This is a genomic window from Janthinobacterium sp. 61, from assembly GCF_002846335.1.
In the GTDB taxonomy this organism is placed as follows: domain Bacteria; phylum Pseudomonadota; class Gammaproteobacteria; order Burkholderiales; family Burkholderiaceae_D; genus Janthinobacterium.
On the sequence record NZ_PJMQ01000001.1, the window covers coordinates 2,856,519 to 2,914,189 of the forward strand.

Genomic DNA, 57,671 nt, shown 5'->3' on the forward strand with positions numbered 1-57,671 from the left:
TATGAGCGACATCATGGCCGCCATCGGACTGGGCCAGTTTGCCAACATCGAGGCCATCACGGCCCACCGCCGCGCACTGGCACGCCACTACTTCGCGCAATTCGGCAGCGACTTCGAAGCGGCGAGCGGCGCCCAGCTGCCCGTGCAGGATTTCGACAACAGCAACTGGCATTTGTTCCAGATCATCCTGCCCGACAACGGCCCCGGTACGCGCGCCGCGTTCATGCAGCAAATGGCGCAGCAAAACGTGGGAACGGGCTATCATTACGCACCGATCCACTTGTTTACCATGTATCGCGAACGCGGCTTTACCGAGGGCATGTTCCCCGTCTCGGAAAAGATCGGCCGCCTGACCGTGACCTTGCCAATGTTCTACGCCATGACGACACAGGACGTGGAGCGGGCCGTCGCCACCGTCAAATCCATCCTCATCAAGTGAGCAGCGCGCCGATGAAACCTGAACTGTCCATTATCATTCCAATCTACAACGAGCAGGATGGCCTGGCCAGCCTGTTCGCCCGCCTGTATCCGGCCCTTGATGCCTTGCAGACGAGCTACGAAATCATTTTCGTCAACGATGGCAGCCGCGACAATTCGGTGGCCATCCTGGCGGAACAGTTCCGCCAGCGCCCCGACGTTACGCGCGTGATCTTGTTCAATGGCAATTATGGCCAGCACATGGCCATCCTGGCCGGTTTTGAAGCGTCGCGCGGGCAGATCATGATCACGCTCGACGCCGACCTGCAGAACCCGCCTGAAGAAATCGGCAACCTGGTGGCCAAGATGCGCGAAGGCTACGATTACGTGGGCTCGATCCGGCGCAAGCGGCAAGACTCCGCCTGGCGCACACTGGCGTCGAAAATGATGAACCGCCTGCGTGAAAAGATCACGAATATCAAAATTACCGATCAGGGCAACATGCTGCGCGCGTATGGCCGCAATGTGATCGACCTGGTCAACCAGTGTGCCGAAGTCAACACCTTCGTGCCCGCCCTGGCCTACACGTTTGCCCGCAAGCCTACGGAAATTACCGTCGAGCATGAAGAACGTGCTGCCGGCGAATCGAAATACTCGCTGTACAGCCTGATCCGTCTCAATTTCGACCTGGTCACGGGCTTTTCGCTGATACCCCTGCAAATCTTTTCCATGCTGGGCATGGCGATGTCGCTGGGCTCGGCATTGCTGGTGATCTTCCTGCTGGTCCGCCGCTTCCTGCTGGGCGCAGAGGCCGAAGGCGTGTTTACCCTGTTCGCCATCGCCTTCTTCTTCATGGGCGTGATCCTGTTCGGCATCGGCCTGGTGGGCGAATACGTGGGACGCATCTTCCAGCAAGTGCGTGCCCGTCCCCGCTATGTGGTGCAAACTATCTTGCAGGACGGCATGACCCAGGCGGAAGCCGAGGCGCCATCGTATGTGCGCCTGGAAAAGCGCCAGGTGGGCCGCTGATGGGCGCCCCACGCGCCGTCGTCTTCGGCTACCACAATGTGGGCGTGCGCTGCATCAAGGTGCTGCTGGCCGGTGGCGTCGATATCGCCCTGGTCGTCACGCATGAAGACAGCCCCACGGAAAACCTGTGGTTCGAATCGGTCGCCAGCCTGTGCCAAGCCGAAGGCATCCCCTGCATCACACCAGGCGATGCATGCGCGCCGGAACTGCTGGCGCAGGTGCAGGCCGCAAAACCGGACATGCTGTTCAGCTTTTACTACCGTCACATGTTGCCCGCCAGCATCTTGGAAGTCGCTCCCGCCTACAATATGCACGGCTCGCTGCTGCCGCAGTTCCGCGGCCGCGCGCCCGTCAACTGGGCCGTGCTGCATGGCGCCACGGAAACGGGCGCCACCCTGCATGAAATGACGGTCAAGCCGGACGCCGGCGCCATCGTGGCGCAAACGGCCGTGCCCATCCTGCCCGACGACACGGCGTTTGAAGTATTTGGCAAGGTCACCGTGGCGGCGGAACAAACCCTGTGGGGCGTGCTGCCGGCCTTGCTGGACGGCACGGCGCCACGCCATCTCAACGATTTGCGCCAGGGCGCTTATTTTGGCGGGCGCAAGCCGGCAGATGGCCGCATCGACTGGAAGTTACCCGCGCAACAGGTATACAACCTGCACCGGGCCGTCGCGCCACCCTATCCCGGCGCATTTACCGAAGTCAACAATGTCATTTACACCATTGAACAAGCCCGTTTGAGCAAGCATTCGGCAGGAAGTTTGCCACCGGGCTTGGCGGTAGTGGATAATTGCATCTTTGGCGTCTGCGGAGACGGTCGCATGCTGGCCATTTCCGCGCTGAGGGCTGCCGGGGAGCCAATTTCGGCTCAGCAATTGCAAGCAAGTCTGACCGCCCGCGTCAGCACACACTGATATCACTCAAGAGAATCTCACATGAAAAAAGTCCTCATCTTAGGCGTCAACGGCTTCATCGGCCACCATCTGTCCAAGCGCATCCTCGAAACCACCGACTGGCATGTCTACGGCATGGACATGAACACGGACCGCATCACGGACTTGCTGGAAGATGACAACTACAAGTCGCGCATGCACTTCTTTGAAGGCGATATCACGATCAACAAGGAATGGGTCGAGTACCACGTCAAAAAATGCGATGTGATTCTCCCGCTGGTGGCCATCGCCACGCCGTCGACCTATGTCAAGCAGCCGCTGCGCGTCTTCGAACTGGACTTCGAAGCCAACCTGCCTATCGTGCGCTCGGCCGCCAAGTACGGCAAGCACCTGGTGTTCCCGTCGACCTCGGAAGTGTATGGCATGTGCCATGACGAGGAATTCGACCCTGAAAACTCGGAACTGATCTGCGGCCCGATCAACAAGCCGCGCTGGATCTACTCGAATGCCAAGCAGCTGATGGATCGCGTGATCTGGGGCTACGGCATGGAAGGCTTGAACTTCACCCTGTTCCGTCCATTCAACTGGATCGGCGCAGGCCTCGATTCGATCCACACGCCAAAAGAAGGTTCCTCGCGCGTGGTAACGCAATTCTTCGGCCACATCGTGCGCGGCGAGAACATCTCGCTGGTCGACGGCGGCGCGCAAAAACGCGCGTTCACCTACATCGACGACGGCATCGATGCACTGATCCGTATCATTGCCAACAAGAATGGCATCGCCAGCGGCAAGATTTACAACATTGGCAATCCGACCAATAACTATTCGATCCGCGACCTGGCCGGCATGATGCTGACCCTGGCCGCCGAGTACCCGGAATACGCCGAAGGCGCGAAACACGTGAAAATCGTGGAAACGACCTCGGGCGCCTACTACGGTGCCGGTTACCAGGACGTGCAAAACCGCGTGCCGAAAATCACGAACACCTGCGAAGAGCTGGGCTGGGCGCCGACCACCACCATGGCCGATTCCCTGCGCAATATTTTCGACGCCTACCGCAGCCAGGTAGCCCAAGCCAAAGCCTTGATGGATTAATGTTGAGCAAGCCGTTCCTGACCCTGAAAATCGACGTCGATACCTATCGCGGCACCCGTGAAGGCATGGGCAATCTGGTGCGCATGTTGGCCGCGCACCAGGCCAAGGCTACCTTTCTGTTTTCGCTGGGCCCCGACCATACGGGCTGGGCCCTGCGGCGCGCCTTGCGGCCTGGCTTTTTCAGCAAGGTGTCGCGCACTTCGGTGGTCGAGCACTACGGCTTGAAAACATTGATGTACGGCACCTTGCTGCCGGGACCCGATATCGGCAAGCTATGCGCGGCGCAATTGCGCGCCGTGCGCGATGCCGGCTTCGAGTGCGGTATTCACACCTGGGATCACACCCTGTGGCAAGACAACGTGGCCAAGCGCAATGCCGCATGGACCATCAACATGATGCGCAAGGCCGCCAACCGCTACGAACAGGTATTTGGCGTGGCGCCGCACACACACGGCGCGGCCGGCTGGCAAATGAATGTCAGCGCCTTTGTCGAGCACGACACGGCAGGCTACCGCTTTGCCTCCGATGGCCGCGCCATGCTCGACGCGCGCGGCGCCATGGTGCATCCGACGAACGGCCCGCATCGCGTGCGCAATGGCAACACCATCCTGCAATGCGTGCAATTGCCCACCACCCTGCCCACCCTGGACGAGTTGCTGGGCTGCGAAATCGACGGCAAGCTGATCACGACCAGCAATGTTGCTGCGCATATATTGTCGCTGACGCAGGACAATCCCCGCGATCACGTGTATACCTTGCATGCGGAACTTGAAGGACAGAAACTCGCCCCCATTTTCGAACAACTGCTGACGGGCTGGAAAGCCCAGGGCTACCAGTTTGCAGCGATGGGCGATTATTATGAAAAGATACAAGATAGCGACTTGCCCGTTTGCCCCATCACCTGGGATGAGTTGCCCGGGCGTTCGGGACGCCTGATTGTGCAGGGCAAAGCGGCCTGAATGCTGTATTGTTGCACCTGGATGCGTTGCCAGATTAAAAAACAGCGCTGATGATCACCGTTCAGGAGAGAACCTGTGGCTGATAGCCAATCCCTCGTTAGCATACCCGACTTTAGCGCCGCCATGACCAGCGGCAAGACCTTTCAGTTGCTGGGCCGTCCAGCCAAGGCCACGGTGCTGTTTTTCTATCCGAAGGACAATACCCCCGGCTGTACCACTGAAAACATCGCCTTCCGTGACGCCTACCCGCAATTTGTCGCCGCCGGCGTGGAAATCTACGGCATCAGCCGCGATTCGCTGCGCTCGCACGAAAGCTTCAAAGCCAAGCTGGAACTGCCATTCGAGCTCATTTCCGACCCGGACGAAGCCGTTTGCCTGCTGTTTAACGTCATGAAGATGAAACAGATGTATGGCAAGACGGTCCGTGGCGTCGAACGCAGCACGTTTGTGATTGACGCTGAGGGCCGATTGGTGAAAGAATGGAGAGGCGTGAAGGTCGCAACTCACGTGGAAGAAGTGCTGGAATTCGTGGCGCGTCTGAAGTGATCATCTGTTCTGATCGAATGCGCGTTGTCGGCTTCCAGCCAGCTTAGTTCGAAATTAGCTCAACCGCAGTTCAGTTCACGGTACCTATCGCCATTTTGAGTCAACGAAGCGCCTCCACCCACTCCGCCAGGCGGGCCTGTAGCCCGCCGATGGCGTCCATGACCGGCCATGTTGCCGGCCTTCCGGCAGTCTCTCGTCCTGTAGTATTGTTGTCCTCCCGCATCCACCCCATGAGAAGTGCCGCCAGAAGCTGGCTGCCCATGGGCGATTCATTCCAGAAATTTTTTGATTGAGATCCTGATGCCACTGCCAAAATTACCGAGCAAGCCAGCCACCATCCTGGCCACACAAGATTACCCAACCGCAGGCGCAGCGCGCCCGGCCACCAAAACCCCGGCAGCCAAGAAAGTGGCTGCACCTGTTATTGAAGCGGCGATCGCCGAAGTTGCCAAGCCGGTCCGCAATGCGGCCACGAAGATCAAGCAAGTGGCGGCCCTGATGGTCGCCAAGCCGGCACCAGCACCTGCGCCGGTTGCGGCCGCACCTGCAATCGTTGCCGCGCCTGCGGCAAAAGCCGCGCCGGCGGCGAAAGGCAAGGTTACGCCGATCAAGTCCGTCAAGCAAGCCGAGCAGCCGCATCCGGCCAAGCACAAGCCTGTCGAAGTACAGCTCAAGTCGTCCGCCAGCCGCGCCGCCGACCAGCGCGGCATCAGCAAGCTGTTCGTGCTCGACACCAACGTGCTGATGCACGACCCATCGTCGCTGTTCCGCTTCGAAGAACACGATGTGTACCTGCCGATGATGACCCTGGAAGAGCTGGACAACCACAAAAAGGGCATGACGGAAGTGGCGCGCAATGCCCGCCAGGTCTCGCGTACCCTCGATGCCCTGATCAGCAACACGGATGACGACGCCATCGAACACGGTATCCTGCTGTCCAAGCTGGGCAACAAGGATGCCAAGGGCCGCTTGTTCTTCCAGACGCGTTTGCAAAGCGCGGACTTGCCAGCTGGCTTGCCAGTGGGCAAGGCCGACAACCAGATCCTCGCCGTCGTGCGTTCGCTGGAATCGGAGCAGGAAGGCCGCCCCGTGGTGCTGGTGTCGAAAGACATCAATATGCGCATCAAGGCGCGCGCCCTGGGCTTGCCGGCCGAAGATTACTTCAACGACCATGTGCTGGAAGACACGGACTTGCTGTACTCGGGCATCGTGCAGCTGCCGGATGACTTCTGGAACAAGCATGGCAAGGACATGGAATCGTGGCAGGAAAGCAAGAACGGCTACAGCTCGACGTTCTACCGCGTGACGGGTCCGTTCATTCCATCGCTGCTGGTCAACCAGTTCATCTACCTGGAACCGAAAAACGGCGAAACGCCGTTCTACGGCCAGGTGAAACAGATCAACGGCAAGACGGCCGTGCTGCAAACCCTGCGCGACTTCAGCCACACGAAGAACAATGTGTGGGGCGTGACGGCACGCAACCGCGAGCAGAACTTTGCCCTGAACTTGCTGATGAATCCGGAATGCGACTTCGTCACCCTGCTTGGCCAGGCCGGTACCGGCAAGACCCTGCTGGCCCTGGCCGCCGGCCTGGCGCAAGTACTGGAAACCAAGCTCTACAACGAAATCATCGTCACCCGCGTGACGGTGCCCGTCGGCGAAGACATCGGTTTCCTGCCAGGCACGGAAGAAGAAAAGATGTCGCCATGGATGGGCGCCTTCGACGACAACCTGGAAGTGCTGAACAAGTCCGACTCGGATGGCGGCGAATGGGGCCGTGCGGCAACGCAAGACCTGATCCGCTCGCGCATCAAGATCAAGTCGCTCAACTTCATGCGCGGCCGCACTTTCGTCAACAAATTCCTGATCATCGATGAAGCACAGAACTTGACGCCGAAACAGGTCAAGACCCTGGTCACGCGCGCCGGTCCCGGCACGAAGATCCTGTGCCTGGGCAACATCGCCCAGATCGACACGCCGTACCTGACGGAAGGCTCCAGCGGCCTGACCTACGTGGTCGACCGCTTCAAGGGCTGGACCCACAGCGGCCACGTCACCCTGGCCCGCGGCGAGCGTTCGCGCCTGGCGGACCACGCCAGCGAAGTGCTGTAAGTTATAGCGGGCGGCGCAAGCTGCCCCAGTCATTCAAAGCCCCGGCTGCAGCGATGCAGGCGGGGCTTTTTTCATGTGCGCGACTTTTCCCTGCGACATGTTCTAATACCGCTCTCTTTCTTCCTGGACACCTAACCCGATGCATCCCGCCTTCCAACTGCTGCTTTGCCTTATCCTTTTCATGCTCATCCACATTTCCGTCATGGCCGTGTGCGCTCGCGCATGTGGCATCACCGTGCGCAGCATCAGCTACGGCGTGGGGCCCACCTTGCTGAGCTGGCGGAAAGTCCACATCAAGCTGCTGCCGCTGGCCGGCAATGTGGCCTTGAAGGATACGCGCGAGGAAACCTTGTATGACGACGACCCTTGTCTCGATGCCTACAACTTCCAGCCGCTGTGGAAGCAGGTGCTGCTGCCATTGAGCGGCGTGGGTGTGCTGCTGGCCGTGGCGTTCGGGATACTGGGCGCACCGGGCTGGGAGCATTTTGTCGCGGCCTTCGGGCAAATCTTCCACGGTGCGCTGGCGCCGTTGTCGACGGCGCAGGAATTGCTGGGTGAAGGGGAAACGTTTGCCCGTACGCACAGCTTTGCGCTGGTATTCGCTCTGTTCTCATTGAAACTGTGCGCGTTCAACCTGCTGCCGTTCGCTGGCTTGAACGGCGGACAGGCGCTGCTGGCCATCGCACGCGGCGGACGACCGTTTGTCGCATGGGAAGAAGCGCTGACGAAGTGGGTGCTGTTGCCGGGGCTGGCGATCTTGCTGGCGTGGGTAGTGGCGTTCGGCTGGTATGGCTGGAAAGCAATGGGGGCATAACTGCCACCGCTAAACCCATGCCTGCCGTCAGCGTACGCTGGCCGGCAGGCTGGACAGAAAAATACGCTTAGTTCACCCGCTTGGCCGGCATATCCTGCCCTTCCTGGCGCAGCACCAGTTGCTCGGTCTTGCCATTGGTATCCTTGCTGAAACGCACTTCCGCATCGACTTCATTCGAAAAGAAAGCCGTCTCGCTCATGGGCAGCATGGCAAGCTTGCGGAAACCTGTCACCTGGGCAAAGAACTTGTCGCCTTCACGCGTCACTTCCAGATACACCTCGGGCGCCAGCGCGTAGCGGCCAACGTAGCCATCGAATTGCGCGTGCGACATGGCGACCACGGCGCGGGCCGGCTTGACGGCGCTGGCCCGTTCATGCACGGACTTCGACTCGCCGCCATCGTTGAGGATCAGCTGTGCTTCTCCTTTCGGCCCCCGTTCGAACTCGGCAGTGGTGAGGGTGTTCTCAATCAAAAAACCATTGGGCGAATAGGCCAGCAGGCGCTGCGCCGGGCGACCAGTACTCTGCAGCAGCAGATTGCCCTCGAAGTTGCGGATCGTGTAGCCAGCCTTGTCATTGATGGCATACACGCCCGCATACGCATCGAGGATGGCGGGCTTGAGCGTGATGACCTTGATCTCCGGATACGGCCGGCCCACGGCGATGGCGGCCGCCTTGCGCGCTACCACATCGGGATCGACCAGGCCCGTGTCCGAGTTTTCCAGCACGGCAACATACACTTTTTCTTTCGGCAAGCGCATCGCATACGTGGAAAAACCATTGATGCCACCGCTATGGTGGATGACGGGGGTATTTTGCCATGTGCCCACCTTCCATCCCAGGCCGGAGCGGGTCGCCTTGCCGTCGTTCAGCTTGGCCGGCGTGAATGCCTGCTGCCAGGTGGCAGCCTTGAGCAGCTTGCCGTCCGAAATGGCCGCATCCCAGCGGGCCAGGTCGTCCACGGTGGAGACGAGCGCGCCGGCCGAATACGGCTGCGTCATGCTCAGCGGCAAGTTCGGCACAAACGTCTCGCCCGAACGGATATGCCCGGCTGCGCGCTTGACGGGTTGGCGCTCGTGGCCTTCATAAGCCGTGTCCTTCATGCCCAGCGGCACGAAGATCTGCTGTTCCACAAACGTGGCATAGGGCTGGCCCGATGCCTTTTCGATGATGGCGCCCAGCAGGAAATAGCCGGAGCTGCTGTAACTCCACTGCGTGCCCGGTTCAAAGTCGGGTGGATCGTTCTTGAAAAAATCGATCATCTGCGCCACGCTCAAGTCTTTCGTGCTGTTGGGTACGAATTCTGGCTTCCTCGTGTAGTCATGGATGCCGGACGTGTGCGCGAGCAGCTGCTCGATCGTGATTTTCTTGCCATGCGTCGGGTAATCGGGGAGGAATTTCGTGATGTCATCGGTGATAGCCAGCTTGCCCTGGTCGGCCAGCAGCAGAATGGCGACGGCCGTGAACTGCTTGGAAATGGAACCCAGGCGCAGCGACATGTCGGGCGTCAGCGGCTGGCCATCCTGCACGCTGGCCAGGCCATACGCCTTGCGCAGCAAGGGTTGGCCATCCTTGATAACGATGACGACGGCGCCCGGTTCGCCGGACTTGTAATACGGTGCGATGCTGGCATCGATTTGCGCGGCCAATGCTTGCTGCCGCTGGCTCAGTGGAACAGGCTGGTCGGCCCAGGTGTTCGGTGCTTGCAACAGGATCAGGGTGGCGAAACAGATGCTGGAAACTTTAAACATGGAGACCGCTTTCAAAAGAAGGAGGAACAAGCATGGCCAGGCCCCTGGCGACGGCTATCGGGCGGACGCGTTTGCCTTAGAAAATATTTCCAATTAGGTCACTTAGCCTAGCAGACACGTCAGGAGAGAATCTCTCCTTTTGTCACAATGGGAATTTCATGGCTGCTTGACACCATGATTTTCTGCACACCTGTCGTAGGCTCGAAGCAATGCAGAAAGGCAAGCGGCCAAGGAGCTTGCATTTTTTCATTCGACACCCGCGGCAAGCACCTGGCCATGTGGGCAATCCGTCGCTGCCAGCGTCACGCATAGCCCAGAAATGTGTTCGCCGTGCCTGGCACGTGCGCCCGGGACTGCTGCCACTGCGGCGGCGCCGAAGTGGACACTGTGCCGAACTGCAGTTGGCCGGGCCACAAGCAGCATACGCGCTGGTTGCGTAACAGCGATATAAACAGCGCGACATTGAAACAGCAACAGGCAATGACATAAGCCGAAGCGCTGAAATTCACACATACACTTACAGATGAAATATTCATTCATGAAATGAATAATGGCCATTATCATTTTGAATTGGCCGGGAGCGCAACGGCGGCCTATACTCAAGCCGTCTCCCCTACATTGTTTCCCATGCTCACCCTGCTCAGCCCGCATACATCGCGGGCTTTTTGTTCCCGGCATTTGCCACGCTGTCTTTCCTCCCTTATCGATCACCGGGCGCGCCTTTCCACGCAGGCCCAGCCACGAACAGGGAGCACGGCATGATCGTGCGCGAGCGTCCATCGGCGCTGCGCTTGTTTCTGGTGGTGCGCGGCTCTGTCCTGCCCCGCATCCGCACTACCCTCATCGTCAACACCCTGATTGCCACCATTGTCACCTGGTGCCACGGTACCCTGTTCGATCACAAGGTCATCCTCACCACCATCCCGTTTACCCTGATCGGCTTGCCGCTGGCCATCTTCCTTGGCTTTCGCAATACGGCCGCCTACGACCGTTACTGGGAAGCACGCAAGCTATGGGGCGAACTGGTATTGCGCAGCCGTAATTTCTCGCGCCAGTGCCAGACCATGATACGCAGCGATACGCCAGCCCACGCCAGGCTGGGTCTCCAAGATGTGCGCGTGCGCATGATTTACCGCACCATCGCCTTTTGCCACGCCCTGCGCCACCAGCTGCGCGACACGCGTGGACCGGCCGACTTGCAGCCGCTGCTGCATCCAGCAGAATGGGAGGCGGCCTGCAAGGCGGCGAACCCGTCCGACTACCTGATGTTGCAGATGGGCCACGACCTTGCCGACTGCATCCGGCAGGGGCGTATCGACACCATCCTCGCCACGCAGATCGATAACACGGTCTCGGCCATGGTAGCGGCGGGCGCCTCGTGCGAACGCATCCGCAGCACGCCGATTCCCTTCTCGTATTCGCTGCTGCTGCACCGCACGGCTTATCTGTACTGTTTCCTGCTGCCCTTCGGCCTGGTCGACTCGCTGGGCTTCATGACGCCCTTCGTCGTCGCCATCGTCGCCTATACCTTCTTTGGCCTCGATGCCCTGGGCGACGAGATCGAGGAACCGTTCGGCGAAGATGCCAACGACCTGCCCCTGTCGGCCATGTGCCGCGCCATCGAAATCAGCTTGCGCGAATCCGTGCAGGATGAGAATGTGCCGCCGCCCATGCAAGCTGTCGACTTCATGCTGAATTGATCCACACGCCAGCTTTCCCCTTGACCTTACCATCGGGGGAAGGCTTACAGTGGGTGCACTTAATCATTCAAGGAGTGCTTGCCATGTATCAGTTACAAGTTGAAAACATGAGCTGCGGCCATTGCGTCGGCTCGGTCACGAAAGCGGTGCAAGGCATCGATCCCGCCGCACAGGTGCAGATCGACCTGGCCAGCAAGCGCGTGACGGTGGAATCGCCTGCCGAACTGGGCGCCATCAGCGCCGCCATCGTGGAGGCGGGCTACCCCGTCACCAGCGCGCAGTAACAGCAGTGTCAGCAACAAGACAGCCGGCCTTCGCGCCGGCTGTCTTGTTTACCCGTCCAGTTCCGGGTAGTGACGGAAGATGCCTTCCTCATTGAATGCAATTCTGCGCTTCGACTTAAGGTAGCGGGCAATGTTCGGCCGCGCCGCCACGGCGTCGTGCAGCGCGAAGAGTGCGGCGTACCGGGGTGCCAGGCGCTCCATGGCTTGCGGAAACGCATAGCGCAGGCCAGCCAGCATCTGGAACAGCGACAGGTCGCCATAGCTGAGCCTTGCGCCCACCAGATAATGGCCACGGCTGCGATTGTTCAGCAAGACCTGGGTGAAATAATCGAGGAATTTGGGCAAACGCGTGGCGCGGAAATCGGTACTGCGCTGCAGGGCAGCCTGTTTCTGCTCGTCATAATACTGATTCATCGATAGCGGATGGTGCGTGTCGTGCACTTCTGTCAGCCAGTCGGCCATTGTCAGTTGCAACTGGTTCAGCCACAGGCGACCACTTTCCGCGCGCGGCGCCAGGCCCAGGCGCCGGCCCAGGTACAGCAGAATATTCGTGGTCTGGCCGATCAGCAAGTCGCCATCGCGCAGCACGGGCGGCGCGTAGGCGGCATGTGGCGTACTGTCGCCATCGAGGCAGGCCAGCATGGCCGCCATGCCCTGCCCCTTGCGCTCGGGCAAGCGGGCGATGTCGCGGTAGTCGGCACCCGCCTCTTCCAGGGCCAATCGGATAAATTCGCCGCGCCCCTGGATCGTCGGCCAGTAATACAGTTCATACGCCATACGCACCTCCGTTGATTTACATCAATGGCAACATGCTTTTGCTTCCGTTTCACCGACCAGCCCCAGGCTTTGCAGGATGGGGCAATCGGGCTTGTCATCGCCGTGGCACGATTGCGCCAGGTGGGCCAGGGTATCGCGCATTTCCGTCAGTTCGGCGATGCGCTTATTGAGCTCGGCGACATGGGCCAGGGCGATGCCTTTCACATCCGCGCTGGCACGCTGGTCGTTTTGCCACAGCGACAGCAGTTCGCGGATCTGTTCCAGCGAAAAACCCAAGCCCCGCCCCCTTTTAATAAACCGCAAGGCGTGCAAATCGTTCGGCGTGTAGATACGGTAGCCAGCGTCGCTGCGCGCACTGGGTTTCAATAAAGCAATGCTTTCATAGTAGCGTATCATTTTTGCCGATACACCCGTTTCGCTTGCCGCCTGGCCGATATTCATCCTTATTGCTCCTTGGTATGCGCGCTAGCTGAATGACTGCGGGCTTTCCAGCGGCGCAGCAACAGGGCATTGCTGATCACGCTGACCGAACTGAAGGCCATCGCCGCGCCCGCCACCATGGGGTTGAGCAAGCCAAAGGCGGCCAGCGGAATGCCGATCAGGTTATAAATGAATGCCCAGAACAGATTCTGCCGTATCTTGCTGTAAGTGCGGCGCGAGATATCGATGGCGTCCGCCACCAGGGCCGGATCGCCGCGCATCAGGGTAATGCCGGCCGCATGCATGGCCACATCCGTGCCCGTCGACATGGCGATGCCCACGTCGGCGGCCGCCAGCGCGGGCGCATCATTGATGCCGTCGCCTACCATGGCCACCTTGGCACCCTCGCCTTTCAGTGCCATGATTTTAGCGGTTTTATCGGCCGGCAGCATTTTCGCCGCCACCGTGTCGATGCCCAGCAGCTTGCCGACGGCGTCCGCGCTGCCTTGATTGTCCCCGGTCAACATCACCGTGCGGATGCCCAGGCTGTGCAGATGGGCAATGGCCGACTGCGCATTCGGCTTGACCTGGTCGCTGAAGGCGAACAGGCCCAGCAATTGTGTGCCCGAGGCCAGCCACGAGATCGTATTTCCCGTGTTTTCCAGGGACAAGGCCTGTGCCGCCAAAGGCGCCATGTTCACGTGCAATTCCTGCATCAGCCGGGTGCTGCCCAATTTCAATTCCAGGCCATCGACATGGGCCGCCAGGCCGCGGCCCGGCAAGGCCGACAGGGCCGTGGCAGTCAAGGGATCGATGTGGCGGGCGGCCGCGGCATCGAGCACGGCCGCAGCCAGGCTGTGTTCACTGCCGCGCTGGATGCTGGCCGCCAGTTGCAGCAGCCGTGCGTCCTCGATGCCATGCGCATGCAGGGCCGCCAGGGCTGGTTTGCCGATGGTCAAGGTGCCCGTCTTGTCGAACACGACGGTATTGACGGCGTGCGCCACTTCCAGCGCTTCCGCATCCTTGATGAGGATGCCGTAACGGGCAGCCACGCCCGTGCCGGCCATGATGGCCGTCGGCGTGGCCAGGCCCAGCGCGCATGGGCAGGCGATGACCAGCACGGCGACGGCATTGATGATGGCATTTTCCAGCTCGCCGGTCGCAAACCACCAGCCCAGCATGGTCAGCAGCGCCAGCAGCAGCACCACGGGCACAAAAATCGCGCTGACCTTGTCGACCAGATGCTGGATGGGCGCCTTGGCCGCCTGCGCGTCCTCCACCAGGCGGATGATGCGCGACAAGGTCGTCTCGCCACCCACGGCTTGTGTGCGTACCAGCAACAAACCATCGGCATTGATGGCGCCGCCCGTGACCTTGTCGCCCACGTGCTTGTCGACCGGCAAGCTTTCTCCCGTGATCAGCGACTCGTTGATCTGGCTGGCGCCTTCCACCACCACGCCATCGACGGCCACCCGTTCCCCAGGGCGGATGACGACCAGGTCGCCCACTTTCACCTGCTCCACGGGCAAGTCGATTTCGACACCGTCGCGACGCACGCGGGCCGATTCCGGACGCAAGACTTGCAAGGCGCGGATGGCCGAGGCCGTCTGGCGCTTGGCGCGGCTTTCCAGCCATTTGCCCAGCAACACCAGGGTGATGACGACGGCAGATGCTTCAAAGTACAGGTGCGGCATGATCTCGCCCGCCGTCAGCCACTGGTAGACGGACAAGCCATACGCGGCGCTCGTGCCCAGCGCCACCAGCAAATCCATATTGCCGCTGCCGGCGCGGGCCGCCTTCCAGCCCGCCTGGTAGAAGCGGGCACCGAAATAGAATTGTACGGGCGTGGCCAGGGCGAATTGCAGCCAGCCTGGCAGCATCAGATGGATGCCGGCCCATTCCAGCAGCATGGGCAGCATCAGGGGGAAAGCCAGCACGGCCGCAAACGCGACTTTCATGCCATCGCGCTTGGGCACGGCGGCAGGCGCGCTGGCCTGGTTGGCGGCGGGAACCGTGGCGGCATAGCCGGCCTTGTCGATGGCGGCGATCAGGATACCTGCCTCCAAGCCGCCCGTCACCTTGATGCGCGCGCTTTCCGTAGCCAGGTTGACACTGGCGGCCAGCACGCCCGGCACTTTCAGCAAAGCTTTTTCCACCCTGCCCACGCATGAGGCGCAGGTCATGCCGGCGATGCCCAGGTCGATCTCGCGCTGCGCTACCGTATAGCCCGCTTTTTCCACGGCCGCTTGCAAGGTCGCCAGGGGAATCGGCGTGCTGGACGTGACCCTTGCCACTTCGGTGGCCAGATTGACGCTGGCTTCGGTCACGCCGGGCACGGCGACCAGGGCCTTTTCCACGCGGCCCACGCACGAGGCGCAACTCATGCCTTCGATGGCCAGCGCCTGTGCATGCGCGGCGGCGGGAGGGGAAGGACTGGAACTGGCGGGAGCGAGTGCGGTCTGATTCATGGCAGATCCTGTACGAAAAATTAACGAATAAGGACAGGATCTGCTATCCCATGATGGGAAGGTCAAGCTCTATTTTTGCCTGAAGAAAACCTTAGCGTACTACGCAGTCGATGGTGGCAGGTGTGCCGGGGCCAGCGGCAGCACTTGCGCCGGACGATGTCGCCACGAACGCCGGTGGCAGCGTGAACGGCATGCCGGGATTGACGGGCAGCAACACGGGCGGCTGCCTGAAGTTGGGCGTAAAGCCAAACTGGCCGGGGGCAAAGCTTTGCGCGCCAGCAGGATTGCTCACCTGAATCAGGCCATCGATCACGTGCACATACAGGCCGGGAGCCAACCCTTGCCCTGCCGATGGCGGCGCCGATGTCAGCGGCGGTACCGAGGGAGCAACATAGTTGGCAACAAACGTCGTGCCGCGGATGCCGATGGTAGCGGCCGGCGTCTTCATCTCGAAGCGCTCTTTGTTGCGCTTGCCAAGCAGCCCCGTGACGGAACGCAAACCGCCCTTGAGCAAACTGAAGATGGCGTGGTCGTCATCAGGCTGCTCGGCCGCGTAGCTGAATTGCTCGATCACGAAACTGGTATTCGGCTTCAAGGTGATTTCGCTATTGTCGATCAACTTGATCAATGCATAGGTCTCTTTTTCCGTCAGCAAGGTGTCGCCCTGCTCGACCTCGGACTTGACGGCCAGGATTTTTACCTTGCCATCCGCCTTCTTGGCCATCAACGGACCACTCAACTGCATCACCGTGCCCGCCACCTGTCCGGCCCAGGCGTGCGCGCCCAGGCACATCAACGCCAGCCACAACAGGGCCTTAGTTGCAATAGGTTTTTTTAATAGAGTCATTGTCTTTGTATCCTGTTGATTTACCTGTGCCGCTGGCAACACTCTTGTCGTCCGGCACCTTGTCATCAGGCTTGGCTGACTGCCTGGCGGGGAGCGGGTCGTTAATACGGTCGGTCTGATTGATGATGCGCAAGGCGTCGCTGATGGCAGCGCTGATGACAGCGCTGATGACGGGGGGGGCGACGGGAGGGGTGACGGGCGGGTCGATGGTCGTGCCGGGCAGGAAGATGACGTCCGGCATGGCCACCGCGCCCTTCGGCGCCTGCAAGCTGACGTTGGCGCGCTGGCGATTGATGCGCACGCCCTGCGTACCCGTGATGCTGCCCGTTTTCGCCAGCACGCTCATGCTGGCCGCTGCCGGCAAGGTGAAGCTGGCCGCGTCCGCAAAGCGCACAGAGCCTTCCGCGCTGGCGCTGAAATTGCCGCCGCCGAGAACACTGGCCTTGCCGCCAACACTGATGTCGCGGCCCGCCACCAGGCTGATGTCGCGCAGCGCTGCCAGTTGCGCGCCATCGCCCAGCACCACGTCCGTGCTGGCGTTGAGCGCAATGTCATTGCCCTGGATCTTGCCGTTGACGGTGACGGGGCTGTGCGCCGTCAAGGTGACGTTGCCGCCATTCGCATTGATATCGCCGGCCGCGATGCCGCCCGTGTTGTCGATGGCGATATTGCCGGCGCCAGTGGCAAGTTTGCCCAGCGCCAGGCTACCGGGCGCCGAAGTATTGTTCAGCATGATCCCGCCAACGGCACTATTATTTGCCGTAAAGCTGCCCACCCGGTTGCCCGCATTGCCCAGCACGATGCCATTCTGCGCCTGCGCTGTCACGCTGCTGGCGAGCAGCGCACCATCCTGGCCGATAGCGCCGTTCAAGGCGTTCAGACGCACATCGCTGGCCGCCAGGCTGGCGAAGCGCAAGTCGCCAGCCGCTTGCGTGATCGCCAGCTGGCCCGCCAGTGCGATAGCGCCGGCCGCCTGGCTGAAGCTGTTGGCGACAAGCAAGTTGCCATTACCGCTCAGCACACCGCCGCCTTGCGCATAACGCTCCGCCGACAGGCTGCCGTTCAGCAGCAAGCTACCACCGTTGATTTCCAGGCCGGCCAGACCGCTCAGCACGGAGCGATCGAGCGCGCTTTCACCGAGGGTCAGCTTACCGCCCGTCAGCAGCAAGCCCGTCGCGGAAGTCAGGTTTTTCAGGGTGGTGCTGCCGGCCGCCGCGCTATAGGTGACGATGCCCTTGCTGTTGGTAAAGTCGACAGCCAGCACGTTCGCGCCTTCCGGCACCACGCCGCCGTCCCAGTTGGCCGCATCGCTCCACAAGCCGTTGCCACTGCCGACCCAGGTGGACAATTGTTTTTGCGCAATTGTTGCCTGCGTCGTGGCACCCGTCGTCTCCAAGGTGTAGTTGCCCGCATCAGCGCCTGCCAGACGGAAACCGCTGGCCGTCACCAGTTTGCCGGTGCCCGCATTCTTGTCGGCAAAGCTGCCGCTGCCGCCCACCAGGCTGACCTCATCCCGGCCCAGCACGCCGTTCACCGAAGCGCTGACCGTCGTGGAAGTCGTACCGTCATACACCTTGTTGGCAGCGTTCAGGCTTGCCAGGCTCAGGGTGGCGGGCGTAATGCTGGCCAGCAAGCCTGTCGGCAAGACGATGAAGTAATTACCCGCATCGGCGCCTGACAGTATCGCGCCGCTCAGCTGCACGGCCTTGGCCGCGCCCACGTTCTTGTCCGCAAAGCTGCCCACGGCCGAGACTGTCAAGCTATCGCCAGCGAGACGGTCATCGCCCAGGCTCAGCTGCGCAAGCGACGTGCCATCGTAGACCTTGTTGCCCCCAACGCCGGACAGGTTCAGCGCGCGCGCGTCGATATCGGCCGTAGTACTGCCCGCAGTATTGCCCAGCACATAGTTGCCCGCATCACCACCGCTCACAGCCACGTTCGTCACTGTGATGGTTTTTCCAGACCCCGCGTTCTTGTTGCCGAACGCGGCATTGCCCGCCACCGTCAAGACGTCGCCATGAATGCGGTCGTCGCCAAAGCCGACTTGCGCATCTGTCGTACCGTCATACGTCTTGTTGATGCCATTGAAACGCACGTTCAGGGTGCGCGCCGTGATATCGGCCGTGGTACTGCCCGCCGTTCCATCAAGCACATAGTTGCCCGCATCGGCGCCCGTCAGGAGACCCGTCGTCAGCTGGTAGTCGACGCTCTTGCCGCTGCCCACGTTCTTGTCACGGAAGCGGCCCTGCAAACCGGCCATGCTGACCCGGTCGCCCGTCACCATGCCTTCAAAATACCCAGTCAGGGCAGCTTGCAAGCTGCCATCGTAGACGCGGCTTTGCGCTCCCGTGACGCTATAGTGCAGCTGGCGCGCCCTGATGTCCGCTATGCCGTCGACCGTGCTCGAGGCCAGCTTGTAGTTACCGAGGTCATTGCCGTCCAGGACCAGGCCGCTGGCATGCACAGCCTTGCCGCTGCCCGCGTTCTTGTCGAGGAAGGCGGCGCTGCCGCTGACGCTGAGGTTATCGCCCGCCACAACGTTACCCAGTACAAAACTGGCGCCGTCGTAAGCCAGCGTGCCGTCATACACCTTGCCATTGCCGCCCAAGCTTACCGTCAGCGCGCGCGGCGTGATGGCCAAGGTGGTCATGCCGCCCATCGTGATGTCGTACTTGGTCGACCACAGTCCCGTCGCTGCATAGTTGCCCACATTGCGCGCGTCGCTGCCGTAGCCGAGGCTGCCATTGACACCCGTATCACCGTCGAGCAGTCCCACATAGCTGATCGAACCGAGGAAGGCGGCCAGCTGCCCATCGTAGACCTTGCCAGCGGCGTTGCCCGAGATATTCACCTGCAGCTGCTTGAGTAAAGCCTTCAGCATCGGCGTCGTATAGCCTTCGTAGATGCGCCACACGCTGCTGAAATTGTAGTCGTTGAAACTGCCTTGCTGCTTCATCTGCGCCGTGCTGCGGCCGCTGGAACCACCGCCATCGATTTGCACCAATGAGGTGTCGGCATTGAAAAAACCATAGCCGAACGGGGAACCGGTAGCCACGCGGCCGGCTACAGCACCGACTGCCGCGTAACCGCCGCCATTCACGGCGCCACTGCTGAAGACATGGCTGACGCTGCCCGTACTTTCACCGACCAGCCCGCCCATGTTTTCCCAGGCCAGGATGGAATCGGCAGTGCCGGCCCGGCCCACGGCGCCGCTGGCATAAGCATCATTGATACTGCCGCCGTTCAGGCCCACCAGGCCACCGATGCTGCGCGCGCCACTGACATTGCCGGTGGCATACGATTGGCTCAGCGCGCCCTGGTTGTTGCCCACCAGACCGCCGATCATTTCACGCGCGCCCGTCACCACACCGGTGGCGTACGAGGTCGCAATGCTGGCGCCGGACGCATTCCCCCCCACCAGGCCGCCGATGGCGCCGCCGCCATCGGCATTCACGCCGGTGACCATGCCGCTGCTGGCGGACAGTGTGATGGTGCCGCCGTTGCTGCCCACCAGGCCGCCGACATTGCGCTGGCCGCTGACGGCCATGCTGCTGTTGACGCCATCGATAGTACCGCTCACAACATTGCCCGCCAGCGCGCCTACGTTCGCCGTGCCGGCGACGCTGCCGCCGCTCAGGGTCAGGTTGCGCAAGGCAGCGCCCTGCACGGTGCCAAACAGGCCTGCCGAAGAACCGGGCGCCAGGTTGCGGTCGATTTTCAAATTGCGCAGCGTAAATCCGCCACCATCGAATATGCCGGAAAAGCCGCTGCCGCTGCTGCCAATCGGCACAAATCCCTGGCCATTGTTCCAGTTTGCGGTGCCGCTGGCATCGATATTGCCGGCCATACGATAGCTGTTGCCAAGGGCAAGGCTGGCGACACCTTGCAAACCATAGATATCGGCGAGCAGATACGGCGAAGAAACGCCGTCGCCGCCTGCCACGCGCAGGAAACTGGCGCCGCTGCCGATGGAAAAGTTTCTGGCGCTAAATCCTGGCAGGGCCGCCGCGTTTTGCACCCAGCTGCCGCCGTCCAGCACAAACCTGCCACCCACCGTCACGGCGCCCGTGGCCATGATGGTGGAACCGGAGTTGATGTGCAGGTCGCCTGCGGTATTGAGCGCACCCGAGATGCGGATGCCGTCCGTATTGCTGCCATCGCCGATGGTCAGCGACGATGCCGAAATGCCGGCCACCTCAAGCGCGTTCAAACTCAGGGCCGTATCCGATTTGGTGCCCAGGTCGATGATGCGCGAACTGCTCAGGGGCTGGATGATCACCTTCGCGCCGCCGCCAGCGCCACCGAAATTGATGCCGCCTGCGAGACTCATATTGTCCGCCTGCAGGACCAGGCTTTGACCAGCGGCGCCGCTGCCGATCAACTGATTGCCACTGCCCGACAGCGTGATGCCGCCCGACGCGGCATTCGCGAGCAGGCTCAAATTGCCACTGCCTACATTGACTATGCCGCTGCCGGCCACGCTGGCGCCCGACAGCGACACGTTGCCGCCGTTACTGTTGATGGTGGCGGCCAGATTGACATTCGATCCCGGGCCGTAGGCGCCGCCGCTGCTGACAGCGTTGGCCGACAAGGTCACATCGCCGCCTTGGGTCGTGATGGGGGCATACACGTTGATCGACTCGCCCGCCGTTGCAGTTAGTCCGACACCAGAATTGACCATGCTCACAATGCCGCTGAAGTTGATGCGGTGCTTGGCCTGCAACGTCACATTGCTGGTCGATCCGGCAATGACGCTGGCTCCAATGACCGTACTACCCGTTGACGCGCCTTGGTTGAAATCGTCAACATCGCTCAGGCTGCCCCCTGTTCCCTGTACGACTTCGATGTCGTAGGGATCGAGCATCCAGACGCCCGTCTTGCCGCTACCCGCGCGCGCGCGCGTATCGACGCGGATGCCATCCACCGCCAAGTGATAGCCCGAGGTTTCCACGAAGCCGCCGTCGCCGCCCAGCGCGCCGCCGCGCGCGGAAAGGCTGCCGTGCACCTGCGCCGATGCATTGCCCCAGGCGATGACCTTGCCGCCGTTGCCGCTGTCGATGGCATCGGCATGCACGCTGGCGTCCTTGCCAACGAGCACCTGCCGCGCATTCTGCACGGCCGCGTTCTTGCCCTGGTAATCGCCCCCCAGCAAGACCGTACCGCCGCCCGTGGCGCCGCTGGCGTCGATTGTCGCATTGCCCAGCAAGCCCACCTGTTCGCCCAGCACCTCGATGTCGCCGCCCTTGCCGGCCGCGCCCGTGGCGCTGGTGATGCTGCCCGCTTCGAGCAGCGTCTTGCCGCTGGCCTTGAGGACGATCTTGCCATGCTCACCGACGACGGCGCTGTTCGCATTGAGCACGCCGCGCTGGCTGACCAGCGCACCGGCCATGCCTATGCTGCCGCCCTGGGCAATGATCTGCCCCAGGTTCAGGGCCTGGTCGTTTGGCGCCGAGACCAGCACGCGCAACTGCGGATTGCCGGGGTCGGCCAGCTGCACGCTGCGCCCGGCCGCCAGGATCACTTCGCCATTCGGCGCCGTGATGATGCCCGTGTTTTCCACGTTCGGCGCGATCAGCAGCACTTGCCCGCCCTTGCCAGCTTGGATGGTGCCCGCATTGCTGACGCCGCCGGCCACGCCGCCCGCCGTAAACTGGCGCCTGCCGGCCAGGAAATCCTCGTTCGACATGCCCAGGCTGGACGCTACCAGCCCGCTCACGTCCACTTTTGCTCCCTGGCCGAAGACGATGCCGTTCGGGTTGATCAGGAAGACCTTGCCGTTCGATTCGAGCGCGCCCAGGATCTTGCTGGGGTCTTGTCCCGTGATGCGGTTGAGCACGGCGCTATTGCCATTTTGCTGGATGAAGCGCGTGATTTCGCCCGCATGGATGGAAAAGCTCTGCCAGTTGATGATGGTGTTGGGCGTGTTCGTGATCGAGAAAATGTTTCCCTGTTGATTGAACGTCGCCTGTCCATGGACCACCTGCGGCAATGCGGGGTTGGCTTGCGCCGCGCCGAAGCAGCCGGCCAGCAACAGTGCCAGCGCCGTGCGGCGCAGAGGTGGCATCAGGACGAAAACGGAGGCGTGCTGGACATGGTTGTGCATGGTGTTCATCCTGATACTAGTAGGCCAAGGCGAGGCGGAAATGCAGGCGGTTGGCGCCCCGCTGTCCCGTGTCGCCGCCATTGACGACATGGGCGTAATCGAGTTGCAGATTGGCGTAGCGGCTCAACAGCAAACGCAGGCCGAGTCCGGCGCTGGCTATGCCTTGCGAAGCGCTTTCGCCAGGCAGCGCATGGTTGCGGCGCAGGCCGGCCGTGTCATAAAAGGCCAGTGCGCGGCACTGGAAACCGGGCGCCTGGCCGCACCAGTTCGGCGTGTACAGTTCCAGGTTCAGGTTGACGCCCATATCATTCGATACCTCGCGCTCCGCAAAACCCCGCACGGAGGCGGCGCCGCCGGCGCCGAACTGCTCGCCCGGCACCAGCGCGTCCGGAGTAACTTGCGCGTTGACGAGCGCGCGCCACTGCCAGTCGTCGGCCAGGACACGTCCTGTGCTTGCGCTCAGGCGCACGGTGCTGTAGGCCGCCTTGGCATGCGCGCGCACCCGGTCGAAATCGGCTTGCGCGCCATGCTTGCCACCGGGAATGTTGTGCGCGAAGGTGAGCGCCACGCTGGTCTCGCCTGCGGGCAGCGACCAGGCACCGATGTAGCTGACGCTGAGCGGATGCACGGTGACGTCGGCGCCCAGCTGCATGCCGAACAATTGCACACTGTTGCGGTAAGCCTTGTAATCGACGCCGTACACAAGCTTGGGTTCGAAATCGCCACGGCGGGCAAAGTTCTGGTTGTAACGGATGCCGGCCATGCTGCCCTGGCCGCTGACGGCAAGGTCAACAATACCGGCCGAAATGCTGCCCGAATCGACGTTCGAATAGCTGGCGAAAAAATCCATCGAGTCGCCCAGCGCATACAGCGGCAAGTGATAGCCGGCGCCATACACGCCCACCTTGTCCGGCTTTTCCAGGCTGCTCGTGTATTGCAGGCTGGCCACATGATCGCGCCCGAACAGGTTGGCATGCTGCAGCACCACGCCCACATGCGTCTTGCCCGTCTGCACACTGCCCGTATTGTCCACATTGAGCATGGCTTTCCAGGGCTTTTCATCGGCCACCGTGACAAAGGCGTCGATGGCGCCCGCCGGCTCGTCGGCCTGCAGGCGTACTTCGATCTTGCGCGCCGGGTTTTCATTGGCCAGCTTCAGGCTTTGCGACAGGGCCGGCAGGTTCGGCGTCTCGCCTTCGCGCAGGGACGGCAAGGCGCGCCGTACGTTGGCCTCGTCGACATGGGCATTGCCGCTGATGGCAAGCTTGCCCAGCGGCGTTTGCTGCACGCTCAGGCGCACTACGCCACGCTCCAGTTCCTGCTCGGGCAATTGCACCTGCACGGCGCTGTAACCACGTTCGCGGTAAGCCCCCTCGAGCGCCTCGACGGCACGGGCAATGTGGGAAAAATCGCGCTGAGCTCCCGTATAGGGCGCCAGCAAGGCTTGCACCTGCGCGGACGTGAGCAGGGTATTGCCTTGGACGTCGAAGCGGCGGATCTCGAAGCGCGGCACGCCGTCCTCTTGCGTCGCAGGAGCAGCTTCTTCCATGGAAACGGAGGCGCCGGCGGCGCCGACGGCGAACAGCAGCGCGGAACCCGCAAGCAGGTGCACCAAGCGATATGTCATGTGAAGGATTTCTTGTGTAACCGGACAAGCGCGCGACCCGCAGGCGCCAGCGTGTCCCGCAATGGATTGAAGGCAAATTTTAGTCGGCTTTTAGTTTCCAGTCAGAAATTTCTAACATTTCTCCCAGATTTTTATCGCAACGCAGCAAAGAGTGTGCCCACGATGATGAAAAACGCCGCAATGGCTGGTATTTCAGGGCGCGATGGCAAGCCTATTTGCTGTGCAATTCGGTCACGCCATCCCAGTCCGCAGGCGGCGGCAGGTGACGATAGCGCTCCAGGCGTGCCGCGTACAGCCGATACAGGCCATCATCGGGAAAGTCAGCCTGCAGGCAGGCAAGCTGCGCGCCTGCCGCCGCCCAGTCGCGCGCGCGCAGCCGGGTCAGCACCGCATGCCAGCGCTCCAGCTGGGCCAGCTCGACGGCAGAGGCGCCGGCCAGCACGCAGCGCGGTTCGAAAATGGCCACCGCTTCCTGCTTGCCCAATACCCTGATCCGGTCGAGTTCGCGATACAGGAAATCCGGGGCGGCGGCGCGCGTGGCCTCGCCCACCACGATGCCCACGCAATACAGCTTGCTGGCGCCTTCCAGGCGCGCGGCCAGATTGACGCTGTCGCCCATCACGGTATAGGCGCGGCGGATGCGCGAGCCCATGTCGCCCACATGCATGGGCCCCGTATTGAGACCGATGCCGATGCGCAGCGCCGGCCAGCCGCGTGCGCAAAACTGCCGGTTCAGCCGCGCCGCGCTTTGCTGCATCAGCAAGGCGCTGGCCACGCCGCGGCTGGCGTGATCGGCAAAGGCGACAGGCGCTCCCCAGAACGCCATCACGGCATCGCCGATGTATTTGTCCAGGGTGCCGCCATGGCTGTCGCGGATATCTTCCGACATGGCTGTCAGGTATGCGTTGATGTATTCGCGCAGCGCGGCCGGCGCCATCTGCTCGGAAATGGCCGTGAAACCGCGCACGTCGGCAAACAGCACCGTCAGTTCGCGGTTCTCGCCCTCCATGGTGTAGCGGCGCGGATCGTCGGCCATCTCCGCCACCAGTTCGGGCGCCACATACTCGCCGAAGCGCGCTACCAGCGCGCGTCCCTTGCGCACCTCGAAAAAATAGCCCCACGCCAGGTTGGCGATGAATAGCGCGACGATCAGCAACAGCAGCACGGCGCCGCCCAGCACCAGGTCGTGCACGGCATACAGGAACAGGTTGATGGCGATGGCGGCCGCCAGCGCCCCCAGAGTAGCCAGCATCACGCCGGCCGGCGGCAGCACGGCCAGGGCGCCCGCCAGCAGCAGGCCAAACAGCATGATCTGCACCAGCTCGAACGCCAGCGCATAGTCGGGCCGCGCCTTGAAGCGCCCGTCGAGCATGGACTTGATCAGGTTTGCGTGCACCTCCACCCCCGGATACTCGGCATTCACGGGCGTGGCGCGGATATCGTTCAAGCCGGGTGCCGTGGTGCCCACCAGCACGATGGCGCCCTTCAGCAGCGCGGGCGGCACCGTGCCGGCCAGTACGTCGGACGCCGACACATAGCGGAAGGCGCCGCCATCGGGGCCGCCCGTGCCGCGGTACTGCACCGTGGTGGTCAAGGCTTCGCCCACGGGGATCGCCATTGCGCCGCGCGGCGTGAACAGCATGAGGTGGTCGAGTCCGCCGTTGGCCAGCTCGCGCGCCGACAGGGTATCGGCCGTGCCCGTAAAACGGGGGGCGATGGCGCGCGCCTGCAGGTAGACGGCCACAGTGGCCAGCGACAGCGAGGGATAATAACCGTCGCCGATGCGCTGCAACAGGGTCGAGGAACGCACGACGCCATCGGCATCGGTCAGCGCCGTAAAGATGCCGGCCCCTTGGGCGGCGGCCTGCAGGGGCGCGATATTGGCTTCGTAGCCGCGCGCCACGTAGGCCGTGACGGTGCGCCCGTTCAAATCGGCGACGGTAAAAGCGGGCTTGGGCAGCACACCCTTCCTTTGCTGGTCCGAGACGCTGTAACCGAGCACCACGGGTTTGCCACGCATGGCCTCGGCAAACAGGCCGTCGTAGTCCATGGCCGGGCGCAATTTTTCCAGCTGAGCCGGCAAGCCTGCCACGCCCGCCAATTCGCCGCGCGACAGCCCTTGCAGCACGGCGTAGCCGGAACTGGTGTCCGCTTCGGGAAACGAGATATCGAAGCCCAGCACAGCTACTCCGTAGTGGCCGCTGAGCTGGTGCACCAGGCGCGCCTGGATATCGCGGCTCCAGGGAAAGCGGCCCACGCGGGCCAGGCTTTGCTCATCGATGTCGACGATGACGATGCGGCGGTCCAGCTGCGCCGTTTCGGCGCGCATGCGCCAGTCGCCCAGCATGGCGTCAAGCCGCGCAATATTGTCGTTGCCGGCCAGGCACAGGATGGCGGCCGCCACGCTCAAGAACACACCCATGAAAAAACGCGCGCCATGCTTGCGCCATGCTGGCGCCAGCGCGCCGCGCCAGGCCCGCTTCACGGCGTGTAGCCCGGAATGGCCGCCTCGTCGACGGCATCGATCTGGTTCGGATGCAAGTGCTTTTCAGCGAAGGTGATATAGACTTTGCTGCGGATGAAAACGTCGAACAGTTCCGGGTCGATATGCCCGTTCAGACTGAAATTGCCGAGGATGCGCAAGGATTCGGACAGCGACTTGCCCTTTTTATAGGGCCGGTCGCGTGCCGTCAGGGCCTCGAAAATGTCGGCGATGGCCATCAGCCGTGCCGGCACCGACATCTGCTCTTTCGTCAGCCCGCGCGGATAGCCCTTGCCATCCATGCGCTCGTGGTGGCCGCCCGCGTATTCGGGCACCTTCTGCAGGTGCTTGGGCCACGGCAGCGCTTCGAGCATGCGGATCGACACGCTGATATGGTTGTTGACGATGGCCCGCTCGGCTGCCGTCAGGGTGCCGGCGCGGATGGTCAGGTTTTCCGTCTCGTCGGCATCGAGAAAATCGCGCAGTTCGCCATCGGCCGCGCGCCAGCGGCGCCTAGCGATCTGCCGCACTCTTTCCTGGTCGGCCTGCGCCATGCTTTCACCGCCGATGTTCACTGTGCGGATGAAGTCGCGCTCTTCGCGCAGCGCCGCCAGCTCCAGTTCCAGCGCGCGACCGATGGCGTCCTTTTGCTGCGGCTGCGCCGCCTGCTGGCGCAGGGCCGCGATCTCGGCGTCGCGCAGCAGCACTTCGTAGCGCGTGTCGATCAGGGCGATGCGATCGAAGATTGTTTCCAGCTTGGTGGCCTTGTCGACCACGTGCACGGGCGTGGTGATCTTGCCGCAGTCGTGCAGCAGGCCGGCCAGCCACAATTGCTTGCGCTCATTGTCGCTGAGCCGGAAATCGGCCAGCGGCCCCGTTTGCGTGGCGTGCGCGGCGTCGGCCAGCAGCATCGTCAGCTCGGGCACGAACTGGCAATGACGGCCCGTGTAGGGCGACTTTTCGTCGATGCCGATATTGATCAGGGTAACGAGCGATTCCAGCAGCTCTTCCAGTTGCAAAATGAGCAGCTGATTGGTCAGCGCCACACCCGCCTGCGCGGCCAGCGCCTCGATGAAGCGCTGGTCGGTGGAGGAAAAGGCACGCACCTGCCCCGTCTCCCCATCCTTGGCATTGACCAGTTGCAGCACGCCGATCAAATCGCCCTCGTGATCGCTCATGGGCACCGTCAGGATCGATTGCGTGTGGTAGCCGTGGTGACGGTCAAACTCGCGCATGCCGGAAAAATTGAAGCCCTCATCACGGTACACGTCGGTGATATTCACGCTGCGGCGCATGTTCGCAGCGTACGCAGCCACCGATGCCAGGTTAGGCTGGCCGGCGCCATCGAACAGGGGCACGCCCGGCAAGCCCATGTCGCCCCCCTGCGCGATGCCCAGGCTGTCGTTGACGGAGATGTCGAATGCCAGTTGGCGGCGATCGGCCATGGGCCGGTACAGGGTGGCGCCATCGGCGCCGCTCATGCTTTTTGCCAGCAGCACGATGCGCTGCAACAGCGCGCCGATATCGTGTCCCTCGCCGCCCAGGCTATGGCCGAGCGCGACACTGAGTTCAGTCAATTGCTCCAGTCTGTGGGCGATTTTCTCAGGGTGCAACTGAGGCATGTTGATGACAATCAGGTAAGGAAAGGGAATTCTGCAAGCGCCAGTGTAACGGCCACCCTGCACACTGTACATTACTTAGTTACAACAAAATGAAATAACTTGCCGTATCGCAACACGCATAAATGTTGCCGCCAATCTCATTAATTAGAATAGAATCAACAATAATTACACCGTAACAAGGTACTGAATGAAATTCACGTTCAGGGGCGTGCGCGGCTCCATCCCCTCCCCCGGCCCGCGCACGGCGCGCTATGGCGGCAACACCACATGCATCGAAGTACGCACCGACAACGATAGCCTGATCATTCTCGATGCGGGCAGCGGCATCTTCTCGCTGGCGCAGCAACTGCCGCCCGGCGTGCCGGTCGACGCGCACGTCTTCATCACGCACAGCCACTGGGATCACATCCACGGCTTGCCCATGTTTAGCCCCCTGTTCGTGGCCGGCAACCGCATGCGCCTGCATGGCGCGCACGATGCCGTCGCCGGACGAGGCATCGAGCACGTGATGGCGGTACAGCTGCAAAACAGCTATTTCCCCGTCAGCGAAGCGGCCATGGCGGCTTGCATCGAGTACCGCACGCTGGCGCCCGGCGAAGCCGTCGAGGTGGGCGGCGCGCACGTGCGCGGCGCGGAAATGAACCACCCTGTCGTCAACCTCGGCTACCGTATCGACTGCGGCGGCGCCGCGCTGTTTTTCAGCGGTGACCACGAACCCTTCTACAACCTGCATCCGCCCGGCCATGCCGAGCATGCGCCCTGCGCGGCACGCAATGCGCAGCGCCAGGCTGGCATCGACGCCGTGGTCGCCGGCGTTGACGCGCTGATCATGGATTGCTCCTACACGCGCGAGGAGTATCCGGGCAAGCAGGGCTGGGGCCATGGCACCTTCGACGCCGCCCTCGACCTGGCCCTGCGCTGCGGCGTGCGGCGCCTGTACTGCACCCACCACGAACCGACCCGCAGCGACGAGCAGCTGGAAGCCGTCTTTGCCGACGTGATGGGCCGTTATGCGAGCCGCCTCAATGGCCTGCAGGTGTTCCTCGCCTACGAGGGGCTGACGGTGGAACTGGCCGGCGCATAAAAAAAGGGAGCCGCAAGGCTCCCTTTTTACTGGCGTTGGCTATCCATTACATAATATGGTGGCCAATCCACCATGCAACCGCCGCCACGAAAGCGGAGGCAGGAATCGTGAAGATCCATGCCCAGACGATGTTGCCTGCGACACCCCAGCGCACGGCCGACATTTTCTGCGCCGAGCCGACGCCGACGATGGCGCCCGTAATGGTGTGCGTGGTCGACACGGGAATGCCCAGCGCCGTCGAGACGAACAGCGTGATCGCACCACCCGTTTCGGCGCAGAAGCCGCCTACGGGTTTGAGCTTGGTGATCTTCTGGCCCATGGTCTTGACGATACGCCAGCCGCCGAACAGCGTGCCGAAGCTGATGGCCGTGTAGCACGAGATGATGACCCACAGCGGCGGCATGGCGTCGGCCGCATTCGAGTAGCCGGCGGCGATCAACAGCATCCAGATGATACCGATGGTCTTTTGTGCATCATTGCCGCCATGGCCCAGGCTGTAGGCTGCCGCCGACGCCAGTTGCAGACGGCGGAACCACTTGTCGACCTTGCGCGGCGTGGAACGCACGAAAATCCAGGACACGAGCAGCATCATGATGGAGCCGAACACAAAGCCCAGCACGGGTGCGATCACGATGAAGGCCACCGTTTTCCACAGGCCGGCCGCGACCAGCGCGCCCGTGCCCGACTTGGCGACGGCGGCGCCTACCAGGCCGCCGATCAGCGCGTGCGAAGACGACGATGGAATGCCGTAATACCAGGTAAACAAATTCCAGAAGATGGCGCCCATCAGCGCGCCGAAGATCACGTACTGGTCGATCACTGACGGGTCAATCGTGCCCTTGCCCACCGTGGCAGCCACGGTCAGCTGGTGGAACACGAAAATGGCGACGAAGTTGAACGTGGCGGCCATGGCAACCGCGGTCTGCGGCTTCAACACGCCCGTCGAGACCACCGTGGCGATCGCGTTGGCGGCATCGTGGAAGCCGTTCATGAAGTCAAACAGCAGCGCGAGGACGATCAACAGGCCTAGCACGTAGATGCTGATTTGTATGGTCATTGTAGTTTCTTTTCTGATTCTGGTTCAGGACATGCCCAACGCTTACGCGTTTTCGACGATGATGCCTTCGATAATATTGGACACATCTTCGCAACGGTCGGTCACGGTTTCCAGAATTTCGTAGATCGCTTTCAGCTTGATCAGGTTGCGCACGTCCGGTTCATCGCGGAACAGCTTGGACATGGCGGCGCGCATCACGTGATCGGCATCCGATTCCAGGCGGTCGATCTCTTCGCAGATGGCGACGATCTTGCGCGAGTTGTCCATGTTATGCAGCATGGCGACGGCGTCGCGCACCTTCTCGGTACAGGCCAGCACCAGTTCGGCCAGGCGCTTGGCTTCCGGTGTGACGGCTTTCAGGTCGTACAGCGAGACGGTCTGCGCCGCGTCTTCCAGCAGGTCGAGGATGTCGTCCTGGCGCGTGATCAGCTGATGGATGTCGTCACGATCGATCGGCGTGATGAAGGTCTTGTGCAGCATTTCGACGGTGGCGTAAGTGACTTTGTCCGCCTGTTTCTCGATGCTTTCGATCGCATGCACGCGGTTTTCCAGGTCATCGAAATTGGTCATCAGGCCGAGCATTTCTTTGGCGCCCTTGACGCACAGTTCCGCGTGCTGGTTAAACAATTCAAAAAACTTGCCCTCAGTGGGCATCAAGCGTCCAAACATGTCATTCTCCGTTAAGCATTGAGTCGTGTTATTTACTACAGAAAGCCGCCCCGTTGTCGGGGGCGGCCAATGGAATTGCCAGTGCTGCTGAGTCTTAGTCGCCTTGGTAAAGCGCCAGGCCACCACTGTAATTGCCAAATTTGGTGTACTGCCCCATGAAGGTGAGGCGGATGCTGCCGATTGGACCGTTACGTTGTTTACCGATGATGATTTCGGCCGTTCCCTTGTCTGGCGAGTCGGGGTTATACACTTCGTCACGGTAAATGAACAGGATGACGTCGGCATCCTGCTCAATAGCGCCCGATTCGCGCAAGTCCGACATCACGGGACGCTTGTTCGGGCGTTGTTCCAGCGAGCGGTTCAGCTGGGACAACGCGATCACGGGGCAACCGAGTTCTTTCGCCAGGCCTTTCAAGCCCCGTGAAATCTCGGAAATCTCCGTGGCGCGGTTGTCGCCCGGCGTATTGGCCGACATCAGCTGCAAGTAATCGACGATGATCAGGCCCAGCTTGCCGCATTGACGCGACAAACGGCGCGAGCGGGCACGCAATTCGATGGAATTCAAGGCCGGCGTTTCATCGATGTACAACTGCGCGTCGTTCATCTTTTGAATCGCATTCGTCAGGCGCGGCCAGTCTTCGTCGTTCAGGCGGCCCGTGCGCAGACGGTGCTGGTCAAGCTGCCCGACGGAGCCGAGCATACGCATGGCCAACTGAGCGCCGCCCATCTCCATCGAGAACACGGCCACGGGCAAGCCGCTGTCGATGGCCACATTTTCGCCGATGTTGACGGAAAACGCCGTCTTGCCCATCGAAGGACGACCCGCCACGATCACCAGGTCGCCCGGCTGCAGACCGGAGGTCATGCGGTCGAGGTCGATGAAACCAGTGGGCACGCCCGTGATTTCACTCTGGTTGTCGCGGCTGTACAGTTCGTCGATGCGCTCGACTACTTGCGTCAGCAGGGGCTGGATCGCGGTCCAGCCCTGGGCGCCGCGCGCGCCTTCTTCGGCGATGGCGAAAATCTTCGACTCGGCCTCGTCAAGCATCTGCTTGACTTCCTTGCCTTGCGGGCTGAAGGCCGTGCCGGAGATATCGTCGGCGACGGTGATGAGTTTGCGCAGCACGCCGCGGTCGCGCACGATCTCGGCATAGCGCCGGATGTTCGCGGCCGATGGCGTGTTTTGCGCCATGGCGTTCAGGTAAGCAAGTCCGCCCACGTCATCGGCCTTGCCGAGCTGGGTCAGGGTTTCAAAAACAGTAATGACATCGGCTGGCTTGGAAGCGTTAACCATCTTGACGATTTGCTCGAAGATGATGCGATGGTCATAGCGATAGAAATCCTCCGCATGCATGAAGTCGGCGATGCGGTCATATGCTGCATTGTCGCGCAGCAGACCACCGATAACGGATTGTTCTGCTTCGATCGAATGCGGCGGAATACGGAGGGAATCCAGTTGCGGATCAGAGGGGGCGTTCATGGCGCGAATTATACCCGCTTCGGCGTGCTGGCAAAAATAAAGGGCTGAAATTGAGCGAAAAAAAGGCCACAAAAAAGCCGGGCGAACCCGGCTTTTCATCGTGCGGCAACGCTTGCGGGCCAGGCCCGCAGACGATTACGCGTTCGCGTCTGGAACGACAGCGATAACAACTTCCACGACCACGTCGGTGTGCAGAGCAACCGAAACGTTGTGCTCGCCAACGATCTTCAGCGGGCCGGTAGGCATGCGGATTTGTGCTTTTTCAACAGCAAAACCTTGCTTGGTCAGCGCTTCAGCGATGTCGAAGTTGGTGACGGAACCGAACAGACGGCCATCAACACCAGCTTTTTGAGCTACTTGAACGGTCAGGCCGCTCAGTTTTTCGCCCTGGGCTTGCGATGCGGCCAGTTTGGCGGCAGCAGCTTTTTCCAGTTCGGCGCGCTTGACTTCGAATTCAGCCACAGCGGTTGCCGTGGCACGACGTGCCAGGCGTTGCGGGATCAGGAAGTTACGTGCGTAACCGTCTTTGACTTTGACGACTTCGCCGAGGTTACCGACGTTAACAACTTTTTCTAACAGAATGATTTGCATAGTTCTTCTCCAGGAATATCTGACCGATTAAGCGTGGTGCAGATCGGTGTATGGCAGCAGCGCGAGGAAGCGAGCGCGCTTGATTGCGGTGTCAACTTGGCGCTGGTAGTGCGCTTTGGTACCGGTCAGGCGTGCTGGCATGATCTTGCCGTTTTCTTGGACGAAGTCTTTCAGCGTGTCGACGTCTTTGTAGTCGACTTGCTCAACGTGAGCTGCGGTGAAGCGGCAGAACTTCTTGCGTTTGAACAACGGGTTTTGCTGTTTGCGTTTTTCTTTAAGCTTGAGCTTATTTTTGTCGAACTTTTTACCGAATGCCATGTCAGGCTCCTGTATCTAAAATGCGCTAGTCGGGGTGACTGCACTAAAATCAATGATGTGAAACACCAAACTCTTGCTGTTGCGGCTCTTCCTGGCCAGGAAACCCGTGAACTGATAGACCCCGCCCAAGCTTGCCTGGCTGAACCTGCCTGATATTTCACCAGCGGCTAGCGCGGCAACATCAAACTCGGTCAAACGGGCAATTCCTGCTTCCATCTGCTGCGAACTGTGCTGCAATACTGCATTCACAATCGGCAACCCTGCCGGGGTGTAGCGCAATATTTCGCGCTCGGCAATGATGGCGGTTACTTGTAGCTGGTTCAGCGCACGATCCTGGTCAAGAATTAAGCTGCTGCTGCGGCTGGAGCGGCTGCTGGTGCTTCGGTGCGGTGGCTTTTGGCCGCGTCTTCGCGTTGTACCGATTTCATCATCGGCGAAGGAGCTGTTTCAGCTTTCTTCATTTTAACGGTCAGGTGACGCAACACGGCATCATTGAATTTGAATGCTGTTTCCAACTCGACCAGGGTCTCGTTGTCGCATTCGATGTTCAGGCAGATGTAGTGTGCTTTAGGCAGCTTTTGGATCGAGTAAGCCATTTGACGGCGGCCCCAATCTTCCACGCGGTGAACCGAACCGCCGCGGGTGGTTACGCTGGCTTTGTAGCGTTCGATCATCGCGGGCACTTGCTCGCTTTGGTCCGGATGGACGATAAAGACTATTTCATAATGACGCATGCAAACTCCTTCAGGTCGGATTGATAATCGCCCACCCCGGCGTCAAGACGGGTGTGGGAAGGTCAGCCGAAGATTATAACCGCCTTTTGCAAACGTTTCAATCATTCCTTCCACAAGCGCCCGAAAAGCCCGTGCGCCACCGTGCTTTCCGCCTGTGGACAAGTATTTCTTGCCAAATTCGCCGAAAAGACGGAAATCCCCTTGCATAGTGGACGATACTGTACAAAAATACAGACTGTTCATATAGACAGCATTTTAGTATGCACCCACCGCTCATGATCAAGCTGACAGCACGACAAGAACAAATCCTGAACCTGATCAAGGACGCGATTGAAAACACGGGCTTTCCCCCAACCCGTGCCGAAATCGCCAATGAACTGGGTTTCAAATCGGCCAATGCGGCCGAAGAACATTTGCAGGCCCTGGCCCGCAAGGGCGCGATCGAGATTTCGCCCGGCACCTCGCGCGGTATCCGCCTGATCGGTGCGGCGGCGAGCGCGGCCGCCGATGCGCTGGCATCGAAAGTGCCGGCAGCCCTGCTGATGTCGCTGCCCCTGATCGGCCGAGTAGCCGCCGGTTCGCCCATCCTGGCGCAGGAAAACCTGGAAGCGAGCTACAACGTCGACCCCGCCCTGTTCTCGGCCAAGCCTGATTTCCTGCTGAAGGTGCGCGGCTGGTCCATGCGCGACGCCGGCATCATGGATGGCGATTTACTGGCCGTCAAAAAGGTCGACAGTGCCAAGAACGGCCAGATCGTCGTGGCCCGCATCGGCGACGAAGTCACCGTCAAGCGCTACAAGAAAACGGGCTCCGTCATCGAACTGCTGCCGGAAAACCCCGATTTCAAGGTGATTACCGTATCGCCGGAAGATGAGTTCGCCCTGGAAGGCCTGGCCGTGGGACTGATGCGCAGCTGGCATTAAGTTGCGTGCTGGGGTCAGACCCGCCGGGTCTGACCCCAGTTTTTAGTTTGCCTCAAAACTGGTACATGGCCTAGTCACCAACACCGCTCTCAGCCCTCCAGCGCACCACGGAAGTCTTCCAGCAGATCGGCCTCATCCTCGATCCCGACGGAAACGCGGATCAGCGATTCGGCGATGCCCATGCTGGCGCGGCGCTCGGCTCCCATCTCATAGAAGATCGTGTGGGCGACGGGAATGACCAGGGTGCGCGTGTCACCAAGGTTGCTAGCCGGAATCGCCAGATTCAGGCGATTCAGGAAATCGAAGCAATCGATGCCATCTTTTAATTCAAAGCTGAACAGCGAACCATAGCTGCGGAACAAGTCCGTCGCCAGCGCGTGCTGCGGGTGCGAGGACAAGCCTGGGTAATGCACTGCCGCCACGCGCGGGTCCGCTTGCAACATGGTGGCCAGCGCCAGGGCGTTCGAGCAGGTACGGTCCATGCGCAAGGCCATTGTTTCCGCGCCGACGGCGATATGGTGCGCCGCCTCCGGGCCCAGCGAGGCACCGAAATCGCGCAAGGCCTTGGCGCGGATTTGCGCGATGCCCCACTGCGCCGGCGCCGCCTTTTTATAATTGTCGAAAATGTTCGGGTACTGCGTCCAGTCGAATACACCCGTGTCCGTCAAGCTGCCGCCCAGGGCATTGCCGTGGCCGCCAATGGATTTCGTCAAGGCATTGACCACCAGGCCCGCGCCCACCGCTTTCGGGCGGAACAGGTAGGGCGTGGTCATCGTATTATCGACGATGTACAGGATGCCACGCTCCTTGCACAGCGCGCCGATCTTCGCCAGGTCGGCGATCTGCGTGCGCGGATTGGCGATGGTTTCCACGAAAACAATCCGCGTTTGCGGCGTGATGGCGGCGGCCACATTGGCCACGTCCGTGGCATCGACGAAGGACACGGCGATGCCCTGCCCCGTCACCGTTTGCCACAGGCTGTTGGTGTTACCAAACAGAAAAGCCGACGACACCACATGGTCGCCCGCGCGCAGCAAGGATTGCACCACGGCGCCAATGGCGCCCATGCCGGTCGCGAAGCACAGGGTCGCCACGCCATCTTCCATCTTGTTGACCTTGTCTTCCAGCGCGGACACCGTCGGGTTACCCTGGCGGCCATAGCGAAAGCCCGGCTCCTTGCCCTGGAACACGGACGCCAGCTGGCGTGCATCGCCATAGCCAAACGCGACGGAGGTATGCACAGGCTTGTGCAGCGAGCCGTGCTCGATGCCCTTGCGACGGTCGTTATGCAGGATGGTGGTGGTAAAGCCGTAGTTTTTGTTGTTGCTCATGATCAAGTGGCGCGCAAGGCTGCAAGAAATATCAGATAAAAAAAAGCCCGGCCATAGCCGGGCTCCACATCACCCTTCGGTGGTGGCGAGGTTCAGGTTCAACTGGGAACGTGGCGTATCTTCCGGCGCTGCCGCCTTCGGATGGTGGCGCGCATATTCCAGGCGGTCCAGGTATTCCTGCGACACGTCGCCCGTCACATACACGCCATCGAAGCACGACGCCTCGAAGTTCGTCAGTGCCGGGTTGACGTCGGCAATCGCCTGCTTCAACGCGCCGATATCCTGGTACACCAAGTAGTCGGCCGTGATTTCGCGGCATACTTCTTCCGTCGTGCGGCCATAGGCGATCAATTCGTCGCGCGTCGGCATGTCGATGCCATACACGTTCGGGTAGATCACCGGTGGCGCGGCCGAGGCGAAGATGACCTTCGTCGCGCCCGCTTCGCGCGCCATCTGCACGATTTCCCGGCTGGTGGTGCCACGCACGATGGAGTCGTCGACCAGCAACACCACTTTATCCTTGAATTCGGAAGGAATCGCGTTGAGCTTCTGGCGCACGGACTTCTTGCGCGCCGCCTGGCCCGGCATGATGAAGGTGCGGCCGATGTAGCGGTTCTTGATGAAGCCTTCGCGGTATTCCAGGTTCAGCGCCAGGGCCAGCTGGATGGCGGCCGGACGCGAGGAATCGGGAATCGGCATGACCACGTCGATATGCACGTCAGGCAATTCGGCACGGATCTTTTCAGCCAGGTATTCACCCATTTTCAGGCGCGTGGCGTACACCGAGGCACCGTCGATGACGGAGTCGGGACGGGCCAGGTAGACGAATTCGAACACGCACGGATTCAGGCTGGCGTTGTCGGCGCACTGGGCGCTGTGCAATTTCTTGTCGGCATCGATGAAGACGGCTTCGCCGGGACCGATGTCGCGCACGAAGCGGAAGCCCATGCCTTCCAGGGCCACGGATTCGGAGGCGATCAGGTATTCGGGGCCTTGCTCCGTTTCATTAATGCCCAGGCACAAAGGACGGATGCCGTGCGGGTCGCGGAAGGCCAGCAAGCCCACGCCAGCAATTTGCGCCACTGCAGCATAGCCGCCCTTGACGCGGCGGTTCAGCACGGTGATAGCCTTGAAGATGGCTTCCGGGTCCAGGTTCAGGCCCGTTGTGGCTTCCTGGATTTCATGCGCCAGCACATTGAGCAGCACTTCCGAATCGGAATCGGTATTGATATGGCGGCGGTCGTTCTTGAACATTTCCTGCTTCAACTGTTCCCAGTTGGTCAGGTTGCCATTGTGCGCCAGGGTGATGCCGAACGGCGCATTCACATAAAACGGTTGTGCTTCCTCTTCGCTCGACGAACCGGCCGTCGGGTAACGGCAATGGCCGATGCCCGTCGTGCCTTGCAGCGAACGCATGTTGCGCGTACGGAAGACGTCACGCACGAGGCCATTGGCTTTGTGCATGGAAAACATACTGCTGTGATTGGTCGCAATCCCTGCCGCGTCCTGACCGCGATGTTGCAAGAGCAACAATGCATCATAGAGCAATTGATTGACAGGTTGATGGGAAACGACGCCGACGATGCCACACATGGTGTGCTCCTAAACTGTGCTACTGATTTTAAAAAAAATTCAAAATTTCACATGCTGCGCGTATGCGGCAGGCAGATAAGGCTTGATGGCACGCGCGCCCTGTTCCGCGAGCGGGCTGAGCAGCGCATTTTTCCAGAATGACTGCTGTGGTATGGAAGTCATGCCACACAAGATGACGGTGGTCAGCACGATCACCAGGCCCCGCGCCACGCCGAACAGGCTGCCCAGGGTACGGTCGGCCAGGCTCAGGCCCGTCACCTTCACCAGTGCGTCGACCGTCATGGACAGCAAGCCCATCAAAATGCGCACGCCGATGAACAGCACCACGAAGGCCAGCAACAGGCGGACGGCTTCACCCGGCACGGCTTCCGGCAGGAATTTCGCCAAGGTGGCGCCATAGGCGTTGGCGATGACGAAAGCCACGATCCAGCTGACCAATGACAGTATTTCCTTGACCAGGCCGCGCATCATGCTGATCAGCACGGACGTCACCAGCACGAACAGCACCAGGTAATCGAAGATCGTCACGACCGTTCAGCCTTGCAACATCACGCCGGCACCAGGCTGCCGCCCAGGCCCAGCTTTTGCAGCTTGGCGCGGGTCTTTTCGGCGTCATCGCGGCTGCCGAACGGTCCCACGCGCACGCGGATGCGCTCGCCCGCGGGGCTGGAGACTTTCTGCGTATAAGACTTGATACCCGCTTCGCGCAGCTTGTCCTGCAATTCATCGACCTTGTCCTGCGTCGCCAGCGCCGCCACCTGCACCACGAACTTGCCGCTGCCGGCGTCGTGTGCCTTGTCTTGTGCTTTCTCTTGCGGCTTGTCCAGTGGCTTGCCTTCCAGAATCGCCATAGCGCGCGCCGCATCGTCGGCAGATTGCGCCGGCTTGGCAGGCTTAGCCTCAGGCTTGGCTTCCGCTTTTACCTCATGCTTGGGTTCAGGCTTGAGCTCATGCTTCGGCTCCGGCTTGGCTTCGTGTTTCGGCTCTGGTTTCGGCTCCACCTTGACCGGCTTGGGCTCAGGCTTGGGCTCGGGTTTCGGTTCCACATAGGCCGGCTTGGCAGGCGCAGGCTGGACGGCAGCCGGCACGGGCGCCGGTACTGCTGCCGGTGCCGGCGCAGGCCTGGCCGCAGGCGGCAGAGGAGAGTCGATGATTTCCTCGGACTGGTCCAGGCCATTGTGCGCAGCCGCCTGAGCGGGCACAGCCGGCACGGGCGCAGGTGCAGGCGCAGCGGCCTTTTCTTTCGAGGGAATGTCGATGGCGATATCGTTGAAAGGCGCCTTCGGCTCGGAATCGAGCAGCATCGGCAAGCCCACAGCCACGCCCAGGGCCAGGGCAATGGCCCCGACCAGGCGGCGGCGTGCGCGCTTTTTTTCAGGCAAGACCGGGTCCGGCGCTTCTTTGCCGCCACGGCGCGATCCACCGCCACCAGAGGTGTTGGCGGCGCGCTTGCGGGTCGGCGACTGTGCTTCGCCAGGGACATAAAAGCCGCTGTCTTCGCCAGAGGATTCTTGCTTGTTTTTAAACAGTTTCGAGAACAAGCCCATGCGTGATTTTCAGTCGAGTGCGTTTCAGTGAAGTGAGGATTTTCTGGCCTTCATCACGCCGGCGACGGTGAGGAAAGAACCAAAGACCACAATTCTATCATTCTCACCGGCCCGGCTCATCGCATTTGCAAAAGCTTGTGCCGGATCATCGAAAATAGACACAGTATGGTCGTTGCTGTCGGGCTTATCTTCCAGCATGATCTGCACCTTGGCGGCCAGCTCGGATGCAGTCGCCGCGCGCGGCGACGGCAGGCTCGTCAGGCACCAGTGGTCGACGTGTTCGCTCATCGCGGCCAGCACGCCATCGATATCCTTGTCCTGCATGGAGCCGAACACGGCATAGGTGTACGGGTGGAAACCCATATTGCCCAGGTTCTGGTTCAGCGCCGAAGCTGCGTGCGGGTTATGCGCGACATCAAGGATGACGCTGGGGCGGCCAGGCAAGACCTGGAAGCGGCCCGGCAGTTCCACCGTCACCAGGCCCGTACGTACTTCCTGCGCGCCAACGGGCAGTTTCAGCTTCAGCACTTCCAGCGCGGCCAGCACGGCCGTCGCGTTCAGGATCTGGTTGGCGCCACGCAAGCTTGGATACGCGAGCGAATTGCGGCGCTGCTCGCGCCCGCCGTAGTTCCACTGCTGCTTGTCGCCCGAATAGTTGAAATCGCGGCCCATCAGCCACAGATCCGCGCCGATGGCCTCGGCATGGTCGATCAAGGATTGCGGCGGCACGGGGTCGCTGCAGATGGCCGCCTTGCCCGGACGGAAAATACCGGCCTTTTCAAAGCCGATCGCTTCGCGCGTATCGCCCAGGTAATCCGTGTGGTCGATGTCGACGCTGGTGACGATGGCCACATCGGCGTCGATCACGTTGACGGCATCGAGGCGCCCGCCCAGGCCCACTTCCAGGATGGCCACGTCCAGCTTGGCCTGCGACAGCAAATGCAGGATGGCCAGGGTGGTGAATTCGAAATACGTCAGCGGCGTATCGCCGCGCACGGCCTCGACGGCATTGAAGCTGGCGACGATCTGTTCGTCGCTGGCCATCTCGCCCAGCACGCGCGCGCGCTCATTGAAGTCGAGGAAATGCGGCTTGATGTACAGACCCACTTTGTAGCCAGCACGCAACAGTACGGATTCCAGCATGGCGCAGGTGGAACCCTTGCCATTCGTGCCCGCCACCATGATCACGGGGCAAGTAAAAGCCAGTTGCATGCGCGCCTTCACGGCTTGTAGGCGGTCCAGGCCCATGTTGATCTGGGTTTCCGAATGGCGGGTTTCCAGCATGGCGAGCCAGTCCGGCAATGTGGTGGGGAGCTTGAGCATGGGAGACTTCTTGATGAGGAGACAGTGCGCGAGGCGCGGAGATGGTGTGGCATGGCAACCAGGCGGGTCCGCAGGACACCGCCCGGCCTGTTACTCTGGCGGATTACGCCAAGACTTCGACGGCCTGGTTTTGCAGCAAGGCCAGCAAGCGGGCGATTTCTTCGCGCATCTTGCGGCGGTCGACGATCATGTCGACGGCGCCCTTGGTGACGAGGAACTCGGCGCGCTGGAAGCCTTCCGGCAATTTTTCGCGCACGGTGTTTTCAATCACGCGCGGGCCGGCAAAGCCGATCAGCGCTTTCGGTTCAGCAATCACCACGTCGCCCATGAAGGCGAACGAGGCGGACACGCCGCCCATGGTCGGGTCGGTCAGCACGCTGATGAATGGCAATTTCTTTTCCGACAGCTTGGTCAGCATGGCCGTGGTTTTCGCCATCTGCATGAGCGACAGCAAACCTTCCTGCATGCGCGCACCACCGGTGGCGGTGATGCAAATGAACGGCACCTTCTGTTCCAGCGCGATTTGTGCGCCGCGCACGAAGCGCTCGCCCACGACGGAACCCATGGAGCCGCCCATGAATTCGAATTCGAAGCACGCCACGACCACTGGCAGGCTCATGATGGCGCCGCCCATGACGACCATCGCATCCGTCTCGCCCGTCGCTTCCATGGCGGATTTCAGGCGGTCCGGGTATTTCTTGCTGTCCTTGAACTTCAGCGTATCGACAGGCAGGATTTCCTGGCCGATTTCATAGCGGCCGCCCGCGTCGAGCAGGCTGTCGAGGCGTTCACGCGCGCGGATGCGCATGTGGTGATCGCATTTCGGGCACACGTGCAAATTCGATTCCAGATCCGTACGGTACAGCACGGCTTCGCACGATGGGCACTTGACCCACAGGCCTTCCGGCATGGTCTTGCGCGCGGCAGCATCAGAACGCTGTATGCGCGGTGGCAGCAGTTTTTCCAACCAACTCATATTTTCTCCTTGGGCCCTTGTAGGGGTAGCGTCGGTGGACGCCCCCGGCAGACGGTAAACGGCGACACCCCCGTAGGGCGCCACCAAAAATTTTATCTATTGCACAATAACAGGAAAATCAGTGGCCGAAGTGTAGCCGTTTATCGCCGGGCTGTCGAACTTTGCCGTCAACGTATCTTGCGTAAACGGCAAGCTTGCTCAGGCGTCCAGTGCGGCGCGGATGCCTGCCGTAAAGCTGCGCACGGCATCGACGGCGCCACCTGGCGGGGCGTTTTCAATCTCCTGGATGATGCGGCTGCCGATCACGACGGCATCGGCCACCTTGGCAACGGCCTTGGCCGTGGCACCATCGCGGATGCCGAAGCCCACGCCGATGGGTAATTTTACATGCTGGCGGATGGCCGCAAGGCGTTCCGCCACCTGCTCCGTATCAATGTTGCCCGCTCCCGTGACGCCCTTGAGCGACACATAGTAGCTGAAGCCGCCGCCAACCTTGGCCACTTGCGCGATGCGCTCTTCGGTCGAGGTGGGCGCCAGCAGGAAAATCAGGTCGAGGCCCGCTGCGCGCATGGCGGCCGCGAATTGCTCGCACTCCTCAGGGGGATAGTCGACGACGATGGCGCCATCGGCGCCGGCCGCTTGCGCTGCATCAATAAACGCGGCGCTGCCGATGCGTTCGATGGGGTTGGCATAACCCATCAGTACCACGGGCGTCGTCTGGTTCGTTTCACGGAACTGGCGCACATAAGCGAACACATCGTGGATGCCGACATTGAATTTCAAGGCCCGCTCACAGGCGCGCTGAATGACGGGACCTTCGGCCATGGGGTCGGAAAACGGCACGCCCAGTTCCAGTATGTCGGCGCCGCCCTCGACAAGCGCATGCATCAGGGGCACGGTGGCGTCAGGGCCGGGGTCGCCGGCGGTGATGAAGGTGACCAGGCCGGTCTTGTTGTTCGATTTTAAGTTGGCAAAGGTGGTGGCGATACGGGACATGGGGAGCTTTCTTTATCAGTGGAGGATGTCGGATTACGCGCTGACGCGCTAATCCGACCTACGCAATACCGGGATTGTCAGTTGTTTAACTGAAATTCAATCCCATGCGCTCCGCCACGGTATGCATGTCCTTGTCGCCACGGCCCGACAGGTTGGCCAGCACGATCTGGTCTTTCGGCAAGGTGGCCGCCAGCTTGGCCGCATAGGCCAGCGCGTGCGACGATTCCAGCGCCGGGATGATGCCTTCGATATGGCAGCAGTCGTGGAAGGCCTGCAAGGCCTCGTCATCGGTGATCGACACGTATTGCGCGCGGCCCAAATCCTTCAACCACGCGTGTTCCGGGCCGACGCCGGGATAATCGAGGCCGGCCGAGACGGAATGCGTCTCGATGATCTGGCCGTTTTCATCCTGCAGCAGATAGGTGCGGTTGCCATGCAGCACGCCCGGGAAACCGGCCGCCAGCGAGGCCGAGTGCTTGCCCGTATTCAATCCTTCACCGGCCGCTTCCACACCGATCAGTTTGACATCCTTCTGGTCGATATACGGATAAAAGATGCCCATGGCATTCGAGCCGCCGCCGATGCAGGCCACCACGTAATCAGGTTGGCGACCCGTCATTTCCGGCATCTGCACCAGGCATTCCTCGCCGATCACGGACTGGAAATCGCGCACCATCATCGGGTAAGGATGGGGGCCGGCGACGGTGCCGATGATATAAAAGGTGTTTTCGATGTTGGTGACCCAGTCGCGCATGGCTTCGTTCAGCGCATCCTTGAGGGTCTTCGAGCCGGATTCGACGGGCACGACAGTGGCGCCCAGCAATTTCATGCGGTACACATTCTGTGCCTGGCGCTTGACGTCTTCGCTGCCCATGTAGACCACGCATTCGAGGCCGAAGCGGGCACAGATGGTGGCCGTGGCCACGCCGTGCTGTCCGGCGCCCGTCTCGGCGATGATGCGCGGCTTGCCCATGCGCTTGGCCAGCAGGGCCTGGCCGATCACGTTGTTGATCTTGTGCGCGCCCGTGTGGTTCAAGTCTTCGCGCTTGAAATAGATTTGCGCGCCGCCTGCCATTTCGGACCAGCGCTTGGCGTGATAAATGGGCGATGGACGGCCGACGAAATGTTTCAGCTCGTAGCGAAATTCTTCGAGGAATTCCGGGTCGGTGCTATAGCGGGCGTAGGCGTCTTTCAGCTCGGCCAGCGCATGGGTGAGCGTTTCGGCAACAAATGCGCCGCCATAAGGGCCGAAATGGCCGCGCAGGTCGGGAAAAGGGTAATCGGTGGCGTGGAACAATGCGGCGGCTGCGCCGGGCGCGGTGGTATGGTCATTCATGGTGGTTTCCTCTGGCAATGATGGCATCGGCATCCTGTACCGCGGCGATGAACGCGCGGACTCGGGATGCGTCCTTGATACCCTTGGACGCTTCGACACCACTGCTGATGTCGACGGCGTAAGGGCGTACGCGCACCACTGCGTCAGTCGCGTTTTGTACGCTCAAGCCACCACTTAAAACGACCCGAGGCGCGAGTTCTTCTGGAATGAGGGACCAATCAAATACCTTTCCTGCACCGCCGTAGGCATCCACATAGGTATCGAGCAAGAGGCTCGAGAACAAGGGACTGGCGGCGCGATAGCGCTGTTCGTATTCTAGCAAATCTTCGCCGCGGGCGTCGGGTTTGACGCGGAACACTTGCGTAAACGGTGTCTGCACGGCGCCAGCGAGGGCGGCGCTGTGCTCCGGCGTCTCGTCGCCATGAAATTGCAGCAGGGACAAGGGCGCAACGGCCTTGGCCGCCCGCACTTCTTCCACGGTGGCATTGACGAACAAACCCACCGTCGTCACGTACGGCGGCATGGCGGCGATCAGGGCCGCCGCTTGCTGCGGCGTGACGTAGCGGGGGCTTTTCGGATAGAACACGAAGCCGATGGCGTCGGCGCCCGCCGCCACGACAGCCTGGATGTCTTCGGCGCGGGTCAGGCCGCAGATCTTGATGCGTGTGCGTGGCATGTTACTCCCTTGATGTTATTGCTTGATGCGAAACGTCAGAACCAGGGCAAGGCGCTGCTGCTGTCTTGCGGTAACGCCCATTTCGGGTCGTAATCGATCTGCGCCAGGTACAGGCCGTCCGGCATGAAGGTGGGCGCGGCCGCGTGGCGATCCTTACTTTCCAGCAAATGCCCCAGCCATTCCGGCTTTTCCCGTCCCGTGCCTATATAGACGAGCGAACCGACCAGGTTGCGCACCATGTGGTGCAGGAAGGCATTGGCCGTGATGGTGAAGATGACGCAATCGCCGCGCCGCTCGATGCGGATGTCATGCATCAGCTTGACGGGCGACTTGGCCTGGCATTGCGCGGCGCGGAAGGCCGTAAAATCGTGCCAGCCCAGCAACGGCTGCACGGCCTGGCGCATCAGTTCCACGTCCAGCGGACGGAAAAAGAAGCCGGCACGCCCTTCCACCAGCGGCGAACGGGTGGCGTTGTTGTACAACACATAATGATAGGTGCGCGCGCGGGCGCTGAAGCGGGCGTGGAAGAAATCGTTGACGGTGGGATCGCCTTCGAGTTCTTTGGCCCAGCGCACGGCGATGGATTTCGGCAGGAAGGCGTTGACACCGCGCACCCAGGAATGCACGTCGCGGTTCAATTCCGTATCGAAATGCACCACTTGCTCAAGCGCATGCACGCCCGTATCCGTGCGGCCGGCGCAGGTGGTGGCCAGGCGCACGCGGGCAAACTGCTCCAGCGCGTTTTCCAGCTGGTCCTGCACCGTCTGCCCGTCTTCCTGTTTCTGGTATCCATGCCAGGCCGTGCCGTCATACTGCAGGCCGAGGACGATACGCTTCAATGGCGTTGCTGTCGTAATATTTTGCATCGAAGCATTATACCGGCGCGCAGGCGGCCCTGCCCTCCGACCACACAAGCGCCTGAGACGGCGTTCAGGGCAAGGCGCGCGGTCGAAGACAGTACGAATGTACGGCGAGGCCGTGCAACGCAGCCATGGACGTCGTATCGACGCTTAGGTTAGCCGAGCAGCGCGCGCATGGTATTCGCCTTGGCGATCTGCTCTTCGCTGCCACCCTTGATGACCTCATCGATCAGCTCGCGCGCACCTTCCTTGTCGCCGATTTCCTGGTAAGCGATCGCCAGGTCCAGCTTGGTATCCATTTCCATGTGGATGGCCGACAATGGGTCATCCACGCCCACGCTGGCCGTCTTGCCATCGTTGAGATCCAGGTCGATGCCGGACAGGTCAAACTCTTGCGCGGCCGGTATGGCGTCCGGCAAGCTCGCTGGCGTTTGCGCATCGTCAAACCGGCTGTCGCTGGCAGCGTCGGCCGCCGCCACCGTCGCGGCGGCTGGCGCCACGGGCTCGTCGAGGTCGAAATGGGCCAGGTCGACATCCTTCAGAGGGTCAGGCAATGGCGTCACACCGGCGCCTACGCCATTCACGGGGCCGGCTGGCGGCTCCAGGTCGAGGCCGAAATCCATGCTGGCGTCATAGTGCACATCGTGCGCGCCCTGCGTGGCGGACAGCGGCTTGCTTTCCGGTCCCGGCATGGCGATCGGGTCGCTGGTGGAGACGGGCTCGAAATCGAGGCTGTCGAGGTCAAAATCGAGGGGGGCGCGCGCATCGCGGGCGCTCACCGAAGTAACCGGCTCGGCCGGCGCCAGGTCGGCCAGCGCTACGGGCGCAGCCAGATCGTCGGGCAAGTCCATGCTCTGGCCGTGCAAGTCGTCGCCGGCACCCTTGCTCAGGCTGACAACGGCGTCGTCTTCCGTATCGCCATACAGGGGGTTGGAAGGATCGAGCGCCAGGCCCAGTGCAGCCGCTTGCGGCCACTCTTCGCCCTGTCCCCGCGTCAGGCTGTAGAGCTCACTAGCCTGGTCTTCAAACGCGCGTACATCGTTGCGCGCCGAATAGATTTCCAGCAATTTCAGGCGGGCCGCATGGCGCTCGGGGTGGATGCGCAAGGCTTCCTTGAGGATATCTTCCGCCTGGCCATCGCGGCCGTAAGCGATATACACATCCGCTTCGGCGACGGGGTCCGTTTCATTGCCTTCAAGCATGCTGGCACCCGCTGCCGCAGCTACGCCGGCAGCGGCGGCGGCACCCGTACCGAACAGCTGGTTGCTCGCCTCGGATTGCTGGTCTTCCGGCGCCAGGCCGGCCGGCGGCGCCACGGGCGCTTCCGGCTCGAATACGGGGGCGGCATCTTCTGCGGGCGCCGGCGTTTCCTTGCGCCGGCGCGCGATTACCAGCGCTGCCACGGCCGCCAGCAAAGCGGCCAGGCTGATGCCGATGGCGCCCAGGTGATCACTGATCTTATCGGCGAGGGTGGGCTCCAGCGGCGACGGTTTCTTGATCAGCGGCACCGGTTTCGCTTTGGGCACGGGAGCTTGCGCTTCAGCCGGCGCGCTGGCAATGGCGCTGGCCGAGGCACTGGCCAATGCGCTGGCAGCGGCCTCGGCCGGCTTGGCGGGGGCGGGAGCGCTCTTGTCGGCCATGGCCTTGCTCTTCACCGCCATCAATTTTTCCAGGTCGCTGACGTTCTTTTCCAGCTCCTTGACGCGCGCGGCCGCTTCATCGACCTGCTTGGCCTTGGCGATCTTGTCTTCCTCGCTGGCGACGGCACTCTTGCCGGCCGACTTGGCTGCCGGCTCCGCCTTCGACAGTTTCAGCTTGTCTTGGGACTCGCTCACGGCCGTCGGTTTTTCCTGCACCTTGGTCGCGCCGATCTTGCCAGCCGTGCTTTGCGTCGCCTGCGCGGCCTTGGCCGGCTTGCTTTGCGACACCTGGCCCGCCAGCTTGTTGCGGTAGGCTTCGAAATCGATGGCGTGCGCCGTCACGACACCCTTCGCTTCGGCCGCGTCGGTGGCGCGCACGGCATCGGCGCCTGGCACGGCCAGGATGCGCCCGGCCTGCATGCGGTTCATGTTTTCGCCCCTGAAAGCATCGGGATTGGCGCGGTACAGGGCGACAAGCATCATGTCGAGCGAGACGCCCGATGGCTTCAGTTCGCTGGCGATGCGGCTCAGAGTGTCGCCCGCCTTGACCTTGTACTCGCCTGCCGCCTTTTTCGCCAGCGCAGTATCAGCAGTAGCTGCAGCCGGCTTGCTCTTGCCTGGCTGCACTGGCGCCGTCACTTGCGCGCCGCGCGTCTGCCGCGCTTCGGGTGTGTCGAGCACGAATGCATATTCGCGTACCTGGCGCCCGCTCTTGCTGCTCAACTCCAGCAGCAGGTCGACCATGGGTTCGGCCACCGGCTGCGCCGAGCTGATGCGGATGAAAGACTTGCCGTTGCGCATTTCCACGGCAAACGTCAGCGCGTTCAGGGCGGGATTGAATTCCACGTTCGCCTGGCGGTAGGCGTCCGGCGGCGCCAGCTTGGCCAGCAGGCTAGATGCCTCGCCTAGCTGGACGGCCGATAATTCGACCTCGGCGCGCAGCGGCTGGCCGGCGGCGGACAGCACCGTGATCTTGCCCAGCTCGGCCGCGGATACCGCCGGTGACAATAACACCGCGCAGGCAACAGCGCTGCTGAGTGTCTTGATGGCAAGGGAGGCGACCCGGGGACGAGTGTGTACAGGCATAATTGGCGGCATCTTAGTTGACGTGGGAAAACAGTTACTTTTCCAGAGGTATCAACATATCATCATGCCCAGAGCTATGCAAGCTCCGCATGGTTGCGCCTTGACGGGCTCAGGATAGAAAAAAAGCCGGGAAAACAGCCCCGGCTTGATCTTGATCAGCAATTTATTGCCGTTATGCGTCCAGCAGGATACGCAACATGCGGCGCAGCGGCTCGGCCGCGCCCCACAGCAATTGATCGCCCACCGTAAAGGCGGACAGGTATTCGCCGCCCATGCTCATCTTGCGCACGCGGCCGACAGGAATCGTCAGGCTACCCGTGACGGCTGCCGGCGACAGGTCGCGCACGGACGCTTCGCGCGTGTTCGGCACCAGCTTCACCCATTGATTGTTGCTGGCGATGATGTCGTTGATTTCATCGAGAGGCACGTCTTTTTTGAGCTTGATGGTCAGGGCTTGCGAATGGCAGCGCATGGCGCCGATACGCACGCACAGGCCATCGACAGGAATTTCCCTGGTGCCAAAATCGATGCCGCGGCCCAGGATCTTGTTCGTTTCAGCGCCCGCCTTCCACTCTTCCTTCGACTGGCCATTGCCCAGGTCCTTGTCGATCCACGGGATCAGGTTGCCGGCCAGCGGCGCGCCGAATTGCTTGATTTCATCCGGGGAATAGCCGTGCTGGGTGGCCAGCACCTGGCGGTCGATTTCCAGGATGGCGGAAGCGGGGTTTTCCAGCAGCGCCTTGACGGAGCTGTTGATGGTGCCAAATTGCGTCAGCAGCTCGCGCATGTGCTGCGCGCCGCCGCCCGATGCCGCCTGGTACGTCATCGACGTCATCCAGTCGATCAGCTCGTGCTGGAACAGGCCGCCCAGGCCCATCATCATGCACGATACGGTGCAATTGCCGCCGATGTAATTCTTGACGCCTTTGCCCAGCGCATCCTTGATGACGTGCAGGTTGACGGGATCGAGCACGATGACAGCGTCTTTTTCCATGCGCAAGGTCGATGCCGCATCGATCCAGTAACCATTCCAGCCCGCTGCGCGCAGCTGCGGGAAGACAGCGCTCGTGTAGTCGCCGCCCTGGCAGGAAATGATGATGTCGCACTTGGACAGTTCGGCGATGCTGTTGGCATCCTTGAGGATGGTTTCATTTTTCGCCATGGCCGGCGCCGCGCCGCCCGTGTTCGAGGTGGTAAAAAACACCGGTTCGATGTGGGCGAAGTCGCCCTCTTCCTGCATGCGCTGCATCAGGACCGAACCGACCATACCGCGCCAACCTACCAAGCCAACTAATTTCATTACCATTCCTCAAGATGAGACGGCGACTGCCGTCATTAGACTATTTTATCCCAGTGCTTTTACAACTGCATCACCCATCGCCTCGGTACCGACCAAGGTCGTGCCCGCTTCGTGGATATCGGCCGTGCGCAGACCCTGCGCCAGCACTTTCTTCACGGCCGCTTCGACCCGGTCCGCCTGCTCTTCGCGGTTCAGCGAATAGCGCAGCATCATGGCCGCCGACAAAATCGTCGCCAGCGGATTGGCGATGCCCTTGCCCGCGATATCGGGCGCCGAACCGTGCGAGGGCTCGTACAGGCCCTTGTTGTTGGCGTCGAGCGAAGCGGACGGCAGCATGCCGATCGAGCCCGTCAGCATGGCGGCCGCGTCCGACAAGATATCGCCGAACATGTTACCCGTCACCATGACGTCGAATTTCTTCGGCGCCCGCACCAGTTGCATGGCCGCGTTATCGACATACATATGGTCGAGCGCGACATCCGGGTATTCCTTGTGCACGTCGATGACGATGTCTTTCCAGAACTGGAAGGTTTCCAGCACGTTCGCCTTGTCCACACTGGTCAGACGCTTGTCGCGCTTTTGCGCCGCCTGGAAGGCCACATGGGCGATGCGGCGGATTTCACCTTCCGCATAGCGCATGGTGTCGTAGCCTTCGCGCTGGCCCTTGAACGGACCGTCCGGGCACTCGCGCACGCCGCGGGGCTGGCCGAAATAAATGTCACCCGTCAACTCGCGGATGATCAGGATATCCAGGCCGGACACCACTTCCGGCTTCAGGGTCGAGGCGCCCGCCAGCTCCGGGTACAAAATGGCCGGACGCAGGTTGGCGAACAGGCCCAGGTTCTTGCGCAAGCCCAGAATCGCCTGCTCGGGACGGAACTGGCGCTCCAGCTTATCGTACTGATAATCGCCAACGGCGCCGAACAGCACGGCGTCGGCCGCTTTTGCCAGGGCCAGGGTGCCTTCCGGCAAGGGGTGGCCATGGGCCGCATAGCCGGCGCCGCCCACAGGTGCCGTTTCCAGCTCGAATGATTCGCCCAGCACATTCAAGACCTTGACGGCTTGCGCGACGATTTCAGGACCGATGCCGTCGCCGGGTAAGATTGCAATTTTCATGGAATGATCTTTAGATAACGTTGGCGAGCCAAGGCTGATTGGTCAAATGACGCTCTTCGAAGGCGCGGATATCGTCCGCATGGCGCAGGGTCAGGCCGATATCGTCGAGGCCATTCATCAGGCAATATTTGCGGAAGGCATCGATTTCGAACGGATACGAGACGCTACCATTGCTGGTTCTCACGCACTGCTGTTCCAGGTCCACCACCAGCTTGTAGCCGGGGAAAGCCTTGACTTCATTGAACAGGTGCTCGACCTGGCTTTCCGACAGCACGATGGGCAGCAAGCCGTTCTTGTAGCAGTTATTGAAGAAAATGTCGGCAAACGAGGGCGCGATGATGGCGCGGAAGCCATACTGGTCCAGCGCCCACGGCGCGTGTTCGCGCGAAGAGCCGCAGCCGAAATTCTTACGTGTGAGCAAAATAGAAGCCCCCTGGTAACGCGGCTCGTTGAGCACGAAATCAGGGTTCAGCGGACGGCGGCTGTTGTCCTGGCCCGGTTCGCCATGGTCGAGGTAGCGCCATTCGTCGAACAGATTGGGGCCGAAACCGCTGCGGTGGATCGATTTCAGGAATTGCTTCGGGATAATCGCGTCGGTGTCGACGTTGGCGCGGTCCAACGGCGCTACCAGGCCTTCGTAAATCGTAAATTTATCCATGCTATGTCTACTCGGTAGGACGCGCGGCACTGTGCGCCGGCACGTCACGGTTTATTTTCCGCCGGCGCCAGTGACGACCTGGCCGACTTTCTGCACATCGCGGCCGATGCCGGAGACGGTGTTGCAGCCAGACAGGATCACGGTGGCGATGAGGAGGGCGAAGAGTTTTTTCATGATGATTTCTTGATAGTAAATAAGGGACAGGGAACGCTAGTGTAAACCAGCGGCGCCCGTCCCTGCCGTCATCGCAAGCCCCGCACGTCGACAAAGTGGCCGGCGATGCCCGCCGCCGCCGCCATCGCGGGCGACACCAGGTGGGTGCGGCCGCCCTGCCCTTGCCGGCCCTCGAAGTTGCGGTTCGAGGTCGAAGCGCAGCGCTCGCCCGGCTCCAGGCGGTCCGCATTCATGGCCAGGCACATGGAACAGCCCGGCTCGCGCCATTCGAAACCGGCATCCTTGAAGATACGGTCCAGCCCTTCGCGCTCGGCCTGGTCCTTGACGAGGCCGGAACCGGGCACCACCAGCGCCAGGGTGACGTTCGAGGCGCGGTACTTGCCGCGCACCACGGCGGCGGCCGCGCGCAAATCCTCGATGCGCGAATTGGTGCAGGAACCGATGAAGACCTTGTCGATGCGGATGTCCTCGATGGCGGTGTTGGGTTTGAGGGCCATGTAGACCAGCGCCTTTTCCATCGCATCGCGCTTGACGCTGTCTTTTTCCTGGTCAGGGTCGGGCACGCGGCCATCGATGCCGATCACCATCTCGGGCGACGTGCCCCAGGTCACTTGCGGCACGATGTCAGCGGCGTTGAGGGTAACGACCAGGTCAAAGCGGGCGCCCGGGTCCGAATGCAGGGTGCGCCAGTAGGCCACGGCGCGTTCCCAGTGCGGTCCGGCCGGCGAAAACGGACGGCCCTTGACGTAATTGATGGTGGTGTCATCCACGCCGATGATGCCGGCGCGCGCGCCAGCCTCGATGGCCATGTTGCACACCGTCATGCGACCTTCCATCGACAGGGCGCGGATGGCCGAACCGCCGAACTCGATACAGTAGCCCGTGCCGCCGGCCGTGCCGATCTTGCCGATGATGGCCAGTACGATATCTTTTGCCGTCACGCCAGCCGGCAGGGCGCCGTCGACTTGCACCAGCATGGATTTGGATTTCTTTTGCAGCAAAGTTTGCGTGGCCAGCACATGTTCCACTTCGGACGTGCCGATGCCATGCGCCAGCGCGCCGAAGGCGCCGTGCGTCGACGTGTGCGAGTCGCCGCACACGACCGTCATGCCGGGCAGGGTCGCGCCCTGTTCAGGGCCGATCACGTGCACGATACCCTGGCGCTTGTCGTTCATGTTGAAGTAAGTCAAGCCGTAGTGCCTGGCGTTCTTGTCCAGCGTTTCCACCTGCAGGCGCGAGACCGGATCGGCAATGCCGTCGATGCGGCTGGTGGTGGGCACGTTATGGTCGGCCACGGCCAGGTTGGCGGAAATGCGCCACGGCTGGCGGCCCGCCACGCTGAGGCCATCGAAGGCTTGCGGGCTGGTGACTTCGTGCAGCAGGTGCCGGTCGATGTACAAAATTGTCGTGCCATCATCTTCGGCCCGAACAACGTGGGATTCCCAGAGTTTGTCGTAAAGCGTCTTCATCATGATTTATGCAGCGTTGCCACAGCCTGTAGTAAGTGATCTGTCGTACTGATCGAAGGGATCGGCAATGATTATGCCATATATTGCGCAATGCAGAACCAAAAGCCGCCCCAGCGTGGGATGGGCGATACAAAATTCGGCATGCCTTGCGGATATGGTTAAAAAATTGCTGATACGAAAATCCGCCAAAATGCCGGCGGGGCGAATAAAAATCGAAAAAAGCCGAAAAAAAAGCCCGCTGCAGAGGTCTGCAGCGGGCTGGGTGAACTGGCCAATGTTTCTAGGCAGCCATGCGCACACTTCCCCTGCAACCATCCATCAGGAAAGATAGGCCCACGACTAGCACCAGCTCGCCTTCGGCCGAGCGAGCGGTACCGGTAATGCCTTCCACGGTGATGGCCGTCATCGGCTTGATCACCAGGTCAGCCGTGCCATCGACGGCTTCCACGGCGAGAATGTACGGCTGTGGCGCAGCGACAACAATGCCCACGCGCTCGCTGCACGATTCGTAGCCCAGGGCGCCGGCCAGCGAACGCACGGGCAATGGACGGCCCTGGTCTTTCAGCACGGGCGCGCCGCCCACTTCCATGAAGGTTTCCGGCAATTCGACGACGCGCTGCACCACCGCCATCGGCAGCGCCAGCGCGGCGCCCGACGTCGACACCAGCATGGTCGGCACGATGGACAGCTCGATTGGCAGGCGGATGGCAAACTTGGTGCCCTTGCCCAGCGAGGACTCGATGTGGATGGCGCCGCGGTTTTTCTCCACGGCCGTCTTGACCACGTCCATGCCCACGCCGCGTCCGGAGACGCTGGAGGCCACTTCCTTGGTCGAGAAGCCCGGCAGGAACACCAGCTGGAAGCATTCGTCGTTGCTCAACTGCGCGTTTTCGCTGATCAAGCCCTTTTGCTGGGCCTTGCTGCGCAGGAAGGCCGGATCCATGCCCTTGCCATCATCCTGCAGCACGATCATGACACTGTTGGCTTCCTGCCAGGCCTTCAGCGAAATATACGATTTGGCGGGCTTGCCGGCAGCCAGGCGCGCTTCCGGCGATTCGACGCCATGGTCGAGCGAATTGCGCAGCATGTGCACGAGCGGATCGTACAGGCTGTCAACTACCACGCGGTCGACTTCCGTCTCCGCGCCCTCGATGGTCAGCTCGACATCCTTGCCCAGGTCTTTCGCCAGTTCGCGCACCAGGCGCGGGAATTTCTGGAACAATCGGCCCACGGGCTGCATGCGCGTGGCCAGGGTGGCACGCTGCAGTTCGGTCGAGTAGCGCGAAGCGCGTTCCAGGGTTTCCGCCAGGGTCGCCATCAAGGTGGCGGCCTGGCCTTCGAATTTGAATTGCAGCAAGCGCTCGAGCAGCACGGCAGCCTGATTGGCAGCCTGTACCGATTCGCCAGCCACTTCCAGCAGAGCGTCGAGCTTGACGGCGTCGACGCGGATGCTGTCTTCCTTGACGGGCGCGGCATGGCGCACTTCCGGGCGCTCTTCGCGGCGTTCCGCGCCATCCCAGGCTTTGGCGGCCGGCTTGGCGGCAGCAGCGGCAGCAGCAGCGACGGCCACGGCGGCGGGGGCAGCGGCCACGGCGGAGGCCGGTGCCGCAGCGACCTGGCTACCGGCCGGCACGACGGCGTTATACATGCCTTCCCAGTCCAGGCCATCGGCACTGGCGGTGGAAACAGCGGCGGCTGGCGCCACCACGACCACTTCGGCAACGGGCGCGGCGGCTTCCGCCACCACGGCGGCGGCCGGCGCGGGTGCGTCCATGCCCTTGCCTTCGATGGCGTTCGTGAGGATGTGTTCCAGCTCTTCCGGCATGGCCGGCAAGCTTTCCGGCGCGGCGCCGTTGGCCAGTTCCGTCAGCTGGTCGGCCACGAAACCGGACGCTTGCAGCGCCGCCTCGATGGCGATCGGGGTCACCGGCGCGGCGCCCGTGCGCAAGGCGTCGAACAGGTTTTCCGTCAGATGGCAGGCCGCCACCAGTGCGGGCAGACCCATGAAGCCGGCCCCACCCTTGATGGTGTGGAAGGAACGAAACACGGCATTCAGTGTTTCCTTGTTGTCAGGATCACGCTCGAGGCGCAATAAGTGCTCTTCAACATTAACCGCAAGATCCATCGCCTCAACGACGAAATCCTTGAGCATATCGTCCATTAGAATCCCAAATCCGCAAGAAGGTCGTCTACATTATCCTGGTCCAGCGCCACCGACGGCACGGACGGGCCCTGCATCAGAGGCACCGGCTTCTGCGCCAGTTTTTCGCGCACTTCGGCCGGTGCGTTGTCGCGCAGCAGCTGGGCAAGCTCGTGCTCCACCGTCTTGGTGATGTTGACCACTTTTTTGATCAGCTGGCCCGTGATGTCCTGGAAGTCCTGCGCCATCATGATTTCCAGCAAGCGCGCTTTTTCTGCTTCCGTGGCCTCGGCAACGGCTTGCGCGAACTGGCGCGAATCGCCGGCCAGGGCCTTGAATTCTTCCAGGCTCAGCTTGCCGTCGAACAACGCCGTCCAGCGACTGTCCATGTCCTTGGCTTTCTTCGACAGCACATCTTGCGCCGGCATCCCTTCGTCGAGCGTATTCAGGACCTTGTTGGCGGCCTGTTCCGTCAGCGTGGCGACATATTCCAGGCGGTCCTGGGCGTCGACGATCTGCGACGACGCTTCCGTCAATGCCTTGTCGTAGCCCAGTTCGCGCAGCGAATCGTGCAGCAGGCGCACGATGCCACCCAGGCGTTCGAACATCGGCTTGTCGGACTGGTCGACCGGATCGGCCGCTTCGCCAGGCACGCCTGTAGCAGCCGCGGGGGGCGCTTCGGGTGCGGCGGCGACTGGCGCTTCCGCTGCGGCTGACGGCACGGCGGCGCTGGCCGACACCGAGTCGAACAGCGCGTCAAAATCGTCGTCCGCGATCACGGCTGCGGGCGCTGCGGCAGGCGCGGGCTTGGGAGCGGCCGCACTTTGCGCAGATACTTCATCGAATAATGCATCGAAATCATCAGCGGCGTTGGTCATATCCCTGCTTCTCCATAATTTGTCAAAATTCCGCCTGAACTGTGCGTTTTACAGACTGATACCCACAATTTCTCGATTAAGATGATTTGAGGCAATACCGCTGCGATGGTGCGAGTGTAGCAGGGCGCCGCCCTGTTGGTAAATCTCAAAACGCGCTTCCTGGTGCAAAGCAGGTCCACAAGAGCTTTTCCACCAGGAAATAAGTGTTCCTGCTGTTGTATTTTGAAATACTACCATTGGCGTGCGTGCAAGACCACGCGCCAGACAAGAAATCCTGCTCTCGGGTGCCTGCGCAACAGTACCCAATGGCTGTCGTTACGGCTCAAACACGATCTTTCTGCCAATGTTGTCTATACTGAAGGTGCAATAGTATTGATAATTATCAAGTCTTTACATGAATACCATGCTGCCGCCGCGTCTACAATAAGGGGCGTTGCGCGCGCTGAGTCACTGCCAAAGGACCTGCCATGTATAAGAAAATTCTGATCGCCACGGACGGCTCCGCCGTCTCCAACCTGACGGCCTGTGCTGGCGTTGCCTTTGCAGAGCAGATGCAAGCCGATATCCTTGCCGTGTACGTGGCGCCCGAATACCAGTACCCGGTGTACATCGAAATCATTCCACCAAGCTATCCCAGCGAGGAGGAATACCGCATCGCCATGCGCAAGGCGGGCGCCGACCACTGGCAGCCCATCCTCGACGCGGCCGCCAGGCGGGGCCTGGAAGCGACGGGCCTGACGGCCTTTTCCGACAGCCCGGCCCTGAAAATCGTGGAAGTGGCGCAATTGCAGAACTGCGACTTGATCTTCATGGGCTCGCATGGCCGCAGCGGCTGGGGACAATTGCTGCTCGGCAGCGTGACCAACAAAGTGCTGTCGCACTCGAAATTGCCGGTGCTCGTGCATAGGCTGATCAAGGAACCACCCTCCAAATAAGTGGTCACATGGCCACGGGGGCCGCCGCTGCCGGCATAGTAAGTAAAAGGCAAACTTGCGGCCATTTCGGTTAAAATGACAATGTTTCTCGTTTATTAATACCCGGCCGGCCGCCACGAGGCGGCCCGGGCACATTTCACGCCTCCTGATTGCGCGCCTATGATACGTATTGTGATTGCCGACGACCACACCATCATGCGAGAAGGATTGAAGCGCATCCTCGACGGCGCGCCGGACATCGACATCGTGGGCGAAGCCATCGACGGCTTCGAGGTACTCAACCACGTACGCCAGGGCGGCTTCGACCTGTTGCTGCTCGACCTGTCGATGCCGGGCCGCAGCGGCGTCGACCTGATCCGGCAAATCCGCAGCGAAGCGCCCAAGCTGGCCATCCTCATCCTCACCATGCACGAGGAAGAGCAATATGCGGTGCGCGCCATCCGCGCCGGCGCGCAAGGCTATCTGACCAAGGAAAGCGCGGGCACCCAGCTGGTGGGTGCCATCCACAAGGTGGCGTCGGGACGTCCCTACATCAGCGCCGAGGTGGCGGAGCAGCTCGTGCTCAACATCATGATGCCGAATGAAAGCTTGCTGCACAAACAGCTGTCGGACCGCGAGTTCGAAGTCTTTTCCCTGCTGGTGGCAGGCAAGTCTATCACGGAAATCGCCAACAATCTGCATCTGAGCGTGAAAACGGTGAGTACGCACAAGACGCGCATCATGCAAAAGATGGGCATGAGTTCGCTGTCAGAGATGGTTCAGTATGCCGTGGCACACCGTCTGCTGTCTCCCTTCAAGACCTGAACCTGCCCACGCGCGCCAACCCGTAGGAA

Annotated in this window: 48 protein-coding genes (1 of these 48 only partly in view); 14 read left to right on the top strand and 34 right to left on the bottom strand. The window is 61.5% G+C overall.

Translation table 11 applies throughout. From position 1 onward, the window contains the following. The 8 genes from CLU92_RS13115 to CLU92_RS13150 form a co-directional block, all read left to right on the top strand. Window positions 1-439 carry the 3' end of a DegT/DnrJ/EryC1/StrS aminotransferase family protein gene (locus CLU92_RS13115; RefSeq protein ID WP_101482240.1) on the top strand. It extends 698 nt beyond the left edge of the window, so the window shows 439 of its 1,137 coding nt (coding positions 699-1,137); its start codon lies beyond the left edge, outside the window; its stop codon occupies window positions 437-439. Window positions 440-450: 11 nt separating this feature from the next. Beyond that, complete coding sequence (locus CLU92_RS13120; RefSeq protein ID WP_101484665.1) at window positions 451-1,446, top strand: glycosyltransferase; 996 nt, start codon at window positions 451-453, stop codon at window positions 1,444-1,446. Beyond that, window positions 1,446-2,363 (top strand): formyltransferase, encoded by a 918-nt coding sequence (locus CLU92_RS13125; RefSeq protein WP_101482241.1) that lies wholly within the window; start codon window positions 1,446-1,448, stop codon window positions 2,361-2,363. Before CLU92_RS13120 ends, CLU92_RS13125 begins: the two co-directional genes overlap by 1 nt. Window positions 2,364-2,384: 21 nt before the next feature. After that, a complete protein-coding gene (locus tag CLU92_RS13130; protein WP_101482242.1) occupies window positions 2,385-3,437 on the top strand; it encodes a bifunctional UDP-4-keto-pentose/UDP-xylose synthase in 1,053 nt (350 codons plus the stop codon). Continuing rightward, a complete protein-coding gene (locus CLU92_RS13135) occupies window positions 3,437-4,396 on the top strand; it encodes a polysaccharide deacetylase family protein (protein WP_101482243.1) in 960 nt (319 codons plus the stop codon). The genes CLU92_RS13130 and CLU92_RS13135 overlap by 1 nt, the downstream gene beginning before the upstream one ends. A 75-nt stretch (window positions 4,397-4,471) precedes the next feature. Then, a complete protein-coding gene (locus CLU92_RS13140) occupies window positions 4,472-4,942 on the top strand; it encodes a peroxiredoxin (protein ID WP_101482244.1) in 471 nt (156 codons plus the stop codon). A 300-nt stretch (window positions 4,943-5,242) separates the two neighbouring features. Continuing rightward, the gene (locus tag CLU92_RS13145; RefSeq protein WP_101482245.1) at window positions 5,243-7,054 is read left to right on the top strand and encodes a PhoH family protein; all 1,812 of its coding nucleotides are present in this window, start codon (window positions 5,243-5,245) and stop codon (window positions 7,052-7,054) included. A gap of 139 nt (window positions 7,055-7,193) precedes the next feature. Continuing rightward, a complete protein-coding gene (locus tag CLU92_RS13150) occupies window positions 7,194-7,868 on the top strand; it encodes a site-2 protease family protein (RefSeq protein WP_101482246.1) in 675 nt (224 codons plus the stop codon). A 67-nt stretch (window positions 7,869-7,935) separates the two neighbouring features. Here the strand turns inward: CLU92_RS13150 and CLU92_RS13155 are convergent, their stop codons facing one another. Then, window positions 7,936-9,618, bottom strand: a complete 1,683-nt coding sequence (locus CLU92_RS13155) for a serine hydrolase (RefSeq protein ID WP_101482247.1) — start codon at window positions 9,616-9,618, stop codon at window positions 7,936-7,938. Window positions 9,619-10,376: 758 nt separating this feature from the next. Between CLU92_RS13155 and CLU92_RS13165 the strand changes: the two genes are divergently transcribed. Then, window positions 10,377-11,318, top strand: a complete 942-nt coding sequence (locus CLU92_RS13165) for a bestrophin family protein (protein ID WP_101482249.1) — start codon at window positions 10,377-10,379, stop codon at window positions 11,316-11,318. Between the two features lie 83 nt (window positions 11,319-11,401). Further along, window positions 11,402-11,602: a heavy-metal-associated domain-containing protein gene (locus tag CLU92_RS13170; protein WP_101482250.1), complete on the top strand. Its 201-nt coding sequence runs from the start codon at window positions 11,402-11,404 to the stop codon at window positions 11,600-11,602. Window positions 11,603-11,650: 48 nt separating this feature from the next. Here the strand turns inward: CLU92_RS13170 and CLU92_RS13175 are convergent, their stop codons facing one another. The 8 genes from CLU92_RS13175 to CLU92_RS13210 form a co-directional block, all read right to left on the bottom strand. Beyond that, window positions 11,651-12,379: a glutathione S-transferase gene (locus CLU92_RS13175; RefSeq protein ID WP_180338513.1), complete on the bottom strand. Its 729-nt coding sequence runs from the start codon at window positions 12,377-12,379 to the stop codon at window positions 11,651-11,653. 21 nt (window positions 12,380-12,400) lie between these two features. Beyond that, window positions 12,401-12,820, bottom strand: coding sequence for a Cu(I)-responsive transcriptional regulator (gene cueR / locus CLU92_RS13180; protein WP_101482252.1), 420 nt, complete (start codon window positions 12,818-12,820; stop codon window positions 12,401-12,403). Window positions 12,821-12,822: 2 nt separating this feature from the next. Beyond that, window positions 12,823-15,267, bottom strand: a complete 2,445-nt coding sequence (locus tag CLU92_RS13185; RefSeq protein ID WP_101482253.1) for a heavy metal translocating P-type ATPase — start codon at window positions 15,265-15,267, stop codon at window positions 12,823-12,825. Window positions 15,268-15,358: 91 nt separating this feature from the next. Continuing rightward, entirely contained in the window at window positions 15,359-16,114 is a 756-nt protein-coding gene (locus tag CLU92_RS13190) for a FecR family protein (RefSeq protein ID WP_257561081.1), read from the bottom strand. Continuing rightward, on the bottom strand, window positions 16,083-22,217 hold the full coding sequence (locus CLU92_RS27805) for a YDG domain-containing protein (RefSeq protein ID WP_180338514.1): 6,135 nt from the start codon (window positions 22,215-22,217) through the stop codon (window positions 16,083-16,085). The genes CLU92_RS13190 and CLU92_RS27805 overlap by 32 nt, the downstream gene beginning before the upstream one ends. A gap of 16 nt (window positions 22,218-22,233) precedes the next feature. Continuing rightward, window positions 22,234-23,844, bottom strand: a complete 1,611-nt coding sequence (locus CLU92_RS13200) for a ShlB/FhaC/HecB family hemolysin secretion/activation protein (RefSeq protein ID WP_101482254.1) — start codon at window positions 23,842-23,844, stop codon at window positions 22,234-22,236. Between the two features lie 211 nt (window positions 23,845-24,055). Then, complete coding sequence (locus CLU92_RS13205) at window positions 24,056-26,329, bottom strand: CHASE2 domain-containing protein (RefSeq protein ID WP_373917973.1); 2,274 nt, start codon at window positions 26,327-26,329, stop codon at window positions 24,056-24,058. After that, window positions 26,326-27,948 carry an HD family phosphohydrolase gene (locus tag CLU92_RS13210; protein WP_101484669.1) on the bottom strand — a complete coding sequence of 541 codons (1,623 nt, stop codon included), beginning with the start codon at window positions 27,946-27,948 and terminating at the stop codon, window positions 26,326-26,328. The genes CLU92_RS13205 and CLU92_RS13210 overlap by 4 nt, the downstream gene beginning before the upstream one ends. Before the next feature lie 187 nt (window positions 27,949-28,135). Here CLU92_RS13210 and CLU92_RS13215 point away from each other — a divergent pair, with 187 nt between their 5' ends. Next, entirely contained in the window at window positions 28,136-29,032 is an 897-nt protein-coding gene (locus CLU92_RS13215) for an MBL fold metallo-hydrolase (protein WP_101482255.1), read from the top strand. A gap of 46 nt (window positions 29,033-29,078) precedes the next feature. Here CLU92_RS13215 and CLU92_RS13220 read toward each other — a convergent pair whose 3' ends face one another. From CLU92_RS13220 to rpsF, 7 genes are all read right to left on the bottom strand, one after another. Beyond that, window positions 29,079-30,089 carry an inorganic phosphate transporter gene (locus CLU92_RS13220; protein WP_101482256.1) on the bottom strand — a complete coding sequence of 337 codons (1,011 nt, stop codon included), beginning with the start codon at window positions 30,087-30,089 and terminating at the stop codon, window positions 29,079-29,081. Window positions 30,090-30,131: 42 nt separating this feature from the next. Next, window positions 30,132-30,758: a DUF47 domain-containing protein gene (locus tag CLU92_RS13225; RefSeq protein WP_010400015.1), complete on the bottom strand. Its 627-nt coding sequence runs from the start codon at window positions 30,756-30,758 to the stop codon at window positions 30,132-30,134. Between the two features lie 94 nt (window positions 30,759-30,852). Beyond that, window positions 30,853-32,238 carry a replicative DNA helicase gene (locus CLU92_RS13230; protein WP_034750488.1) on the bottom strand — a complete coding sequence of 462 codons (1,386 nt, stop codon included), beginning with the start codon at window positions 32,236-32,238 and terminating at the stop codon, window positions 30,853-30,855. A gap of 135 nt (window positions 32,239-32,373) precedes the next feature. After that, window positions 32,374-32,829 (bottom strand): 50S ribosomal protein L9, encoded by a 456-nt coding sequence (rplI, locus tag CLU92_RS13235; protein ID WP_034783456.1) that lies wholly within the window; start codon window positions 32,827-32,829, stop codon window positions 32,374-32,376. 27 nt (window positions 32,830-32,856) lie between these two features. After that, a complete protein-coding gene (gene rpsR / locus CLU92_RS13240) occupies window positions 32,857-33,147 on the bottom strand; it encodes a 30S ribosomal protein S18 (RefSeq protein ID WP_010400024.1) in 291 nt (96 codons plus the stop codon). Window positions 33,148-33,162: 15 nt separating this feature from the next. Then, on the bottom strand, window positions 33,163-33,471 hold the full coding sequence (gene priB / locus CLU92_RS13245; RefSeq protein ID WP_071322552.1) for a primosomal replication protein N: 309 nt from the start codon (window positions 33,469-33,471) through the stop codon (window positions 33,163-33,165). A 20-nt stretch (window positions 33,472-33,491) separates the two neighbouring features. Continuing rightward, on the bottom strand, window positions 33,492-33,881 hold the full coding sequence (gene rpsF, locus CLU92_RS13250; protein ID WP_034750499.1) for a 30S ribosomal protein S6: 390 nt from the start codon (window positions 33,879-33,881) through the stop codon (window positions 33,492-33,494). Between the two features lie 275 nt (window positions 33,882-34,156). Here rpsF and lexA point away from each other — a divergent pair, with 275 nt between their 5' ends. Next, window positions 34,157-34,804, top strand: coding sequence for a transcriptional repressor LexA (lexA, locus tag CLU92_RS13255; RefSeq protein WP_101482257.1), 648 nt, complete (start codon window positions 34,157-34,159; stop codon window positions 34,802-34,804). An 89-nt stretch (window positions 34,805-34,893) separates the two neighbouring features. Here the strand turns inward: lexA and CLU92_RS13260 are convergent, their stop codons facing one another. The 18 genes from CLU92_RS13260 to CLU92_RS13345 form a co-directional block, all read right to left on the bottom strand. Next, the gene (locus CLU92_RS13260) at window positions 34,894-36,135 is read right to left on the bottom strand and encodes a cystathionine gamma-synthase family protein (RefSeq protein ID WP_101484670.1); all 1,242 of its coding nucleotides are present in this window, start codon (window positions 36,133-36,135) and stop codon (window positions 34,894-34,896) included. A gap of 69 nt (window positions 36,136-36,204) precedes the next feature. After that, entirely contained in the window at window positions 36,205-37,728 is a 1,524-nt protein-coding gene (gene purF / locus CLU92_RS13265; RefSeq protein ID WP_099762856.1) for an amidophosphoribosyltransferase, read from the bottom strand. A 39-nt stretch (window positions 37,729-37,767) separates the two neighbouring features. Beyond that, window positions 37,768-38,256: a CvpA family protein gene (locus CLU92_RS13270; RefSeq protein ID WP_101482258.1), complete on the bottom strand. Its 489-nt coding sequence runs from the start codon at window positions 38,254-38,256 to the stop codon at window positions 37,768-37,770. Window positions 38,257-38,276: 20 nt separating this feature from the next. Then, window positions 38,277-39,275, bottom strand: a complete 999-nt coding sequence (locus tag CLU92_RS13275) for an SPOR domain-containing protein (protein ID WP_101482259.1) — start codon at window positions 39,273-39,275, stop codon at window positions 38,277-38,279. 24 nt (window positions 39,276-39,299) lie between these two features. Next, on the bottom strand, window positions 39,300-40,598 hold the full coding sequence (gene folC, locus CLU92_RS13280; RefSeq protein ID WP_101482260.1) for a bifunctional tetrahydrofolate synthase/dihydrofolate synthase: 1,299 nt from the start codon (window positions 40,596-40,598) through the stop codon (window positions 39,300-39,302). A gap of 103 nt (window positions 40,599-40,701) precedes the next feature. Then, on the bottom strand, window positions 40,702-41,574 hold the full coding sequence (gene accD / locus CLU92_RS13285) for an acetyl-CoA carboxylase, carboxyltransferase subunit beta (RefSeq protein WP_010400390.1): 873 nt from the start codon (window positions 41,572-41,574) through the stop codon (window positions 40,702-40,704). A 198-nt stretch (window positions 41,575-41,772) separates the two neighbouring features. Beyond that, window positions 41,773-42,570: a tryptophan synthase subunit alpha gene (trpA, locus tag CLU92_RS13290; RefSeq protein ID WP_101482261.1), complete on the bottom strand. Its 798-nt coding sequence runs from the start codon at window positions 42,568-42,570 to the stop codon at window positions 41,773-41,775. 85 nt (window positions 42,571-42,655) lie between these two features. Continuing rightward, a complete protein-coding gene (gene trpB, locus CLU92_RS13295; protein ID WP_101482262.1) occupies window positions 42,656-43,906 on the bottom strand; it encodes a tryptophan synthase subunit beta in 1,251 nt (416 codons plus the stop codon). Next, window positions 43,899-44,582, bottom strand: a complete 684-nt coding sequence (locus CLU92_RS13300) for a phosphoribosylanthranilate isomerase (RefSeq protein WP_101482263.1) — start codon at window positions 44,580-44,582, stop codon at window positions 43,899-43,901. The genes trpB and CLU92_RS13300 overlap by 8 nt, the downstream gene beginning before the upstream one ends. A 35-nt stretch (window positions 44,583-44,617) precedes the next feature. Next, window positions 44,618-45,448, bottom strand: a complete 831-nt coding sequence (truA, locus tag CLU92_RS13305; RefSeq protein WP_170846322.1) for a tRNA pseudouridine(38-40) synthase TruA — start codon at window positions 45,446-45,448, stop codon at window positions 44,618-44,620. A gap of 149 nt (window positions 45,449-45,597) precedes the next feature. After that, window positions 45,598-48,168 carry a FimV/HubP family polar landmark protein gene (locus tag CLU92_RS13310; RefSeq protein WP_101484671.1) on the bottom strand — a complete coding sequence of 857 codons (2,571 nt, stop codon included), beginning with the start codon at window positions 48,166-48,168 and terminating at the stop codon, window positions 45,598-45,600. 172 nt (window positions 48,169-48,340) lie between these two features. Beyond that, window positions 48,341-49,468, bottom strand: a complete 1,128-nt coding sequence (gene asd, locus CLU92_RS13315) for an aspartate-semialdehyde dehydrogenase (protein ID WP_101482264.1) — start codon at window positions 49,466-49,468, stop codon at window positions 48,341-48,343. 45 nt (window positions 49,469-49,513) lie between these two features. Then, complete coding sequence (leuB, locus tag CLU92_RS13320; RefSeq protein ID WP_101482265.1) at window positions 49,514-50,584, bottom strand: 3-isopropylmalate dehydrogenase; 1,071 nt, start codon at window positions 50,582-50,584, stop codon at window positions 49,514-49,516. 10 nt (window positions 50,585-50,594) lie between these two features. Further along, a complete protein-coding gene (leuD, locus tag CLU92_RS13325; protein WP_101482266.1) occupies window positions 50,595-51,242 on the bottom strand; it encodes a 3-isopropylmalate dehydratase small subunit in 648 nt (215 codons plus the stop codon). A 51-nt stretch (window positions 51,243-51,293) separates the two neighbouring features. Next, the gene (locus tag CLU92_RS13330; RefSeq protein ID WP_010400408.1) at window positions 51,294-51,416 is read right to left on the bottom strand and encodes a lipoprotein; all 123 of its coding nucleotides are present in this window, start codon (window positions 51,414-51,416) and stop codon (window positions 51,294-51,296) included. Window positions 51,417-51,484: 68 nt separating this feature from the next. Then, on the bottom strand, window positions 51,485-52,888 hold the full coding sequence (leuC, locus tag CLU92_RS13335) for a 3-isopropylmalate dehydratase large subunit (protein WP_101482267.1): 1,404 nt from the start codon (window positions 52,886-52,888) through the stop codon (window positions 51,485-51,487). A gap of 277 nt (window positions 52,889-53,165) precedes the next feature. Further along, a complete protein-coding gene (locus CLU92_RS13340) occupies window positions 53,166-55,046 on the bottom strand; it encodes a chemotaxis protein CheA (RefSeq protein WP_101482268.1) in 1,881 nt (626 codons plus the stop codon). Continuing rightward, window positions 55,046-55,903, bottom strand: a complete 858-nt coding sequence (locus tag CLU92_RS13345) for a protein phosphatase CheZ (protein ID WP_101482269.1) — start codon at window positions 55,901-55,903, stop codon at window positions 55,046-55,048. Before CLU92_RS13345 ends, CLU92_RS13340 begins: the two co-directional genes overlap by 1 nt. Before the next feature lie 467 nt (window positions 55,904-56,370). On the opposite strand from CLU92_RS13345, the gene CLU92_RS13350 reads away from it, so the two are divergent. Together CLU92_RS13350 and CLU92_RS13355 are read left to right on the top strand one after the other, a co-directional pair. Then, a complete protein-coding gene (locus CLU92_RS13350) occupies window positions 56,371-56,838 on the top strand; it encodes a universal stress protein (protein ID WP_101482270.1) in 468 nt (155 codons plus the stop codon). Window positions 56,839-56,997: 159 nt separating this feature from the next. Further along, on the top strand, window positions 56,998-57,642 hold the full coding sequence (locus CLU92_RS13355) for a response regulator transcription factor (protein WP_034750556.1): 645 nt from the start codon (window positions 56,998-57,000) through the stop codon (window positions 57,640-57,642). Window positions 57,643-57,671: the final 29 nt, after the last annotated feature.

What these genes read in the sequence shown, in the direction of transcription:
- CLU92_RS13120 (WP_101484665.1), top strand. Translation starts at nt 451, where the DNA reads ATGAAACCTGAACTGTCCATTATCATTCCAATCTACAACGAGCAGGAT.
- CLU92_RS13125 (WP_101482241.1), top strand. Translation starts at nt 1,446, where the DNA reads ATGGGCGCCCCACGCGCCGTCGTCTTCGGCTACCACAATGTGGGCGTG.
- CLU92_RS13130 (WP_101482242.1), top strand. Translation starts at nt 2,385, where the DNA reads ATGAAAAAAGTCCTCATCTTAGGCGTCAACGGCTTCATCGGCCACCAT.
- CLU92_RS13135 (WP_101482243.1), top strand. Translation starts at nt 3,437, where the DNA reads ATGTTGAGCAAGCCGTTCCTGACCCTGAAAATCGACGTCGATACCTAT.
- CLU92_RS13145 (WP_101482245.1), top strand. Translation starts at nt 5,243, where the DNA reads ATGCCACTGCCAAAATTACCGAGCAAGCCAGCCACCATCCTGGCCACA.
- CLU92_RS13150 (WP_101482246.1), top strand. Translation starts at nt 7,194, where the DNA reads ATGCATCCCGCCTTCCAACTGCTGCTTTGCCTTATCCTTTTCATGCTC.
- CLU92_RS13155 (WP_101482247.1), bottom strand. Translation starts at nt 9,618, where the DNA reads ATGTTTAAAGTTTCCAGCATCTGTTTCGCCACCCTGATCCTGTTGCAA.
- CLU92_RS13165 (WP_101482249.1), top strand. Translation starts at nt 10,377, where the DNA reads ATGATCGTGCGCGAGCGTCCATCGGCGCTGCGCTTGTTTCTGGTGGTG.
- CLU92_RS13170 (WP_101482250.1), top strand. Translation starts at nt 11,402, where the DNA reads ATGTATCAGTTACAAGTTGAAAACATGAGCTGCGGCCATTGCGTCGGC.
- CLU92_RS13175 (WP_180338513.1), bottom strand. Translation starts at nt 12,379, where the DNA reads ATGGCGTATGAACTGTATTACTGGCCGACGATCCAGGGGCGCGGCGAA.
- cueR (WP_101482252.1), bottom strand. Translation starts at nt 12,820, where the DNA reads ATGAATATCGGCCAGGCGGCAAGCGAAACGGGTGTATCGGCAAAAATG.
- CLU92_RS13185 (WP_101482253.1), bottom strand. Translation starts at nt 15,267, where the DNA reads ATGAATCAGACCGCACTCGCTCCCGCCAGTTCCAGTCCTTCCCCTCCC.
- CLU92_RS13190 (WP_257561081.1), bottom strand. Translation starts at nt 16,114, where the DNA reads ATGACTCTATTAAAAAAACCTATTGCAACTAAGGCCCTGTTGTGGCTG.
- CLU92_RS27805 (WP_180338514.1), bottom strand. Translation starts at nt 22,217, where the DNA reads ATGCACAACCATGTCCAGCACGCCTCCGTTTTCGTCCTGATGCCACCT.
- CLU92_RS13200 (WP_101482254.1), bottom strand. Translation starts at nt 23,844, where the DNA reads ATGACATATCGCTTGGTGCACCTGCTTGCGGGTTCCGCGCTGCTGTTC.
- CLU92_RS13210 (WP_101484669.1), bottom strand. Translation starts at nt 27,948, where the DNA reads ATGCCTCAGTTGCACCCTGAGAAAATCGCCCACAGACTGGAGCAATTG.
- CLU92_RS13215 (WP_101482255.1), top strand. Translation starts at nt 28,136, where the DNA reads ATGAAATTCACGTTCAGGGGCGTGCGCGGCTCCATCCCCTCCCCCGGC.
- CLU92_RS13220 (WP_101482256.1), bottom strand. Translation starts at nt 30,089, where the DNA reads ATGACCATACAAATCAGCATCTACGTGCTAGGCCTGTTGATCGTCCTC.
- CLU92_RS13225 (WP_010400015.1), bottom strand. Translation starts at nt 30,758, where the DNA reads ATGTTTGGACGCTTGATGCCCACTGAGGGCAAGTTTTTTGAATTGTTT.
- CLU92_RS13230 (WP_034750488.1), bottom strand. Translation starts at nt 32,238, where the DNA reads ATGAACGCCCCCTCTGATCCGCAACTGGATTCCCTCCGTATTCCGCCG.
- rplI (WP_034783456.1), bottom strand. Translation starts at nt 32,829, where the DNA reads ATGCAAATCATTCTGTTAGAAAAAGTTGTTAACGTCGGTAACCTCGGC.
- rpsR (WP_010400024.1), bottom strand. Translation starts at nt 33,147, where the DNA reads ATGGCATTCGGTAAAAAGTTCGACAAAAATAAGCTCAAGCTTAAAGAA.
- rpsF (WP_034750499.1), bottom strand. Translation starts at nt 33,881, where the DNA reads ATGCGTCATTATGAAATAGTCTTTATCGTCCATCCGGACCAAAGCGAG.
- lexA (WP_101482257.1), top strand. Translation starts at nt 34,157, where the DNA reads ATGATCAAGCTGACAGCACGACAAGAACAAATCCTGAACCTGATCAAG.
- CLU92_RS13260 (WP_101484670.1), bottom strand. Translation starts at nt 36,135, where the DNA reads ATGAGCAACAACAAAAACTACGGCTTTACCACCACCATCCTGCATAAC.
- purF (WP_099762856.1), bottom strand. Translation starts at nt 37,728, where the DNA reads ATGTGTGGCATCGTCGGCGTCGTTTCCCATCAACCTGTCAATCAATTG.
- CLU92_RS13275 (WP_101482259.1), bottom strand. Translation starts at nt 39,275, where the DNA reads ATGGGCTTGTTCTCGAAACTGTTTAAAAACAAGCAAGAATCCTCTGGC.
- folC (WP_101482260.1), bottom strand. Translation starts at nt 40,598, where the DNA reads ATGCTCAAGCTCCCCACCACATTGCCGGACTGGCTCGCCATGCTGGAA.
- accD (WP_010400390.1), bottom strand. Translation starts at nt 41,574, where the DNA reads ATGAGTTGGTTGGAAAAACTGCTGCCACCGCGCATACAGCGTTCTGAT.
- trpA (WP_101482261.1), bottom strand. Translation starts at nt 42,570, where the DNA reads ATGTCCCGTATCGCCACCACCTTTGCCAACTTAAAATCGAACAACAAG.
- trpB (WP_101482262.1), bottom strand. Translation starts at nt 43,906, where the DNA reads ATGAATGACCATACCACCGCGCCCGGCGCAGCCGCCGCATTGTTCCAC.
- CLU92_RS13300 (WP_101482263.1), bottom strand. Translation starts at nt 44,582, where the DNA reads ATGCCACGCACACGCATCAAGATCTGCGGCCTGACCCGCGCCGAAGAC.
- truA (WP_170846322.1), bottom strand. Translation starts at nt 45,448, where the DNA reads ATGCAAAATATTACGACAGCAACGCCATTGAAGCGTATCGTCCTCGGC.
- CLU92_RS13310 (WP_101484671.1), bottom strand. Translation starts at nt 48,168, where the DNA reads ATGCCTGTACACACTCGTCCCCGGGTCGCCTCCCTTGCCATCAAGACA.
- asd (WP_101482264.1), bottom strand. Translation starts at nt 49,468, where the DNA reads ATGAAATTAGTTGGCTTGGTAGGTTGGCGCGGTATGGTCGGTTCGGTC.
- leuB (WP_101482265.1), bottom strand. Translation starts at nt 50,584, where the DNA reads ATGAAAATTGCAATCTTACCCGGCGACGGCATCGGTCCTGAAATCGTC.
- leuD (WP_101482266.1), bottom strand. Translation starts at nt 51,242, where the DNA reads ATGGATAAATTTACGATTTACGAAGGCCTGGTAGCGCCGTTGGACCGC.
- CLU92_RS13330 (WP_010400408.1), bottom strand. Translation starts at nt 51,416, where the DNA reads ATGAAAAAACTCTTCGCCCTCCTCATCGCCACCGTGATCCTGTCTGGC.
- leuC (WP_101482267.1), bottom strand. Translation starts at nt 52,888, where the DNA reads ATGATGAAGACGCTTTACGACAAACTCTGGGAATCCCACGTTGTTCGG.
- CLU92_RS13340 (WP_101482268.1), bottom strand. Translation starts at nt 55,046, where the DNA reads ATGGACGATATGCTCAAGGATTTCGTCGTTGAGGCGATGGATCTTGCG.
- CLU92_RS13345 (WP_101482269.1), bottom strand. Translation starts at nt 55,903, where the DNA reads ATGACCAACGCCGCTGATGATTTCGATGCATTATTCGATGAAGTATCT.
- CLU92_RS13350 (WP_101482270.1), top strand. Translation starts at nt 56,371, where the DNA reads ATGTATAAGAAAATTCTGATCGCCACGGACGGCTCCGCCGTCTCCAAC.
- CLU92_RS13355 (WP_034750556.1), top strand. Translation starts at nt 56,998, where the DNA reads ATGATACGTATTGTGATTGCCGACGACCACACCATCATGCGAGAAGGA.